Here is a 55,045-nt window from a genome sequence, read left to right as displayed (position 1 = left end):
CATCGTCTCCTGCTTGAGATCGCCCGCGTCGATGTGCTCACGCTCAGACCACGGATGCGAACGCGGCAGCGCCACGACGAACGGTTCGTCGTAAAGCGGGCGCACCATCAGGCCGCTCTCCGGGAACGGCAGCGCCATGACCGCCGCATCGATTTCGCCCTGCTTGAGCAGCTCGATAAGCTTGAGCGTGTAGTTCTCCTGCAGCATGAGCGGCATCTGCGGCGTCGTCTCGATCATCTGTTTGACGAGGGACGGCAGCAGATACGGCCCGATCGTGTAGATCACGCCCAGACGCAGCGGCCCGGCAAGCGGATCGCGCCCCTGCTTGGCGATTTCCTTGATGGCGATCGTCTGCTCGAGCACTCGCTGCGCCTGGGCAACGATCTGCTCGCCGAGCGGCGTCACGCTCACTTCGGCGGCGCCACGCTCGAAAATCTGTACGTTCAGCTCGTCTTCGAGCTTCTTGATGGCCACCGAGAGCGTCGGCTGGCTGACGAAACAGGCTTCCGCTGCGCGACCGAAATGGCGTTCGCGCGCCACCGCCACGATGTACTTGAGTTCCGTGAGGGTCATGTCGTCCTAACCTGTGTAAATTAATCGAATTACCGCAATCGATAGATTTTGTTTTTTATAGCACAATCGAGCGGCGATTGCCCGTTTTCGGTCGACGTCCGCGTTGATGCCAGCGCAGATGCGTCCGTTGACGCCTCGCCGCCCGACCGTCGCGCAGACACCGGCGTCATGCCTTCAGATAGTCTTCCCGCGCCCCGAGCCAGCGCTCCAGGTGCGCCGCCACGGCACCGGGGTGCGACGCGAGCAGCACATCGGCCGCCTCCTGGGCGCCCGGGATCAGCCACGCGTCCTCATTCAGATCGACGAAGCGCAACATCGCCGCGCCCGACTGCCGCGCGCCGAGAAATTCACCCGGGCCGCGAATCTCCAGATCGCGTCGCGCAATGACAAAACCGTCGGTAGTCTCGCGCATCGTTTGCAAACGGGCCTTCGCGCCCATCGACAACGGTGACGCATACATCAACAGGCACACCGATTCGGCCGAGCCGCGCCCCACGCGTCCGCGCAACTGGTGCAGTTGCGCAAGCCCGAAGCGCTCCGCATGTTCGATGACCATCAGCGAGGCGTTCGGCACGTCCACCCCCACTTCGATGACCGTGGTCGCCACCAGCAGATGCGTGTCGCCACGCGTGAAGTCGTCCATCACGGCCGCCTTCTCCGCCGGCGCGAGCCGCCCGTGCACGAGTCCCACACGCAACTCGGGCAGCGCCGCGACCAGTTGGGCATGCGTGTCGACGGCCGTCTGCAATTGCAGCGCCTCGCTCTCCTCGATCAGCGGACAAACCCAGTACACCTGGCGGCCGGCCAGCGCCGCCGCCCGCACGCGTTCGATCACTTCCGGGCGCCGCGTGTCACTGATCAGCTTGGTGACGACGGGACTGCGGCCCGGCGGCAACTCGTCGATCACGGAAACGTCCAGATCGGCGTAGTACGTCATCGCGAGCGTTCGCGGAATGGGCGTCGCGCTCATCATCAACTGATGCGGCATGGCGTTGCCGCCCATGCCGGCGGTTTGCATCTTGCTGCGCAGCGCCAGACGCTGTGCCACGCCAAACCGGTGTTGCTCGTCGACTACCGCCATGCCCAGTCGCGCAAACGTGACGGTGTCCTGAATGATGGCGTGCGTGCCGATGACCAGTTGCGCGTCGCCGCTCGCCACGCGCGCAAGGGCCTCGCGCTTTTCCTTCGCCTTCATGCTGCCCGCCAGCCACGCGACCTCGACGCCCAACGGCGCAAGCCAGCCCGAGAGTTTGCGCAGATGCTGCTCCGCAAGGATTTCGGTCGGCGCCATGATCGCCGCCTGATACCCCGCGTCGATGGCCTGTGCCGCGGCCAGCGCCGCAATGATCGTCTTGCCGCTGCCCACGTCGCCCTGAAGCAGGCGCTGCATCGGATGGGGTTCGGCAAGATCGGCGCGGATCTCAGCCCACACGCGTTGCTGGGCGTCGGTCAGGCGAAACGGCAGCGCCGCCTCGAAACGTTCGAGCAAGCCCCCCGGCACGCGGGCGCCGAGCGCAGGGGCCGCGAGCCGTCGACGCGCCGCCTGTGCCCGTTTGAGCGACAGTTGCTGCGCGAGCAACTCCTCGCACTTGATACGCAGCCATGCCGGATGCGAGCGCTCGACAAGCGCTGTCTCGGACACGTTGGGCGGAGGCGCGTGCAGCAGGTGGACGGCGTCGGACAACGCCGGGAGCGGATGCTCGGGCCCCATGACACGCTGGAGCAGTCCTGGCGGCAGCAACTCCGGCAACGGCGTGCGCTCCATCGCGTTGTGGATCGCTTTGCGCAGATATGCTTGCGACAGGCCCGCCGCGCTCGGGTACACCGGCGTGAGGGACTCCGGCAGCGGCGCGGCGGCGTCCTGCACCACGCGATACGCGGGGTGGACCATCTCCAATCCGAAGAAGCCGCCACGCACTTCGCCACGCACCCGCACGCGCGTGCCAACGGCGAGTTGCTTCTGCTGGCTGCCGTAGAAATTCAGAAAACGCAGCACGAGTTCGTGGCCGTCGTCCGCAATGCGTACGACCCATTGACGGCGCGGCCGGTAGGCCACTTCGCTTGACGTGACGACGCCCTCCACCTGCGCCAGTTCGCTCGGCAGCACTTCGCCGATCTTGCGCAGGGTGGTTTCGTCCTCGTAGCGCATCGGCAGATGTAGAATCAGATCGATGTCGCGCTTCAGGCCGAGCTTGGCGAGCTTGTCGGCCGTGCCCGAGCCGGTCGTCTTGCGCGCGGCGGCCTTCGCGTTTTTCGGTGACTGGGAGGACTGGGTGGACGTGGCGGGGGCCGCGTCGTCCTCCCCTGTCGGCGCGTGCGCCGGCGTAGCCGGGCGCCGGCCGCGCTTCGCTGCGGGACGTGGCGCGACATCGGCCTGTGCACCGGCGGCATCGGCAAGATCCACGAGGTCGGCGGGGGCGTCGTCAGGCGCGGTGGCGGGCATTCTGCGTTCGGTCATGCAGTCGCGAGTCGGGGACGTTCGGCCGTGAGGCGCACACCGTGCCGGCAGGCCTTCGGACGAACCAAGTAAAATGTCGGTTGCTACGCATTGTAAACGCTGATGTATACCCTTTCCGATTTCGATTTCGACCTGCCGCCCGAACTGATCGCGCAGACCGCGCTCACCGAGCGCACCGCCAGCCGCCTGCTGGAGGTCGACGGCAGCGTCACGCCGCCCCATCTGTACGACCGGCGCTTCGCCGATCTGCCCAGCCTGCTCGCCCCCGGCGACTTGCTGGTGTTCAACGACACCCGTGTCATCAAGGCGCGCCTGTTCGGCCAGAAGGCGAGCGGCGGCAAGATTGAGGTGCTCGTCGAGCGAGTGATCGACAACCGCACCGTGCTCGCGCAGATCCGGGCGAGCAAGAGCCCGACGCCCGGCACCGTGCTGCATCTGGCCGATGCGTTCGACGTGACCGTTGGCGAGCGCGTCGAACCGTTCTACACGCTGCACTTCCCGGACGACTGCTATACGCTGCTGGAGACCTACGGCCGCCTGCCCTTGCCGCCGTATATCGCACACGACGCCGACGCCGCCGACGAAACGCGCTACCAGACCGTGTATGCCCGCAACCCGGGCGCGGTGGCCGCGCCGACCGCCGGGCTGCATTTCGACGACAGCCTCTTCGCCCGCCTCGACGCACTGGGCGTGCACCGCGCCACACTGACGCTGCACGTGGGCGCCGGCACGTTCCAGCCGGTGCGCGTGGAGAACATCGGCGAACACAAGATGCACTCGGAGTGGTACGAAATCACGCCGTCGCTGGTCGACGCCATCGCCGCCACCCGCGCGCGCGGCGGCCGCGTCGTCGCGGTCGGCACGACGTCGATGCGTGCCCTGGAGTCGGCCGCGCAAGCCACGCTGGCTGCGGGCGGGGCGCCGGGCACCTTGCGCGCCGGCAGTGCCGAGACGGACATTTTCATCACGCCGGGCTACCATTTCCAACTGGTCGACCGGCTCATTACCAACTTCCACTTGCCCAAATCGACCTTGCTCATGCTGGTGTCGGCGTTCTCGGGGATGGAGACGATCCGCGCGGCCTACCGGCATGCGATCGAGCAGCGCTACCGCTTCTTCAGCTACGGCGACGCGATGATCCTCTCGCGCGTGGCGCCTCACGACGCGCCGAAAGCCGCCGCCTGACGCGGCACGGCCGTTGGATCGACGGCCGTGCGACCCGGTACAATAGCGGCTTGGCCGCGCATGGGGCGCCGGCCGCTTATTTGACGTCCTGTGCGGGCGCCGGCTTGTGTTGCCGGTGGTGCCGGGGCGCACGACACATGCTCAAGTTCGAACTCATCACCACCGACGGACAAGCCCGCCGGGGGCGCGTCACGCTCAACCACGGCGTGGTCGAGACACCCATCTTCATGCCGGTCGGCACCTACGGCTCGGTCAAGGCGATGTCGCCGGCCGAATTGGTCGAGAACAACGCCCAGATCATCCTCGGCAATACCTTCCACCTTTGGCTGCGCCCCGGGCTGGAGACGATCGCCGCCCACGGCGGGCTGCATCGCTTCATGGGCTGGGATCGTCCGATTCTCACGGATTCCGGCGGTTTTCAGGTATTCAGCCTCGGTGAGCTGCGCAAGATCAGCGAGGAAGGCGTGAAGTTCGCGTCGCCTGTGAATGGCGACCGTCTCTTCCTCTCGCCCGAAATCTCGATGCAGATCCAGCACGTGCTCAACTCGGACATCGTCATGCAGTTCGACGAATGCACGCCGTACGAGATCGACGGCCGCCCGGCCACGGAAGTCGAGGCCGGCCAGTCGATGCGCATGTCGATGCGCTGGGCCAAGCGCTCCATCGACGAATTCAACCGTCTAGAGAACCCGAATGCGCTGTTCGGGATCGTGCAGGGCGGTATGTACGAACATTTGCGCGACGAGTCGCTCGCCGGGTTGTCGGAACTGGACTTTCACGGCTATGCGATCGGCGGGTTGTCGGTCGGCGAGCCGAAGGAAGACATGATGCGCGTGCTCCAGCACGTGGCGCCGCGGCTGCCGGCGAACAAACCCCACTACCTGATGGGGGTCGGCACACCGGAGGACCTCGTGGCTGGCGTGGCGGCGGGCGTCGACATGTTCGACTGCGTGATGCCCACGCGTAACGCGCGCAATGGCTGGCTCTTCACGCGATTCGGCGATCTGAAGATCCGCAATGCGTCGCACAAGACCGATACGCGCCCTCTGGACGAAACTTGCGGCTGTTACGCCTGTCGAAACTTCTCGCGCGCCTACCTGCACCATTTGCAGCGAGCCGGGGAAATTCTGGGCGCGCGGCTCAACACCATCCACAACCTGCATTACTATCTCACGCTGATGCAGGAAATCCGGGATGCCATCGAAGCGCACCGTTTCGACGCTTTCGTCGCCCAGTTCCGGGCCGATCGCGCGCGCGGCGTGCATTGACGGCCGTCGCGCGCCAGCGGGCGCCGAAACCCCGGAGACCGGGGTTGGGCAGTGGTAAAATGTCGGGCTTGGATCCTGCATCCACGCACCGAAACACACGCCGCGCGTGTCCGGAGCTCCGGCCACACGCGGCTTTTACACGTCTTACATAAGGAGAACCGAACGTGCTGATTTCCAATGCCTTCGCTCAGACGGCAGGCGCCGCGAGCCCGACCAGCAACCTGATGAGCTTCCTGCCGCTGGTGCTGATGTTCGTGGTGCTGTACTTCATCATGATCCGTCCGCAAATGAAGCGCCAGAAAGAAACGCGCAACATGCTGTCGGCCCTCGCCAAGGGCGACGAAGTCGTGACCTCGGGCGGCCTGGCCGGTCGTATCTCGAAGGTCGGCGAGACCTTCGTGACCGTGGAGATCGCTGAAAACGTCGAAATCAACGTGCAGAAGGGTGCGATCACCACCCTGCTGCCGAAGGGCACCATCAAGGCGCTCTGAGCCTTCGCGCCACTGCACGCGGCCGCCTCCAACGGCGGCCGCCGTGCATGGCGACGCCGGCCTTGGCGACCCTCGTTGCCATGCCAGCCGGTCTGAAGCACGGTTTGCCACATGGCATCACCCTAGCCCGCTGCTATGAATCGCTATCCTCTCTGGAAGTACATCCTCATTCTGGTGGCGCTTGCCATCGGGGTGTTCTATACGCTGCCCAACCTGTTCGGTGAAACACCGGCAGTACAGATTTCCAGCGTCAAGGCGACCGTCAAGGTCGATGCCTCGACGCTCGCGCGCGCCGAAGACGCGCTCAAGGCGCAGAACATCGCCTATCAAGGCGCCGTGTTCGACAGCACGGGCAACAACCCGAGCGTGCGCATTCGCTTCGCCGACACCGACACGCAATTGCGGGCCAAGGACATGCTCCAGACGGCGCTGAACAGCGACCCGACGGACCCGACCTACGTCGTCGCGCTCAACCTGCTCTCGGCCTCGCCGGAATGGCTCACCCGAATCCACGCGCTGCCGATGTATCTCGGTCTCGACCTGCGTGGCGGGGTGCACTTCCTGCTGCAAGTCGACATGGCCGGCGCCATCACCAAGCGCCTGGACGCGAGCGCCGCCGATGCCCGCACGCTGCTGCGCGACAAGAACATCCGCCACAACGGCGTGACGCGTACGGACACTGGCATCGAAGCCGTCTTCAGCGACCAGAACGACGCCGAGCGCGCCCGCGGTGCCCTGACCGACGGCCTGCCCGATCTGTCCTACACCACGCAAGCCGGCCCGAACGGAACGTTCAAGGTCGTGGGCGCCTTCACGGAAGCCGCCCGTCGTGCGGTACAGGACAACGCCGTCAAGCAGAACATCGTCACGCTGCATAACCGGGTGAACGAACTCGGTGTGGCCGAGCCGGTGATTCAGCAGGAAGGCCCGGACCGCATCGTCGTGCAGTTGCCCGGCGTGCAGGACACCGCCAAGGCGAAGGACATCATCGGCCGTACGGCAACGCTCGAAGCGCGTCTGGTCGATCCGGACGCCCCGCGCCTCATCACGGCCGACACACCGGTGCCGCCGCAGGACGAATTGTTCCTGCACGGCAACGGCGCGCCGGTGATGCTCAAGCGTCAGGTGATCTTCAGCGGCGATCGCATCACCAGCGCGTCCGCGGGCTTTGACGATCACCAGCAACCGTCGGTGAACATCAAGCTCGACGCCGCCGGCGGCCGTGTGCTGCGCGACGTCTCGCGCGACAACATCGGCAAGCCGATGGCCATCGTGCTGTTCGAGAAGGGCAAGGGCGAAGTGCTGACGGTGGCGAACATCCGCAGCGAACTGGGCCAGAGCTTCCAGATCACCGGCATGGGCTCGGCGCAGGGCGCCAACGACCTGGCACTGCTGCTGCGCGCCGGTTCGCTGGCCGCCCCGATGGAGATCATCGAAGAACGCACGATCGGTCCGAGCCTGGGTGCCGATAACGTGCACAAGGGTGTCGACTCGGTGCTGTACGGCCTGATCGCCATCGCCGTGTTCATGATGGCGTACTACATGCTGTTCGGCGTGTTCTCGGTGATCGCCCTGCTGTTCAACCTGTTGCTGCTGGTGGCCGTGCTCTCGATGATGCAAGCCACGCTCACGCTGCCGGGGATTGCCGCTATCGCGCTCACGCTCGGTATGGCCATCGATGCGAACGTGCTGATCAACGAACGCATTCGCGAAGAATTGCGCGCGGGTGCGTCGGCACAGAAGGCGATTTCGCTGGGCTTCGAGCATGCCTGGGCGACGATTCTGGACTCGAACGTGACCACGCTCATCGCCGGTCTGGCGCTGCTGGCGTTCGGTTCGGGCCCGGTGCGCGCGTTCGCCGTGGTGCACTGCCTGGGTATTCTGACCTCGATGTTCTCGGCCGTGTTCTTCTCGCGCGGTCTGGTGAACCTGTGGTACGGCGGCCGTCGCAAGCTCAAGACGCTGGCGATCGGTCAGGTCTGGCGCCCGGACGGTGCGAAAAACGCACCCGACGCAGGCGAGCAATAACCGCAGGCGCGAGAGGAAACAGTCATGGAATTTTTCCGCATCAAGAAAGACGTGCCGTTCATGCGGCACGCCCTGATCTTCAACATCATCTCGGCGCTCACGTTCGTGGCGGCGGTGTTCTTCCTGCTCACGCGGGGCCTGCACATGTCGATCGAGTTCACCGGCGGTACGGTCATGGAAGTGGCCTACACGCAGGCGGCCGATCTCGAGAAGATCCGTGGCGAAGTCGGCAAGCTGGGCTATCGCGACGTGCAGGTGCAGAGCTTCGGCACCTCGCGCGACGTGATGATCCGCCTGCCGATCCAGAACGGTTCTGACGGCAAGCAGGTCACCAGTGCGCAGCAAAGCGACGCCGTGATGTCCGCCCTGAAGGCCGACGCCCCCGATGTGCAGTTGCGTCGCGTGGAATTCGTCGGTCCGCAGATCGGCCACGAGTTGTTTACGGATGGCCTGCTGGCGCTGACCTTCGTGGTCATCGGCATCATCATCTACCTGTCGTTCCGCTTCGAATGGAAATTCGCGGTGGCCGGCGTGATCGCCAACCTGCACGACGTGGTGATCATTCTGGGCTTCTTCGCCTACTTCCAGTGGGAGTTCTCGCTGGCGGTGCTGGCGGGGGTGTTGGCCGTGCTCGGCTACTCGGTGAACGAATCGGTCGTGATCTTCGACCGGATTCGCGAGACGTTCCGCAAGATGCGCAAGGCGACGGTGCGCGAGGTGATCGACCACGCCATCACGACAACCATGTCGCGTACGATCATCACGCACGCGAGCACGGAAATGATGGTGCTGTCGATGTTCTTCTTCGGTGGACAGACGCTGCACTACTTCGCGCTCGCCCTGACCGTGGGTATTCTGTTCGGTATCTACTCGTCGGTGTTCGTGGCCGCGGCCATTGCGATGTGGCTCGGCGTGAAGCGTGAAGACCTCATCAAGCACAGCAACAAGGATGGTGAAGAAGGCGTCGATCGCAACGACCCGAACTTCGGCGCCCGAGTCTGACCGGCTCACTGCGCTCCGTCAGGAAGACCGCCGGCATGTCCGGCGGTTTTTTTTCGCCGGTGCATTGTGCGCTCCGCGTTGCGACAGCGGCTTCCCACGTTGCCCTGCGCAGGCTGCCGTCACCATGCAAAACGGGCCGCAAAAGCGGCCCGTTTCGTTGAAGCAGAAAGCGTGTTGGACGCGCTCAGACCCGCTTGGCGAGCGATTCGGCGATACCGATGTAGTTCGCCGGCGTCATTTGCAGCAGACGCGCCTTTGCGTCTTCCGGAATAGCCAGTTGCTTGATGAAGTCCTGCAACGCTTCGCGCGTGATGCCCTTGCCGCGCGTCAGCTCCTTGAGCTGCTCGTACGGGTTGGGAATGCCGAAGCGGCGCATCACGGTCTGTACCGGCTCGGCCAGCACTTCCCACGTATTGTCGAGATCGTCGTTCAGACGCTGCGGATTGACTTCGAGCTTGTCCAGGCCCCGCTTGCACGAGTCGTACGCCAGCAGGCTATAGCCAAACGCCACGCCGATGTTACGCAGCACGGTCGAGTCGGTCAGGTCTCGCTGCCAGCGCGAAACCGGCAGCTTGTCGGCCAGATGGCGCAGCACGGCGTTCGCCAGACCGAGGTTGCCTTCCGAATTCTCGAAATCGATCGGGTTGACCTTGTGCGGCATGGTCGACGAACCGATCTCGCCGGCCTTCGTCTTCTGCTTGAAGTAGCCGACCGAGATATAACCCCAGATATCGCGGTTCAGGTCGAGCAGGATGGTGTTCGCACGCGCAACGGCGTCGAACAGCTCGGCCATGTAATCGTGCGGCTCGATCTGGATCGTGTACGGGTTGAACGTCAGGCCCAGGCGCTGCTCGATCACGGCCTTCGAGAAGGCTTCCCAATCGTATTCCGGGTAGGCCGAGAGGTGGGCGTTGTAATTACCGACCGCACCGTTCATTTTGGCGAGCAGCTCGACGCGGCGAACGCGCTCGAGCGCGCGTGCAAGTCGTACGGCCACGTTCGCGAGTTCCTTGCCGAGCGTGGTCGGCGACGCCGGCTGACCGTGCGTGCGCGAGAGCATCGGCTGGGCGGCGTGCTCGCGGGCCAGTTCGCCGAGCTTGGCGACCAGCGATTCGAGCGCGGGCACGACGACCTTGTCGCGCGCGCCCTTGATCATCAGGCCGTGCGAGGTGTTGTTGATATCTTCCGACGTGCAGGCGAAGTGGATGAATTCGCTCGCCTTTTCGAGTTCCGCCTGGCCCTGCACCTTCTCCTTGAGCCAATACTCGACAGCCTTCACGTCGTGGTTCGTGACCTTCTCGATGTCCTTGATGCGCTGCGCATCGGCGTTCGAGAACTGGGTGGCCAGGCTCAGCAGGAACGTCTCCGCTTCGGCCGAGAACGGGGCGATTTCGGCGAAACCGGCCTTGGACAGGGCGATCAGCCAATGGATCTCGACGGTCACGCGGTGGCGCATGAACGCCGCTTCGGACAGCCACGGACGCAGGGCGTCGGTCTTGCTGGCATAACGGCCGTCGAGCGGAGAAAGCGCGGTCAATGGGGAGAATTCGTCGGACATGGCACTGGGCACCGAAAAAGAAAATCGGGGGAGCCGGCGAGCCGCCAACTCGGAAAGGCCAGCATTTTACCATTCTCGGCCTCGCCCATCCTGGGACGAATCGATTTCACCGGAATTCGGGCAGGACTCGCCCCGCGCTGCGGCATACGCAACACGCATGCGCGAGCGCCCGGAGCCCACGTTATACTCTCCCCCGCCCTACCGCGATTTATCAAGGATTCACATGAAGTTGATCGGTGCCCTCGCCAGTCCCTACGTTCGCAAAGTCCGCATTGTGCTGGCTGAGAAGAAGCTCGACTACAAGCTCGAGCTGGAGAACGTGTGGGCCGACGACACGCGCATCCAGCAGTCCAACCCGCTGGGCAGAGTGCCGTGTCTGGTCATGGAGGACGGCGAAGCCGTGTTCGACTCGCGCGTGATCTGCGAGTACCTCGATACGCTCTCCCCGGTGGGCAAGCTCATCCCCCCTTCGGGTCGTGAACGCGCCGAAGTACGCTGCTGGGAGGCCCTCGCCGATGGCGTGACGGACGCCGCCGTGCAGATTCGCGTCGAGGCGATGTTCCACGACGAAGCCTCGCGCTCGCAGGCGCTCATCGACCGTCAGCGCGGCAAGATCGACGAAGCGCTGCGAGCGATGGCGCTTGGACTCGACGAACGCCAGTGGTGCGCGAGCAACCGCCTCACGCTGGCCGACGTGGCCGTCGTCTGTGCACTCGGCTACCTCGATTTCCGGTATCCGGAGATCGCCTGGCGCGACGCACACCCCAACCTAGCCGATCACTTCGAACGCATGTCCGCGCGCCCCTCGGTCGTCGACACTGCCCCCACGCGCTAGTCCTATCCGCCGACCGCAGGGCCAGCGCCTCGCGCTTGCCCGCGCGCGGGCAAGATGACCGCTGGCCGGTCGCGTCCGCGGCTGTCGGTGGCTTCCGCCGACGGGCTGCGTGTCAGCAGTGCCCCGACCCCTCGCAGCAAACGCCAGGCGCGTTCCCTCGCGGCCTCGTCCGAGGACATATCGCCGCGCTCCCGAGCCGGCGTTGTCGTGGCGGGCGCCTTGGTATCGGGCGTCGTATCGACAAGGACGGCGGCAGGCTGCATGGGCTGCATGGGCTGCATGGGCTGCATGGGTGGCAAAGGTCGCGAGGGCGCCGCTGGCACCGGGCTCGCGTCGCGTAGCCGAGCGTATCCGGCCATCACCTTGCGCACGTAATTCTGCGTCTCCGGGAACGGCGGGATCTGACGCCCATAACGCAGCACCGCCCCCTCCCCCGCGTTGTAGGCCGCCAATGCCAGCGTCAGGTCGCCGTCGAAGCGCGCCAGCAGCCAGCGGACGTAGGACGCCCCAGCGCGCACATTCTCCGCGGGGTCTTCGAGACGTCGCACGCCGAAGCGCTCGCCAGTGCGCGGCAGCACCTGCATCAACCCGATCGCCCCCCGCACGGACACCGCCTGCGGGTCGTATCCCGACTCCGTGTCGATAATGGCGTGCAGCAGCGCCGCATCAACCGACGCCACTTGCGCCGCGCGTTGCACCACCGCGTCGAAGGGCAGCGCGGGGTCGGCAGACGTCGGTGCGTCTGTGTCGCGAGAGGTAGCGACGACAGATATCGGTGCCGCCGTGTCGCGGGGGCTGGTGACGACAGACATCGGTGCCGCCGTGTCGCGGGGGCTGGCGACGACAGACGTCGGTGCCGCCGTGTCGCGGGAGGTGGCGATGATCGACGTCGGTGCGTTCGCGTCGCCGGGGCTGGCGTCGACAGGCGCAGGCGCGGGCCGCACCAACGCGTCTGGCGTGGCCCGCGGCACGGGCACCACGAGCTGCGCGTCAGCCACTCGCGGGTGACGCGGCAGCAATCCCGCGTCCATCGCCCATACGGACATCGACGGCCCCATCATGCTCAACACGGTGAGCACGCCTCCGGCGAGCCGTGCGCGCCACACGCACACGCCCCGATTCCAGCGCCCACTCATACGCCGTCTCCCGAAGCCGAGCGCGTGGGTGCGTCCTTCATGCCGCGTCCGACGCAGCCGTCCTGCGGCGCGTTCGCCGCTTGCACCTCATAAGGCAGGTCGAGCGCGAGCCGCAGAATCGCGGCCACCGCGTCGAACAGATCGGGGGGAATCGGTGCGTCGATCTCGACGTCGTCCATCAGGCGGCGCGCCACGGGCACGTGCTCGACGATCGGCACGCCTTCGCGCTCGGCGAGCCGGACGATGGTCCGCGCGCGTTCGTTGCGGCCCTTCTCGATCACCATCGGCACGGCCGTCTCGCCGGGCACGTAGCGCAGGCAAATCGCGATGCGGGTCGGGTTGCGCACCACGGCCGTCGACCGCTTCACGTTGTCCGACAGACTGCCGCTTTCGATCGTTTCCCGATGAATGTCGCGCCGCTTGTTCTTGATCTCCCGGTTGCCCTCGACCTCCTTGGATTCCCGCTTGATCTCGTCGTGGGACATCATCAATTGCTTGCGAAGCTGATACTTCTGATACGCGAAGTCGAGCCCGCCGAACACCACGTACGCGATAACCAACACCGCCATCAACCAGAACATCAACCGCACCGTGAGGGCAAGACCGCACGACGGCCCGCACTGCGGCAGCGCGGCGAGCGACGGCGTGTACTGTCGGATCAGATAGAAAAAGACCACGGCCAGCACCGCCACCTTGACGAGCGACTTGCCGAATTCGAAGAGCGACTGCATCGAGAACAGTTGTTTGGCCTTGGCGATGGGATCGATCCGTTCATACTTGGGACGAACGCTCTCGGGCGCCACGAGCATGCCGACCTGCAACACCATCGCCAGCCAAGTCGTCACGATCAACAGCACGGCAAGACCGCCCACAAAACGCACGAAGAGCAGCAGCGACGGTCCGAGCATGCCGCGCACGGCGTCGTCCACCGGATCGTTGAGCAGCCCTAACATGCGCGCGACGAGCGCTTGCAGCGCGTCGTAAAGCGCCGGGCCTTCGAACGTCAGCCACGCCAGCACCACGCCGAGTTGCATGCACACGGCAAGATCAGCGCTCTTCGCGACGCGCCCCTTCTTGCGCTCGTCTTCGATCTTCTTGGGGGTGGGCGGCTGGCTCTTTTCGCTCATGCCGGCCTCAGGATGCAGGCAGCGCCAGCGCGGCCCAGGCGCGAAACACGTCGGGCAGCCGATACCAGCCCTGCAGCGGCACGGCGACGGCAAACGGCAGACTGGCCACCGTCACCAGCAGCGCCATCGCGCTTTTCACCGGCATGGCGAGAAAAAAAACGTTGAGCTGTTGCGCGGCCCGGTTGATGAAGCCCATCGACATATCGACCAGCACCATCACGACCATCGCCGGCAGCGCCACCGCCACGCACATCACCTGCATCGCCTGCCAGAGCGCGAGCAGCCAGGCCACGCTGTCGTCATGCCATTGCCACGGCTGCCCCACCGGCAGCGCGGCGTAGGAGTCATATAACGCGGTGAGTAAGGCCTGCGCCGCCGGGGTGACAAAGAACAGCACGCAAAGCATCTGAGTGAGCGCGATGCCGAAGACCGACGACTGCGCCCCCATCAACGGATTGAGCACGCTCGCCATGGACGCGCCGCGCATCGTGTCGATCACGTACCCCGTCATGTCGACGGCCCAGAACGGCAGCGCGGCGGCAAAGCCGAGCAGGCCGCCGATGCACAACTCGCGCAGCACCAGCATGCCCCATGCGCCCCAGTGCGACGGCATTTCCGGACTTGCATGCACGAGCGACACCACCGGCAAAGCGAGCGCCAGCACCAGCGCATTGCGCAACATGCCGGCGCCGAGCATGCCGACGGAGAACACTGGCAGCAGCATCGCAATGCCCAGCGGGCGCAGCATCGCCACGCCCCACGCCACCAACCAGCCATACAGGTCGGCCCACAGCGGCGAGAGCAAGGTGTCGACGCCGGGCGCCATGCCCGGCACGAAGGAGGACGTCATGCCGCTCACCGCATCCGGCTGATCTGCTCGAACGCGTTACCCGCGTAATGCAGCAGCACATGGCCCATCCACGCATAGGTGGCGGCCAGCGTGACCGATACCGCGATGAGCTTGATGAGGAACTGCACGGTCTGATCCTGCACCTGCGTAAGCGCCTGCACCAGCGAGACCAGCACGCCGACCGCCGCCGCCACCACCACGGTGGGCAGCGACAGGAGGAGCGTAAGCCAAAGCATCTCGCTCGTGAGATTGACGACGATGGCTTCACTCATGGGTGCGCTCCGGGCCGCGTCATGCGTAGGAGAGCATCAACTGGCGCACCAACTGCTCCCAACCGTTCATCATGACGAAGATCAGTAACTTGAACGGGAGAGCAATGGTCATGGGCGAGACCATCATCATGCCCATCGCGAGCAGGATGTTCGAGATCACCAGGTCGATCACAACAAACGGCAGGTACAGCAGCAGCCCGATCTTGAACGCTTCGGCGAGTTGGCTCAGCGCGAACGCCGGCATCAGGACGAGCAGCGAGTCGCTGCCCAGGCGGTCGCGATGCGCCTCAGGCCAGGTATCGCGGCCGACGCTGGCGAAGAAGTCGCGTTGTCTCGCGTCGGTGTGACGGGTGAGAAATGCACGGTAGGGCGACAGGACGCTCGCATCGACATCGGCCACGAAATCCTTGGACGACAGCGATACCGGACGCGTCTCGAGATTGGCCTCGATGTCGAAGGCCACCGGGGCCATGATGAAACAGGTGAGCACGAGCGATAAGCCGTAAATCGCGATGTTGGGCGGAATCTGCTGCGTGCCGAGCGCATTGCGCAACAGGGCGAACACGACCGCCAGCTTCAGAAACGCGGTTCCCAGCACCACCAGCAACGGCATGATCGAGAGCAGCGACAGTACGACGACGAGCTGCACCGGGTGGTCGAGCAGGGACATGCAAACTCCAATGAGCGGCGTTGACGACCGTGTGGGGTATCCGAGAGGTTAGGTCGTCTAGGGATGCACGCCCATCCGGTCACGACCCGAAATGGCGCGGGAAGAATCGCGCTCACCGGGCGCGTCACCCTCGGTGAGGGCGACCTTAAGCGAAGCATTCGCGGCGGATGCGCCGATCATGCTGTCGATGCACACCGCGAGTCGTCCGTCGTCGAAACGCAGCAAACGCCCGGCGGCCCACGGTGTGTCGTCACGCAGGAGCGTGATTCGATCGGCCGACAACGCGCAGGCGATTGCCTCGCTTTGGGAAACGGCATCGTTGCCTGAACGCCAGGCGGTCAGGAACGGAATGGGAAATGGCCTTTCTGCGACGAGGGCGGACAAACGCACGGTGGCTGCTTCCTGGCGCGCTTCGGCAGCCGTCGACTGGGTGTCGTCGGGGGGACTGGTGTTCGTGTCGTCGAGTTGCAGGACGCGCCGATCCAACGGCCGGCCGTCATGCATGGCCATGGCGCGGTCGCCGTCCACAAGCCAATACTCACCGCCTGCGATGTGAGCCGCCACGTCGAGGAGTACGGCGTCTCCCACCTGCAGATGCTCGCATTGCGCGCCGGGCAAGGTCGCCCACCCCGCCACCAGCGCACATCGACGCATCGGCAATCCCGACGGATCGAGCGCGGTGTCGCCTGGCGTCGCCCGCCGGCAGCGCTCACACAGCCACGACGTCGCGCCGTCGAGATACATCAACGCCAACCGACGTCCCTCTCGCTGCAACACCATGCCCACACGCCACGCTGTCTCCACTTCCGCGGCCGCGAGGTCAGTCGCGCGCGGCCACGAACTGGTATCGCGGGCCGCGTCGGCCGCACTGACCGCGGCGTCGAGCGACATATCCGCGCTCACGTCGCCCGTCGCCAGCGTGAGCGACGCCGCGCTGGCCCGCCACGCGGGCGGCAGCGCGTCCCACGACGGAACCGGCAGGTTCGGCGCGAGCCAGTCGCGCCACTGCTGCGCGTCGCACCAGAAGCGCGTCTGGCCGACAAGACCGTCGTCGACGCGTGCCGTCACGACAAGACCGTCCCCTCCCGCACGTAGCCAGCCCACGCGGACTTCGGTATCGCCTTCGACAAACGCCACGCAGGCCACGCCCGTGAGCGCCTCATCCAACGGCCCCGGCGTCGACGCCGCGATGAACCCGACGTCCGGCTCAAGGGGCATATCGCGCCTCGACTTCGATCGTGACGGACACCTTCAGGCGCGACGTCAGGGCGCGCTCGAGCCGCCCTCGATGCGCCAGCAAGCGCCGGTACATCGTGAGCCGCACGCAGAGCAGACTCACCGTCACGCCCTGCCGTCCGCGCCGGGCTTCGACGACCAACGCATCGAGCGCGCCACCATGCACCAGCACGCGCAACGAACTGCCGCCGTCCCAGTTGGCCTCCTGGCGCATGTGCCAGACACGCAACCAACGCAGCACATCCGCGGGTCCGGACACGCACGCGGCCGGTTCGCATGCCAGGGTGAAGGTCCGTTCGTGACGGTCGCCGCTTGGCCTTCCATCGGGCGTTGCCGTGCCGCGCCGCTGCGACGACGAACGGTCGGACAAGCTGACGAACGCATCGGCTGACGGGCCGCTTCGGTGAATGGTACGCATCGTGAAGTCCTCTTGATGGCAATGGTGGTGAGCGCGTTTCGTTCGGCATAGGTGCGCAATCCCTTCGGCGCCGGGTAATGGCGTGAGACGGTTCCGTCTTCAGCGGCCCATTGCCCATTCACCGGCGGTAAAACGTCATCAACTCCCGCAGTTTTTCCTGTTTGCGTGCATTCGCCTGCAGGCGCTCGCGTTGGTGAAGCACTTCGGCGTCGACAAGCTTCGCGTGCGCGAGTGCAGCGCTGTGCCGGTTCCGCGCCTCGCCAAGGGCGGCACGCTGCACTTCCACCGCACCCGGCGCGCCCGCGGCCTCGCGTGGCCCGTAGACACCGCCGCGCGACAATGCGTCCTGCCACGCGCGACGTTGCGCGTCGCACGCGCGCTCGCACGCAACGACCGCCTCGTTGGCATCGCGCGCCGCGACCGTCATGCGGGCCAGTGCGGCACGCAGGCTGGCTTCGCGGCGCTGGGCGAGGGCCGCCAATGCCGCGAGGCCCTCGTCGTCCGTCAGTTCGCGAGATGTTCGAGCCATGCGCGCGTGTCGTCGAATGGCGCCACGTCGTGCTGCGCCTGACAAAGAAAGGCACGGATGTCCGGGGCCCGCGCGAGCGCGTCGTCGGTCTCCGGATCGTTGCCCGGCTGATATTCGCCAACGCGTACCAGCAACTCAACCTGCGCCGCCAGCGCCATCGCGCGCCTGACACGCGCCGCCGCATCGACATGCGGCGCGTCGGTCACCGCCGCCATCACCCGCGAGAGGCTCCTCGCGACGTCGATGGCGGGATAGTGATTTTCCTGCGCGAGACGCCGCGACAGCACAATGTGACCGTCGACGATCGAACGCACCTCGTCGGCGAGCGGCTCATCCAGGTTGTCGCCTTCGACGAGCACCGTATAGAACGCGGTGATGCTGCCGCGCACGCCGGTCCCCGCGCGCTCCAGCAACCGGGGCAGACGCGCATAAAAGCTCGGTGGCAACCCGCTCGTCGCCCCAAGCGGCTCTCCCGCCGCCATCCCGATATCGCGCACGGCGCGCCCGAAGCGCGTCAGGGAATCCATGAGCAACAGCACGTCTTTGCCGTCGTCGCGAAACGCCTCCGCAATGGCCGTCGCGGTGTAGGCGGCCTTCATCCGTTCGAGCGCGGGACGATCGGATGTCGCGACGACGCAGACAGTCCGTGCACGCGCCTCAGGGGTGAGGGCCGTCTCGAGAAACTCGCGCACCTCGCGCCCGCGCTCGCCGATCAGCGCCACGACGATCACATCGGCCTGCGCACCCTGGCACATCATCGCCAGCAGCGTGCTCTTGCCCCCCCCCGCCGCCGCAAAGATGCCCAATCGCTGGCCACGACCGCAGGTGAGCATGCCGTCGATCGCGCGAATGCCGATGGGCAGGCACGTGGACACCAGCGCACGCGTCATCGCGGGCGGCGGCTCCGTGTCCAGTGAACGCCATGCCACGCCGGACGTCGGCGCCTCGTCGGCCGCCGTCGCGGGGACCAACGGCCGCCCGAGGCCATCGAGCACCTCGCCAATCAGGTGATCGCCGACGGCCACGCGCGACGACCTTCCCAGCGCCTGCACCAGCGCGCCATTGGCCACGCCGTTCGGCTCGGCATACGGCGCAAGCCAGACATGCCGCCCCTCGACCGCAATCACCTCGGCGTCGAGCGACGGCGAGACCACGCGGCATTGCTCACCGAGCGCCGCGCCCGGCAATCGGGCCCGCATCGCATTCGGGGTGATCTTGTCGATACGACCGTAGCGCGCTTCACCGCCGGACATCCGCCGCCACTCGTCACACGCTTTGCGCCGCGCGTCGAGCGTTCGACGAAGCCCATTGGCGATGCGTGTGGCGTCCGGGCGACGCATCTCAGTAGGTTCCCTGCACGTCGATCGTGCCCAGCACCCGCACATGCGGCTCGTCGGCCACTTCCTGGAACGACAACACCGCCAGGTCGGCGCGCTCGCGCTCGACGAGCTTGCGCAGAAAACGCCGAACGTCCATGGCGGTGAACAGCACGGCTGGCGTGCCGTCATGCGCGGTCAGTGCGCCATCGATGGCGTTCAGAATCGCGTCGGTCTGCGTGGGATTCAGATCGGCATAGGACCCCGACGCCGTCTGCCGCACGGCGGCCCGCACGGTGTCCTCGATGCCGCGTCCCACGTTCCACCCGGTGATGTGTTCGGTGCCCCGTCGAAAGCGCCGGGTGATGTGACGTCGCAGGCTGAGCCGCACGTACTCGGTCAACATGATCTGATCGCGCTCACGCGGGGCCCATTCGATCAGGGCCTCGAACACGCGCCGCAGGTCGCGAATCGACACGCCCTCGGCGACCAGTCGCTGCAGGACTTCCGCCGTCCGGCTGATCGGCAGTTGGCGTTGCAGCTCCTTGACGAGTTCGCCGTAGCGATCCTCCATCGCATCCATCAGGAAACGCGCTTCCTGCACACCGAGGAAATCGGCGGCATGCGCGTCGATGACCAGCGACACGCAGTGCGCCACGCGGTCCGCGCCCACGATCACGGTGCCGCCTCGCGTCTGCCACGCCTGGCGTTGCGCGTCGTCCAGCCAGAAAAGGATCTGCCCGCCGAACGGCAACGGCATCTCGCGCGGCGCACCGGCGTCAAGGCTGCGCAGCGCGGGCATCGGATGCGCCGCGTCGTGCTGCGCCAATGCGGCGTCAGGGGCCACATCGATCGTCATCACGCTCTCGTGATAGAGCTGAATATCCAGCGTCTCGCCCGGCAGGCCGGCGTCGACGACCACCTGTACCTCGGGCATTGGCACGCCGAACTGCTCGAACTTCTGATCGCGCAGGGCATTGATGCGCGCGGCGAGCACCGCGGTGCCGCCCGCTGCCTCGGCCAGCGCGGCCCCCACCCGTGCCTGCAGCGGCTGCGCGCCAGGGCGTCCCGGTTTCGCTTGCACTCCGCCGGCGTCTCCCTGCGCGCCGTCCTTGTCCCCTTGGCCCTCGCCCCCTCTGCGCCCTGCCCACCACGCGGCGGTCCCCGCCAGCGCCGCGAGCAGGAGGAAATAGTGCATCGGGAAGCCAGGGATCAGACCGAAGAGCACAAGCACCACGGCCGCCAACGTCAGCGAGCGCGGCTGTGCGGCAAGCTGATCGGTGAGCTCGCGCGCCAGGTTGCGACGTTGCTCGCCAGGCACCCGCGTGACGATAATGCCTGCCGTCACGGAAATGAGCAGCGCCGGGATCTGCGACACCAGCCCATCGCCGATGGAGAGAATCGCGTAGATCGCCGCCGCATCGCCCGCGCTCATGCCGCGCATGAAGACGCCGACCCCGATGCCGCCCAGCAAGTTCACCACGATGATGACGAGGCCGGCGATGGCATCGCCCTTGACGAATTTCATCGCCCCGTCCATCGCGCCGTAGAACTGGCTCTCCTTCTGCACGATGCGGCGCACGCGCTTGGCTTCGGCTGCGTCGATGGTGCCCGCGCGCAGATCGCCGTCGATGCTCATCTGCTTGCCGGGCATGCCGTCGAGCGAAAACCGGGCGCCGACCTCGGCCACGCGCTCGGAGCCCTTCGTGATGACGATGAAGTTGACGACAGTGATGATCAGAAACACGATCATGCCGACGACGATGTTCCCGCCTGCAGCAAAATCGCCGAACGTGTAGACGATGTCGCCCGCGTCGGCGCGCAGCAGAATCAGGCGGCTGGTGCTGATCGTGAGCCCCAGCCGAAACAGCGTGGTCATCAGCAGTACGGACGGGAACGCCGAGAAATCGAGCGGCTCGTTGATATAGAGCGCCACCATCATCAGCAGCAGCGACAGGCCCAGATTGAGCGCGATGAGCAGATCCATCACCGACGGCGGCATCGGGATGATGATCATCAACACCGTGACGAGCAGCAGCGCGGCCAGCACGATGTCCTGCCGGCCGGCAGCGACGCGAAGCCAGGGCAGCAGGCGCGTCACGGGTGAACCTCCTGCTGCTGCCGGGCATCGATTCGCTCCAACAGGCGCCGCATGCGGCCGAGGCAAGCGAACCAATCAACGGCCTGTGAGTTGCCGCTCGCCGGCGGCGTCGCGATCAGCATCGGGCGCCCCTGCGCCACACATGCCCGCACGGGAATGCCGAGACTCCACTCCGGCGCGCAGGTTTGCAGCAACATGGGCAACCACCGCTGCGCGCGGGCGGCGCGATCGATCAGCGTCAACACCAACGTCACGCCCTGCGCATCGACCTCGATCATCAGCACGCAGGGTGCGAGCACCACGCGCATGCGAGGGGCCACACGTTGCGGCGGTAGCGCCAGCAATTCGAAGAGCTGCTCGAGCTTGCGTTGAGTCTGGGTGTCCATCGGCGATCTTGCGTTGGGAACGTGCTGGCGGCGCACGCGCGGCTCGGAGGGCGCTCAGGTAGCGGCAGCGGGCATGGTCGCGCATCCACGGCCGCGGGGGCTATCCGGCGCATACCTGAATTTCGCGGCGGGCGTTCCGACGAGGGGCCACCATCGTCACAGCATCATGCGCAGGCGATGTGCCCAATTCACGATATCGGCCACGTTGTGTGCATCGAGCTTGCGCATCATGTTCAGCCGGTGGGTCTCGACCGTCTTCACACTGATCGACAACAGTTGCGCGATGTCGCGATTGCGTTGCCCTTCCGCGACCAGCTTGAGCACCTGCCGCTCACGCAGCGTCAGCAGCCGCTCGGGCATCTCGACCGCGCATGGGCGGGGCACGTGGCGCGCGCCCGCCGGATCGTGCATGCCACCGAACACGGCCGGATCGACGAAACGCTCGCCACGAATGACCTGGTACGACGCGTGGATCAAGGTCGTGCGAGGGCTGCTCTTGAGCACGTAAGCCGCCGCGCCGGCTTCCAGCGCCTGGCGTGCCCGCTCGCTGTCGTTGCTGGCCGAGTTGACAACGATGCGCAGGTCGGGCCAACGCTGGGCGCATTGGCGGATCACGTCCACGCCGTCCATGCCGGGCAGGCCCAGATCCAGCATCATCAGGGTCGGTCGATGCACCACGCAGGCCCGGTAGACATCGAGCCCGTTGACGACCCGGGCAAGCACACGCCAACCGAGATCGTGCTCGATCAGGCAGCAGAGTCCGTCGGCCAGTAACTCGTGGTCTTCGACAACGACGACACCGATACACCCCGTCATTCGCAGCTCCTCGACAGTTGGTCATAAGCACTCACGCAAGCACTCATACGGATTTTTGTTCACTTTCTATCGACTTCGGGCCACTTGCGCGAATCTTGTGCCTTCGCCTGACGTCGGACGTGGGAAAGCCCCCCAAACCACGGCGCCCGAGCGTCACTTCAGGTCTGCGCCGGATTGTGCCGGCACCTCAGCGCTTGATAATGAGGAATCTTGTGCGCCGCCGTGTCGATCGACGGCGACCCGTGATGGCGTATGCCGCCGATGTCGCATGCGCTTTGTTCCCCGTGCCCGTGCACTGCCTCCTTCAGATACCTATGCGTTTGCCATTTGCGCTTGCCGCGCTCGACTGGATTGCCCCGCGCGACGTACAGGGCGCGCGCATTGCGCTCGATCTCGACGGCCAACGCGGCTGGACGTGTCGAGTCGACGGCGGCTATTGCGTCGCAACGGCGCTGACGCTGCCGCCGCACGCCCATATGCAAGTCCATCGCCATGCTCATCCCCATGCGCAACCGCTCGCCGCCGCACTCGACGACGACCCGGCGCTCGCACGCTGGCTCTTGCGGCTCTGCCTCGTGCTGGCCGGTCAGCCGGCGTTGCGCGACGACAGCCTGTGCCTTGCGAACGACGTCCTCTGGTGGGTCCACCGCTTCGACGCCGGCGAACCGGCCGCACGCGTGGAAGCGCAGCTTCGTCGCCAACTGCTGGCCTGCATGATGGTGACGTCGCAGGGCACGCGCGCCGACGCGGTGCCACCTGCATCGTTCACGCCGCATGCGTCCGGTCGTCCCGCCGGGGCGGCAGACGCCAGCCGCCGTCTTCACGCGCTGCGCCGCTGCTGACCATGCAGCCTTCCTTCACTTCGCGCACCGTCGCCCTGCTTGCCGGGAGCCTGTGCGTCACGCTGGCCACCGCGTCGTTTGCCGCGCCCCTCACGGCGCATGCGCCCCGGGTCTCACCGGGCACGCCGGTTTGGCGCGGCGGCCCGTTCGTCTTCCAGAGCGCAGGCACGCCTCTCGCGGAGTTGTTGCGCGACTTCGGGGCGCACCACGGCATTCCGACCGTCGTGAGTCCGCACGTCGCCGATCGCTTCATCGGCACGCTACCTGCGGGTGCCGCTCAGGCGACCCTCGACGCCCTATCGGAACGTTATCGGCTTTCGTGGTACTTCAACGGCCAGACGCTGAACATCTATAAATCCAGCGAGGCAACGCGGCGCGTCATGTCCGTGCGTTACGCCTCGCCCAACGACTTGCTCGGGCACCTGCGCAATGCCGGTGTGCTGCACCCGCGGCACTGCGTGGCACGGGCGATTCCGGCCACTCACGCGCTTGAAATCGCCGGCGTTCCCGCCTGCATCGAGACGGTTGCCATGCTCGCAGACCACCTCGAACGCGACGCCCGCGATCAGCAGGAAAGCGAAGAGACCATCAAGATATTTCCCCTGAAATTCGCGACGGCCGACGACACGAGGTACTTTTATCGCGGGCAGGAAGTCGTCGTGCCGGGCGTTGTCAGCGTACTGAAGGATTTGATTCTCGGCGCCGGCCCGCTCGGTGCCACTGCGGCGGCGTCTGCCTCGCCGGGCGCGTCGGCCGGCGCCGGCCTTGACGCCCGCCTTCCCCTCGCCACCGGCTCGCGCTCCGGCACGCCGCGCTTTTCCGCCGATCCGCGTCGCAATGCGGTCATCGTGCGTGAGCGGCGACGCAATCTGCCGATCTATGGCGACCTGATCGCGCAGCTCGACATCCGGCCCCGCCTGGTCGACATCTCGGTGGCGATCATCGACGTCAACGCCAGCGATATCGCCGAACTTGGCGTCGACTTCTCCGGCAGCGCCCGGCTGGGTGGCTTCGGCGCCGTGTCGCTGAACTCGCAGACACAGAGTGGCGACTCCGGCACGTTCACGACATTGGTCGGTGACACCAACAAGTTCATGGTCAATTTGAGCGCGCTGGAGCGAAACTCCAAGGCGCGCGTTCTATCCCGCCCATCCATCGTCACGCTCGACAATATGCAGGCCGTACTCGATCGCAGCGTGACGTTCTATACCAAGGTCTCAGGCGAGAAGGTCGCCAAACTGGAGAGCGTGACGTCGGGATCGCTATTGCGTGTCACGCCGCGACTCGTTCCGCAGGAAGGCGATGGTCGCGAGCAGGTGATGCTCACCCTCAATATTGAAGACGGCGGCGAAGTGCGCAGCGAACGCAACAGCCGCAACGAGGTCCCGACGATCCGCAACTCCTCGATTTCCACGCATGCCACGCTCCAGGCGGGACAGAGCCTGCTGCTCGGCGGCTTCGTGCAGGACGCGCAGCACGAGCAGGAGCGCAAGATTCCCCTGCTGGGCGATCTGCCGCTCATCGGCCGTCTGTTCAGTTCGACGAGCAACCGGAGCGACAGTGTCATGCGTCTGTTTCTGATCAAGGCCGAGCCGGCGGCCGACCTGCCGAGCGCATGAGCATGCTCACGCTCACGCTGCTCGACGGCCCCCTCGCCGGACGACCCATGCCGCTACCACCGGGCACACTCACGATCGGCGACAGTGATTCCGATATCGCGATGACGCTCGATCATGGCGCCCAGATCGCGCTGGGCGTCGACGACGATGGCGTTCGCCTGCTCACGCCGGCGCCAGTCTGGGTCGACGGCGTGCCCGTCGCCGCATCGGATGATCGCGCGGCGGACACGCTCAGGCTCCCGCTGCATACGGCGATCGATCTTGCCGGCCTCGGCATCTGGCTCGGCGACGGCAGCGAAAGCGCTCCCGCGCCCATGCCAAAACGTCCAGAGCGGCGTCCCGAGCACACGGCATCGCCTCGCATGACCCTCGCGCCCGAATCCCCCCAAGCGGCCGAAGCCCCCCAAGCGGCCGAAGCCCCTGCGCGGCGCGCTCGCGCCCCGACCGCCTGGATAGCAGTCACGGGACTATCGTTACTGATCGCGGCGGCGGGCGTCGCGATCTGGCGCACGGGAACCGCCAACGTCATCGCCGCACCGCCACCGCCCGATGCGCTCAAAGCGCTCGCGGCACGCGTCGCGCCCGGCGTCGTGCTGGATCACGACGGCAATGCGGTACGCCTGTCCGGCGGCTGCATCGACGACGACGCGCTTGCACGACTGCGCGCCGAGGCGCGTTGGTTGGGCAAAGCGTTGAGCGACGAGACCTGGTGCCCCGCGAATTCCATACAGACAGTGCGCACGTTGCTACGCTTGCACGGCTTCGGCACCGCCCAGGTGAGCGTCACGCCGGACGGCGAAGTGCTCATCGGTGCGCCGACGGTCGCCGACGCCCGCTGGCGGTCTGCCGCCAATGCGCTCGATGCATTGGCGCTGCCGTATGGCTGGCGCGTGGCAGAAGGCACGGCCGACAGCTTCGAGCGGCTGTTGAAGACACTACGCGACGCCGGCCAGTTGCGCGGCATCGATATCGCCCGCGACCGCAACGGATGGCGGCTCACCGGGGCACTGACCGTGGGGCGCCAGGCGTCGTTGAAGGGGATCGTCGACTCATGGAACACCGGAGACAACGCGATGCCCGTGCGCATCGAGCCGTTGCCGCCCCAGATCCCGACGTTGGCCGAAACGGGCTTTTCCGCGCCGCTGGTGAGCATAGGCGGCTCGCCCAACGCGCCGCAGATCACCCTCGCCGACGGCACGCGCCTGACGCAAGGGGCGCGTCTGCCCGGCGGCACACGCGTCATCGCGATTCATACGGGCGGCGTGTCGATCGGCTCGCACGACCGGCTTTTCTACTTACCCCTGTCTCCGGAGATGCTGCATGACGATTCGCCTGACCCAGCTTGAAGACCGTCTCGCCGCCGCGCCCGAGGCTGTCGCGCGCGATATCGGTACACAGCTCGATGTCGCGCGCCAGACGCTGCAACAGGCGCTGCACACGCCGCTTGCGCCCGCGCAGCACGCGCTTGCGCAAACACAGATGCAAGCGGTGCGCGCCGCCGAGGTGATTCTCGAGGGCGTCGCGCGGCGGTACGCCACGTCTTACGGATCGTCGTCATGACGACGGGAGCGACGGTGGGCGTCGACCGATGCTCGCGTGTGCGCAGAAGCGACAAACCAGCTCGCGCGACCAAAGTCTGCACGCCCCAATCGTGGGAACCTTCGGCATCGCGCGCCCCGCGCGAGCGGCTTTCGTCTCCGCGTTGTCGCGGGACGCTGGCACGGGGCACGTCGTCGATTTCTTCCACTCTCCACGCAAATCATGCCAAGTTACGACCTAGCGAAAACTCTCGTCGAAGCGCTGAAGTTGATCGGCTGCGACCCGGGCAAGATTAATGCCGTCGACAATCACTCGCCCATCGAGCTGACGTTTACCGCCTCGCCCAGCATCATCGTGGAAACCTTGAAAAACCAGGCGTGCAGTATTCACGCCGTGGTGGCCACCGACGAAGCCGCACGTCTGCATCGAGCCAACAGTGAGCGGCTTCTGCAATTGCTCATTGAGCCGGCCGAATGGGCCGTCACCGGGCACGTGCAGTTGCGCGAGCGCGACCGTCGTCTGATTCTTCACGCGCAGGTGACGGACGAAGCCGCCGCCGAGCCCGAGCCGTTCGCGCAAGCGCTCACCGATTTCTATGACCGTATCAAGCTCTGCCGGGAGCACCTGCGCGCCTGAGCGCCGCCGCGGCACCCGTTGGCGCATCCGTTGTGCGCCAGCCCATCCCCCCGATCCTCGCGTCCCCACTTCCCCACTTCCCCACTACCCCCCGGTCACCTCTCCCTCGTGGGCGATCTCCGCGCGCCAGCCATCCAGTGCTTCGCCGAGCGTCTCGCGCTGTGTCTCGTCGCGAAAGCAACCGTCATGGGCCGACTGCACCAGCCGAGTCAGTTCGCGCGCAAACGCGTAGCGCGCGTCGACCGTCACCATGCCTAGATGGGCCGCGCGTTGCGCAAGCCATTCCACGCCCACCCACGGCTGATCCAGTAACGTGAGCATCTCCGAGATCATCGTGTCCGTCTCAAACGCGCGAGCGCCTGCCGCGCGCAATGTCTGCGCCGCTTGCTCGCATGCCGACTCCAGCGTGAGAAACAGCACCACGCGACGAAGATCGTCGATGACGGCCGCCAGACGTGGGAGCTCCGCACCGGCCTCGCGCGCGCCCAACTCCAACCCCAGCGCCTGCATCAGCGCGCGCAACCGCGCACGGCGCTGCGCAAAGCGCCGGCATTCGTCGAACCATTGCGTCAACGAGCGCTGCGATCCTTGTGACTGGCGGAACAGCGACTTGAGTTGTTGCAACAGCGCCATGCCTGGGTTTTGCCCGTTACCGCATTCCAGCGCAGCGAAGGCCTCGATCGCCCACGTCTCGGACGACGTCAGTTCGTCCAACGTCCGGCGCAAGCGGCTGCGCGTTCCGCTGTCCAGCCCGCCATCGGCCAACCAGGCCGCAACGACCAACGCCGCATGCCCGGCCGACAGGTGGGCCTGGCGAATCAGTTGATGTGGGTCGGGAACGAACGGAAGATCGCGCAACTGCCCGCGCAGTCGCTCGAATTGCGCCGCGTTCACGCGCGCAAACCGATGCATCTGCTGCTCGAACAGGGCGCGCGCACGCTGCTTGTCGTCGCGCACATCGCGATCGCTCGTCCTGCGGAATCGCACCCCGAGGGCGAAGCTGAGATTCTCTTGAGATTCGGCGACCGCCGCCTCTTCGTTCTGCGAGATGGTCGCTTCGATAAGCGCGATATGTCCCGGCACGTCGGCAGGCAACCCTCGCGCCGCGCTTGCCTCACCATCCAGCGGCAGCCATTCGTCCGCCACCCGGCGCTCAACGGCCTTGTTTTCCTGGATTGCCCGACCCGCCGATGAACCGGACGATGGCAAGCGCTCAACCATCAGCGATCTCCAGATCGGGACTCGCGTTCAGGCGCTCGAGGACGGCCGCGAGATCCGCGTCGAGATCCAGGCACACCGTCACCCATTCGCTTTCGATGCGGGCCTGCCGGCCAACCAGCGTGGCATCCGCCGTGCAGGCCAGCACAATATCGGCCGCTCGCAAGGCATCGGCCACGTCGTCGCGATGGGCGGGCGGCACTCGCAGCACGAGGGCTCCTTCGCGCACCAGCGCGGGTAAAGCGCGTGCGACGCGTTGTGCGAAGCGCTCACCGACATCGAGCGGGGCGATGAAATTCGACAGCGCGGCGCCCAGGGCGTCTGTCACGCGACGCTCCAACGAGCGAACGATGTCGCGCTCGAGCGACGCCTCGTCGACCAGCCATGCAACGGTCTGCGCCACGGCGTCACGGCGGGCTGTTTCCGCAAGCGCCGCCGCCTCCTCTCTGGCCTGCTCGCGCGCCGCGTCCCGCCACGCGTCGCGCAGCGCCTGCGCATCGATACGTGCCTGTTCGCGGTCAGCCAGCGCGGCGTCACGCTCGGTCTTTGCCTGCGCCATCCAGCGAGCCCGCAGACTTGCCTGTTCGCGAAGCTCCTCGAGTGCCTGGCGGGAAATCACCGGCCCCGCGGGCGCGGGGCCGTCCATCGCTTCGATGGCCGTCAAGGCGAAGTCGACGACATACATAGCATCTTCTCCAGCGCTGCAAACCGCAGCCAGATGTCCTCGTTCGTCAAACGCGCACCCGACGCAAACGGTTCAATGTCGGCCGGCGGGGGAAGCAACAGTCTGGCGGCCTTGCTCACCGTCGCCACCTCGACGCACGGCAGCTCAGGCGCGCCATCCAGGCACGCGCCGGTGGCCGCCAGCGCCGCAGGAACGACCTGCTCGGGCGACAGGGTGGGACTGGCAGGCCAATCCCGACGCGTGAGCAGCAAACGGTCGCATTGCCAGGCGTCGAGCCACGAAGCCAACGCACGGCGGTACGTGCCGAGCAGGAGATAGTCTGGACATCCCATCGCGCGCAAGCCGTGGGCCAACGACAGACGTCGCAGGTTCGGCAACCGCCTCAGCATCGCTTGCGCCGTGTTGCCTTGCGGGGGTGCGCAATCGCCCGCCGCCGCACCCGGCCAGCCGCGCCGGGCGATGACCAGACAGTCGATGGACGCACGGCACGCGGCGTGTCGCCGGTAGGCCTCTCGCCAAGGCAACATATCGAACGCGCGCCACCAGCCGACGTCCATTTGCATGCCGGGCTGCCAGATCAGGCGTGCAAGTTGGGTAGCGCCGCCGCAGTGCGCAGGCGTCACGATGCCTTCGATACGCGGGTGCGCAAACGCGGCACCCATGATGCGCGCCGACGCCACGCCACCGCCGCGGCAGCGGCCAGCCCGATACACGCCGCCACGACCATGCCCCACGTCATCGTCGGCAGCCCGCGTCCGCGATCCGTCAATGGGCCCGTGGGCGCACCTGTCGTCGCGTCGATGGACGCGCGGGGCAAACGATAATCGGCGGGCTGCAACACGATGCTGATGCGCTCGGGCGTCACCCCCGGCACGCTGTCGTGAACCAGACTGCGTATGTCCGTCATACGCTGCGTCATATTGATCTCGGGGCTGTACTTCACGAAGACAGCCACGCCGGGCGGCAAGGTCGTGCGCCCTGCGGAATCCGTCGGCACCTGCGCGATCGAGACTTCGGCCACCATCACGCCGTCGAGCGACGCGAGCATGCGCTCGAGTCGCTGCTCCTTGAGATAGATCAGCTTCGCCTGCTCCTGCACAGGCGAACTGACGAGTTGTCCTGGTGGAAAGACGTCCTCGACGGACGCGCGCTTCTGGCGCGGCAAGCCGTGTTGGCGCAGCACCTCGACACCCCGCACGAAATCGCTGCGCTCGATGCGAACCGTCATGCCCGCGGTGTCGGCGCGCTTGTCGGCCTGCAGCCCGGACACCAGCAATAGCGCCAACATCTGGTTGGCCTCGGTCTCGCTCAGCGAGCGATGCAGTTCGACCTTGCACCCGGCGAGCGAGATCACGAGCAGGCTGCCCAGCAGCCATCGACCGCGCCAACGGCTTTGTGCCACGGACGGGGTGCGTCTCGCCGATCTCGTCACGACGTCGGCGATGCGACGGCCGCACGTCATTGCATATGCACCAGCTTGTTCACGCCTTGCGTGGCGGCGCCTGCCACCTTCGCCACGAACTCCAGTGCCAGCACGCGCTCGGTCAGCGCTCGCTGCATCGCGAGCATGCGGGTCGGATCGTCCAGCGTGCGCTCGTCGATCGCCACCCGCTCGGCCAGGCGTTCGGTGTTACCCGCAAGCTTGCCCGCTGCGCTGAGCAGATGATGCTCCGGCAGCGACGGCGCGCTCGCGAGGGCCTGACCGAAATGAACGGCGTCGTGCTCGCTGGCGTTGGCCGGTACGAGCGCGGCGTTCGCCGGCGTTGCAATGGCAGACGCGTGCGCAAGTACCGCGGGGATCTGAGAAGTGGTCATGACGAGGTAACGGGAGGAGGAGAGGAGGAGGAGGACAACGCGGGCGACGTCGGCGACATCGCGTTGGCGGACTGGCTGGCGTCCATCGCGTCAAGCCAGCGAGCGAGCACGTCGCCTGTCGGGTTGGCGTCATGTCCGGCTGCCACGATCGTGGCGAGGTGGGCGCGCGCCGCGCGCGTATCGCCGAGCGCGATGAGAAGCGCCGAGTGCAGCCATTGACGCGTCTCGCGATCCGTCACGAGCGACGGCAAAGCATGCAGGATCACGCGGGCTTGCGAGTGCATGCCATGATGCGCACCCGCCAGCGCCAGTTCGACGACGATCTGCCGGATCGACGCGTCCAACCATGAATCGGCGGCATTGCTCGGTACGCGGTCTGCGCGCGTCATGCGATCTTGGCGATGATGCCCATCAGCGTGTCCTTGATGAGCTTGATCGCCGCGCTATGCAGCCCGACCATTGTCGAGAACTGCTGCAACTTGAATTGGACATCGAGCATATGCCGAGGGTCGTTGGTTTCCGGTGCGCGCACGGCCTGGGTGGCCTCGTCCGACATGCGTCGCACCCCTTCGGACATCCCGCGGTGAATCTCTTCGACGTTCATTGCACGCCCCCCTCGGTGACGGCGCCGTGTCCCGCCACCAGATCGGCGCGCATGGCGGCGTAGGCGTCGGCTTGCGGCATGGCCACACGACGGCTACCGCGCTGCGGCGGCGTGCCGAGTCGGATTTCCGTCGGCGCGCAGTCGAAGCGCTTGCGGAAGGTGTCGGTAAAGTGCGCGTGGTTGGTGAAGCCGCATTCGAGCGCGATGTCGAGCACCTTGTGGCGCGTGGACAGCAGCAGATCGCGCGCCAGCCGAAGGCGCCGCTCCAACAGCCACTGCTTCGCGGGCATGCCATACGTTTGCTGAAACAGGTAGCGAAATTTGCGCAGCGGCATGCCGAATTCTTCGGCCAGGCGGCCGACCGGCCACGGTCGGTGAAAATTTGCCTCGACGAAATCGAACAGCGAATGGCTGCCCGCAATCGTCTGACGCAACATGGCCGAGAAGTACCGCTGATCGCGACACAGGCAATAGACGTAGAAGAAACGCAACATCGCCATGCGGTCGACGTTTTGCAACGTCATGGCCACGTCGACCATGCTGGGCTCGAGAATCAACGTGCGTGCCGCCTGTCGATGAAAAACGCCGAGCGGACGGCGGTCGAGCAGATCGACGACATCGGGGTACAGCGCCTGCAGATCACAGGCGTGAAAATCGTGTGACATCACCGGCCCTGGGGCATCGATCGTCGCATCCGAATGGGTGGCGGTCATGCCGCCGGCCGGCAGCGTGTGTATGAGACCGTTCACATTCAGTTTGACGTCGTGGTGGCTGATCAGAAATCGCACCGTACTCATAGGCTCCTCCTCTGACGACGGGCGGTCGCCGGGATGACAAAGTCGAAGGCCACACCATAGGCGAGTCCGCCCGCGAGCATCATCCGGTGGAGACCTTAATGTGCGATGCCTGACCTCGGCGTTATCGTATTTGGGAAGAAAACTGTCGGGAAACGTAAAAAAACCCGGCGCGGCATCGCGTCGGGTTGTGGTGGAAGCCTCTTGCCTGGGCTTGCGCCGTTCTGTCAGGTGACCGCAGCCGGAGAGAAACTGTCGGCGCGCGCCATCGGCCAGTATTTTTCGTAGAGCTGGTAACGGAACTGGCCGCGCAGCAGATCGCCCGGCGCAAGGTACTTGAGCGATTCCGACATCAGGCGAATCTCGTTGGTCGACACACGCTCGACGATGTGATGCGCTCGCAGGTCCGACGGATGCGACAACCCCGCCGCCTGAATCAACTCCTGCAACGCATGCAACGTATGCGCGTGGAACTGGTGCACGCGCTGCGCCTTGTCCGGCACCACCAAGGCGCGCTGACGCAACGTATCCTGCGTTGCGACGCCCGTCGGGCAGCGATCGGTGTGACATTTCTGCGATTGAATACAGCCGATCGCGAACATGAAGCCGCGCGCGGAGTTGCACCAGTCGGCGCCGATGGCCAGCGTGCGGGCGATGTCGAATGCCGTAACGATCTTGCCCGATGCACCGATGCGGATCTTCTCGCGCAACCCGGCCCCCACGAGCGTGTTGTGCACGAGCAGAAGTCCTTCCTGCAGCGGCGCACCCACGTGATCGGTGAACTCCAGCGGCGCGGCGCCCGTGCCGCCTTCCGAGCCGTCCACGACGATGAAGTCGGGCAGGATGCCGCTCTCGAGCATCGCCTTAACAATGCTGAAAAATTCCCATGGATGGCCGATGCACAGCTTGAACCCGGTCGGCTTGCCCCCCGAGAGCGTGCGCAGACGCTCGACGAATTGCAGCAACCCGAGCGGCGTCGAGAACTCACTGTGACGCGACGGCGAAATACAGTCCTGCCCCATCGGCACGCCGCGCGTGGCGGAAATCTCCGGCGTGATCTTGGCCGCGGGCAGCACGCCGCCGTGTCCCGGCTTTGCGCCTTGCGAGAGCTTCACCTCGATCATCTTCACCTGAGGCGTCGTCGCCTGCGCCGCAAATTTCTCGGCGTTGAAGGTACCGTCGTCGTTGCGGCATCCGAAGTAGCCCGAGGCCACCTCCCAGATCAGGTCGCCGCCCTGCTCCCGGTGATGCGGCGAGATGGAACCCTCGCCGGTGTCATGAATGAAGTTGCCGAGCTTCGCACCGCGATTGAGTGCGCGGATGGCGTTGGCCGACAGGGCACCGAAACTCATGGCGGAGATATTGAAGATCGACGCCGAATACGGCTGTGCGCGATCCGCGCCAATGGTGATGCGAAAGTCGTGATCCTTCAGGACTGTCGGCGCGAGCGAGTGGGCAATCCATTCGTAGCCCGTCGCCTTGACATCGATCTCGGTGCCGAACGGCCGGCTGTCGACATCGCCCTTGGCGCGCTGATAGACAATGCTGCGCTGGGCACGCGAGAAGGGGGTTTCGGACGTATCGTCTTCCACGAAATACTGGCGAATTTCGGGGCGAATGAACTCGAACAGAAACCGGAAGTGTCCCCACAGCGGGTAGTTGCGCAGCACGGCGTGACGCTGCTGCACGATATCCCACACGCCAAGCGCCACCAGCGCAGCAAACGGCAACGGCCAGAGCGGATGCCAACCGTCGAACAGCACGCCCGCCAACGTTGCCAGGAGCAACGCCACGACGAGCCACAGAGCCAGGAATCGGCGCGAGAACATGAAATCTCCTTGCTTTAGGGGACACTCGCCGGCACGCGGCCGGGGGTCCCCCGGCGAGCGCCGGCGGATTCAATGCGTATTGAGGATGGCGTGTTTGGCGGCCACGGCGGCCTGGGGGTTAGCGCTGCCGGCGTCGGCCGGCGTCGTGGCCGCGATGATGCCGCCGCCCAGACAGACCTCGCCGTCATACAGCACGGCCGATTGCCCCGGCGTGACCGCCCACTGCGCCTCGGAGAACGACAACGTGAGCGCGTCGGCGTCGGCACGCACCACTTCGCATGCGGCGTCGGCCTGCCGGTAGCGGGTCTTGGCGCCGCAGCGCGTGCCCTCGGCCGGCGGCTCGCCCGCGACCCACGACAGGTCTTCGGCATCGAGCGTGTCCGAGAGCAGCCACGGATGATCGTGGCCCTGCACCACATACAGCGTGTTGCTCGCCATGTCCTTGCGCGCCACGAACCACGGCTCGCCGGAGCCTTCGCGGCTGCCCCCGAGTCCGATGCCCTTGCGCTGGCCCAGGGTGTAGAACGCCAGGCCCACGTGCTCGCCCACGACCGCTCCGTCAGGCGTTTTCATCGGGCCCGGTTGGGTCGGCAGGTAGCGATTGAGAAAGTCGCGGAATGGGCGCTCGCCAATGAAGCAAATGCCGGTCGAGTCCTTCTTCTTCGCGTTCGGCAATCCAATCTGGGCGGCAATCTCGCGAACCTTCGTCTTCGGCATGTCACCGAGCGGGAACATCGTGCGCGAGAGCTGCTGCTGGTTCAGCCGGTGCAGGAAGTAGCTCTGATCCTTGGTGTGATCGAACGCCTTGAGCAGCTCGAAGCGCCCATCGCGCTCGCGCACGCGGGCGTAGTGACCGGTGGCGATGGTCTCGCCGCCCAGCGCCACGGCGTGATCGAGAAACGCCTTGAACTTGATCTCGGCGTTGCACAGCACGTCCGGATTGGGTGTGCGGCCCGCCGAATACTCGCGCAGGAATTCCGCGAACACACGGTCCTTGTACTCGGCGGCAAAGTTCACGGCTTCGACGTCGATGCCGATCAGATCCGCGACCGAGACCACGTCGATCCAGTCCTGCCGGGTCGAACAGTATTCGCTGTCGTCATCGTCCTCCCAGTTCTTCATGAACAGGCCGACGACGTCATAGCCTTGTTGTTTGAGCAGCCATGCCGTGACCGACGAATCCACGCCGCCCGACATGCCGACCACTACGCGTTTTTGACTCATGTGTTGCCTTGCCCGCCGGCGCTCGCCGGATGGGTCAAAAGTAGGGCGAGGTCGTAACGGACCCCCCGCAGGAAATCGTCCATGCAGCGCTCGAGAATCGGCGAGCGATGGCGCGCGCGCTGGGCACGCACTTCGTCCGGTGTCAGCCAGACGGTGCCGACAATGCCGTCGTCGAGCGTACGCGACGCATCGAACTCGCCCAGTGTGCCGGTGAACGCGAAGCGCAGATACGCGATGTCGCCGGGGCCGGGGGCGAGATAGATGCCCAGCAGATGCTGGGGCGCGAACGCATAGGCCGTCTCTTCCAGCACTTCACGGCGCACCGCGTCGAGAATCGACTCGCCCGGCTCCAGATGACCGGCCGGTTGGTTGATCAACAGGCCCTCACGCTTTTGCTCTTCGACAAACAGAAAACGGCCGTCGCGCTCAACGACCGCGGCGACCGTCACGTTGGGCTTCCAGCGTGCATTCATGACGCATCCTTGCAGGACGGGGGACCTGACGGGCCCCATGGACCGTGGCCGGCGGTTGGCCCACGCGGTTGGTCCGAGACGTTACCCTGATAAAAGCAGCATTTTACCGTCTGACTGGGTTTGGCGCTGAGGACGGGTGAGCGTCGTGAGTGTGGCGGCCGAGACGACCGACCGGTCGGTCGGCCGCAACGACCATCGTCCCGGCACCGTCGGCATATCCATATGCGGTTTCGTGCAATAGGCGTGCCTGTCATCTTCGGGTAAGCTTCCAGCACCAGCAATGTGCAGCATGCAGTGGCAGTACCGCATCACCGGTTTGTGCAGTAGTTCGTTTGCAGTGGTTTGTGCAGGACTAATGTCATCAGCGGCGAAACAGGTAATGCGCCTGCCCCGGCAGCGCACGCGCTGCGGCTCCTTGGCCGCTGATGAGATCAGTTCACAAACCCAAGGAGAGACGTAATGAGAATCGGCATCCCCGCCGAAACGCTTACCGGCGAATCCCGTGTCGCGGCCACGCCCGAGACGGTGAAGAAGCTGGTCGCGTCAGGACATCAGATCGTGGTTGGACGCGGTGCAGGAGACGCCGCAAGCGTGCCCGACGCGGCCTTCGAAGCCGCCGGCGCCACATTAGGCAACGCCGCCGACGCCCTGGGGGCAGAACTCGTACTCAAGGTACGGGCCCCCTCCTCCGAAGAACTCGCACTCATCCCGCGCGGCAGTGTCGTCGTCGGCATGCTCAACCCGTTCGATGCGGAGAACAATGCGCGCATGGCGGCCGCCGGCATTACGGCGTTCGCCCTGGAAGCCGCGCCGCGGACCACGCGCGCGCAAAGCATGGACGTGTTGTCTTCGCAGGCCAACATCGCCGGCTACAAGGCCGTGATGCTTGCCGCCAATCTGTATCAGCGTTTCATGCCGATGCTCATGACGGCCGCCGGCACGGTCAAGGCCGCGCGTCTGGTCGTGCTGGGCGCCGGCGTCGCCGGGTTGCAGGCCATCGCCACGGCCAAGCGTCTCGGCGCGGTCATCGAAGCCTCGGATGTGCGTCCGGCCGTGCGCGAGCAGATCGAATCGCTCGGCGCCAAGTTCATCGACGTGCCGTTCGAGACCGACGAGGAACGCGAGATCGCCAAGGGCGTGGGCGGCTATGCGCGTCCGATGCCGGCGGCATGGCTCGCGCGTCAGTCGCAACTCGTGCACACACGTTTGACGCAGGCGGACATCGTCATCTCCACCGCGTTGATTCCGGGACGCGCCGCACCGACGCTCATCGCCGAAGACACCGTCAAGGCCATGAAGCCCGGCTCGGTAATCATCGATCTGGCGGCAGGGCGCGGCGCGAACGGCGGCGGCAACTGCCCGTTGTCGGTGGCCGACGAGGTCGTCAAGGTGCATGGCGTAACGATTGCGGGCTACACCAACCTCGCGGGCATGGTGGCGGCCGACGCCTCGGCGCTGTATGCCCGTAACGTGCTCGACTTCCTGAAGCTGGTGATCGACAAGGAAGGCAAGCTCGTCATCGATACCAACGACGATATCGTCAGTGCGTGCCTGATGTGCCGCGACGGTCAAGTGCTGCGTGCGGCATAAGGGGGAGACACGACCATGGAAATGATCAATCACACGGTGATCAATCTGATCATCTTCGTGCTGGCGGTGTACGTCGGCTATCACGTGGTGTGGAACGTCACGCCTGCGCTGCACACACCGCTCATGGCGGTGACGAACGCGATCTCGGCCATCGTGATCGTGGGCGCGATGCTCGCGGCCGGGCTCACGGAAGGCGCGCTCGGCAAGACGATGGGTGTCGTGGCCGTGGCGCTCGCGGCGGTCAACGTGTTCGGGGGCTTCCTCGTCACGCAGCGCATGCTCGAGATGTTCAAGAAAAAAGACAAGGCACCCGTCAAGGCGGCCGAGGGGGACAAGCAATGAGTATGAATCTCGTCACGCTGCTGTATCTGGTCGCGTCGATCTGTTTCATTCAGGCGCTCAAGGGCCTGTCGAATCCGAAGATGGCGCGACGCGGCAATGCGTTCGGCATGATCGGGATGGCCATTGCGGCCCTCACCACGATTGCGTTGATCTTTGAACTGCGACGCCTGATGGGCGGGAACTATTCGGGTCTCGGGTTGATTCTGGGTGGGCTCGTGGTCGGCGGCGGCATCGGCGCCTTCGTCGCGCGCAAGGTCGAGATGACCAAGATGCCGGAGCTGGTCGCGGCCATGCACTCGCTGATCGGTCTGGCGGCCGTGTGTATCGCGGTGGCGGCGGTCGCGGAACCGGCGGCGTTCGGCATTGTGCCGGCTGGGGAAACGGTGCTGCCTTCCGGTAACCGTATCGAGCTGTTCATCGGCACGTTCGTCGGCGCGATCACGTTCTCGGGGTCGGTCATCGCCTTCGGCAAGCTCTCGGGCAAGTACAAGTTCCGTTTGTTCCAGGGCGCACCGGTCCAGTTCACGGGCCAGCACACGGTCAACCTACTGCTCGCCATCGCGATGCTCGGCTTCGGCGTCATCTTCTTCCTGTCGCAAAGTTGGCTGCCGTTCGTTCTGATGACGGCCATCGCGTTCGTGCTCGGTGTGCTCATCATCATCCCGATTGGTGGCGCGGACATGCCCGTCGTCGTGTCGATGCTGAACTCGTACTCGGGCTGGGCGGCCGCCGGTATCGGCTTCTCGCTGAACAACCCGATGCTCATCATCGCGGGCTCGCTCGTGGGTTCGTCAGGCGCGATCCTGTCGTACATCATGTGCAAAGCCATGAATCGCTCGTTCTTCAACGTGCTTCTCGGCGGGTTCGGTGCAACGCCGGGCGCCAGCCCAGCGGGCGGTGCGCAACAACAACGGCCGGTGAAGTCGGGTTCGCCTGACGACGCCGCGTTCCTGATGAGCAACGCGGAATCGCTGGTAATCGTGCCGGGTTACGGCCTGGCCGTCGCCCGCGCGCAGCACGCCCTGAAGGAGTTGACCGACAAGCTCACCGAGAAGGGGGTGAATGTGCGCTACGCCATTCACCCGGTGGCAGGGCGCATGCCGGGTCATATGAACGTGCTGCTCGCCGAAGCCGAAGTGCCGTACGATCAGGTGCTGGAGATGGACGAGATCAACGGCGAATTCGGCCAGACGGACGTGGTGCTGGTGCTCGGCGCGAACGACGTGGTGAACCCGGCCGCGAAGAACGATCCGACATCGCCGATCGCCGGCATGCCGATTCTCGAGGCGTACAAGGCCAAGACGATCATCGTCAACAAGCGTTCGATGGCGGCGGGTTATGCCGGTCTCGATAACGAGCTGTTCTATCTCGACAAGACCATGATGGTGTTCGGCGACGCGAAGAAGGTCGTCGAGGAAATGGTCAAGGCCGTCGACTAAGGCGACACGTTCGCCATCGGCCGGACTGCGGGGCTGCACGGGAAGGTGACCGGCAGCCCCGCGCTACAATGCGCGCTCCTCATTGCTCCCAGGAACCGCGCCATGACGCTCGGCATTGTCGCCGCTCTCCACGAAGAAATTACCGATCTGCTCGCCGAGATGGCGCCCGGCGCGCACGTCGAGTCCATCGGTATGCGCGACTACCACGTGGGCAAGCTGCATGGCCATGACTGTGTCGTCGTGCTCGCACGTGTCGGCAAGGTTGCGGCGGCCGCCACGACCGCCGCGCTGATTCACCGGTTCGCGATCGACGAGCTCGTTTTCACAGGCGTGGCCGGCGGACTCGCGCATGGGTTGTCGGTCGGCGACATCGTCGTGGCCGACACGCTCGTGCAGCACGACATGGACGCCAGCCCCCTCTTCCCTCGTTTCGAAATCCCGCTGCTCGGACGCAACGCCTTCGCCAGCGCACCGCCGCTGCGCGACGCCCTGGCGAAAGCGGCGCGCGACTGGCTCGCCGAGGAGATGGCGACGCAAGTGCCTGTCGCGCTGCGCACCGAATGGCAGATGAGCGCCCCACGCGTGCACGTCGGGCAAATCGCGAGCGGCGATCAGTTCGTCTCCAGCGCGGGCGAGGTCAGTCGGCTGCGCGACGCGCTGCCGCAGACCCTCGCCGTGGAGATGGAAGGGGCCGCCGTGGCACAGGTGTGTCACGAGTACGGCGTTCCGTTCGCGGTGATGCGCACGCTCTCCGATAGCGCCGACGACACCGCCCACGTCGACTTCCCGCGCTTTCTGCGCGAGGTGGCCAGCCATTACTCGCACGGCATCCTGCGCCGCTTCCTGACCGAACGGCGCGCATGATCCGGGGACCCGCCGCGGACCATCCGAGCGCTTCACCATCGGACCCTTCGAGGCGTCCGTCCCCGTTTGGACAATGACGGCGCACGATCTCGATACCTCGCATCGAACGCCTTCCCGACAATGCCATCTCTTGCATTGTCCGAAGGAGAGTCCCGATGAACGTGGAAAATCATCATGTCGGCACAGGCGCAACGGCGCGTCTGAGTACGCCGGCATTGGCGCCGATCTATCGAACGATGGCCTGGAGCGACGTCGTCCAGATCCGCGCCCTCAACCCCAAGTGCAATCCGACGAAGGCGGCAATCACCCTTGCCGCCGAACATCCGGACAGCGTGTTCGGACGTGAAATCGATTGCTACGTCGGCAGGACGGCCGTCGGCGAACCGGCCCTCAACGCGCAGCAGCAATTGGCACTGCGCCGGCTGGCCGTGCTCGAAGACCACGAGGTCACGGTCGATTCGCTCAGGGATGCGGGCCTGCCCACTGCCCTTGCCGTCGATCTCGTGCAACGCCTGTGCGCACGCCCGACGGGTTGGTCCCTCTTCGAGCGGCTCGTGATCACGCCGACGCTGAACGACTGGGCGCGATCCGTACTGGAACGCCAGGACCCCGTTCACGTGGCCGACGACGTGCTGACGCTGCGCATCCTGCAGGCGTTCGGTCACGACGTCGCCGTGCCGTGGACGTTCGACGTCACCAACAAGTGGGTGTACTTCTACAGCGTATCGTCGGGCGACACGGGGTGCCTCACGCGACTGCTCAATACGGCGACACGCGATCGACCGGACGACAGCGTCCGGCGCGAAGCATGCCGCAAGGCCTATCAGGCGCTGGCGTATACGCATTTCGGCGCAGACGGCCAGCTCTGGCCGCATTGGGAAGCGAGAGACGACACCTGGGAGATTTACCCGGATCCGCGCGGCGAAACCTTCCGTGACGACATCGTGTCCGAGAACGCCATCACCTGCGAGACGGAGCGGTGGCTCCGGAACGTTACACCCGTCGGATTCATGAACGTTTCCGGCCACTCGCCGCGCACCGGCCTCGACTACGACAGCGATCTGTCGGACCCGGACAACGTGACGTGCGATCCAGAGCGCGCTCGGGTCTCGCCGAGCGAACTGCGCGTGCGCCTCGCAACGCTGGCGGCGCAGCGACGCGGGGAGACGCAAGCCGCATCGGCGGTATCGCTTGCACCACCTGCACCACCTGCATCACTTGCCCCCCCTTCAGCCAGGCGGGTCGCCTGGTCTCCCGCCACCGACCAGTAGCCACGACGCGCCCGTCGCGCACAAAGCAAAAGACCGGCGGCCGCCGGTCTTTGTCGTAACGTCGAACGAGACGATTCGCTTACGCTTGCGGCGCGCCCGCCTCGTCCTTGCCTTCGCTCTTGCCCTCACTTTCCGCGCGCTTGCGCACCGAGCCGGCAATCAGGTCGAAGCGGAACAGACGGCATTCGAGCGCGCCGTTGAACAGCGGCGTACGACGCGATTCGCGCAGACGCATCTGTCCGGGCAGACTCATGTCGGCCGTCAGCAGATAGGCACTCCAGCCCGTGAAGCGCTGCTTGAGCGCGTCGCCGAAGGCGCGGAAGAACGCCGCGTCGACGCCGTCCGGCTGATTGCGCTGGAACTGACCGCCGCGATTGCCCTGCATGTCCGGCGATTCGTCGCCGTCATCGGCGTCGCGCGATCCGCGACGTCCGCGCACTTCGATACGCTCGCCGTACGGCGGATTGGCGACGATGATGCCCGGTCGATCCACCGGGGGCGACATATCGCGCGCATCCACCTGCTTGAGGCCGATGTCGCCCACGCCCGCACGCTCCAGGTTGGCGCGGGCCTTGGCCAGCATGTCGCCCGAGATATCACTGCCGAAAATCGTCGGCGGCACACCGCGCACGCGGGCATCGCGTTGCGCTTCGGTGGCCTGCACCTTCAGCGCCTGCCATGCCGTGATGTCATAGCCCTTGAGCTTCTCGAAGCCAAAGCGGCGCTCGGCACCCGCGGGCACGCCCAGCGCAATCTGCGCCGCTTCCGCGAGGAAGGTGCCGCTGCCGCACATCGGGTCGTACAGCACCATGTCGGCCGCCGTGTCGGTGCGCCAGCCGGCCAGACGCAGAATGCCCGCAGCCAGATTCTCGCGCAGCGGGGCCGCCCCCTTGTCCAGGCGCCAGCCGCGCTTGAACAGCGCTTCGCCCGAAGTATCGAGATAGAGGGTAGCGTCGGTGGCGGTCAGGAAGGCGAACACCCGCACGTCGGGCTGCGACGTATCGATGTTCGGCCGCGCGCCGGTCTTCTCGCGCAGGCGGTCGCACACAGCGTCCTTGATCCGCAGCGTGACGAATTCGAGGCTGCGCACCGGCGCCTTGATGCCGGTGACGTCCACGCGCAGCGTCTGCTGAGACGAAAACCACTCTTCCCAGCGCTGACGCAAGGCGAAGTCGTAGATGTCCTGTTCGGTGCGGTACGCCTGCTGTGCGATGCGCAGCAGCACGCGGCTCGCGATGCGCGAATGCAGGTTGGCGGCCATGCCGGCGGCCCACGGACCGGCGAAATGCACGCCACCGGGCACCTGCTTGCCCACCGACACGGGCGCCAGACGTCCCAGCTCTGCCAATTCGGCGGCGAGCGCCTCTTCCAGTCCGCGAGGACAGGGCGCGAAGAATTCGAAGGAAGCCATTTCGATGCGTACGACCGGCACGCGAAGTGCCGGCGGAGGGAATAAACCGCTATTGTACGCGCGCCGACCCGGCCGGCGTCAGCGCCGCGCCACCTGGGCAGGCGGCGAGTTTGTGCAACAGCGTCTCGACGATGGCGTCGGGCGACTCGCGGATGTCGATCACCAACGCGTCGCGCGGTTCTTCGAGCGTGTCGAACTGGCTTTGCAACAGCGCCGGGTCGAAGAAATGCCCGCCACGCGACGCCAGGCGCTCGCCGATCACCTCGGGGGCCCCCTTCAGGTAGACGAACACGACGTCGCCGTCGTGCTCGCCCAGCACGTCGCGATAGCGCGAGCGCAACGCCGAACACGCGAACACGTGGTGACGCCCCGCCACGCGGCGCGCGACGATCGCCTCGCGAATCGCCGCCAGCCACGGGGCGCGGTCGTTGTCGTTAAGCGCCTCACCGCGCCGCATCTTTTCGATGTTCGCGGCGCTGTGAAACGAATCCGCGTCGGAAAACCCGCAGCCCAGACGCTCGGCAAGTCGTTGCCCGACCGTGCTCTTGCCGCTGCCCGATACGCCCATTACCACGACGATCATGGCTCGCCTCCTTGTAACCGGCTGACTCGCGTCAGCGTATTGACGCTGTTGCACGCCCTGCATCGCTACCTCACACCACCGTGGCGAGGCCGAGCGTCAGCAGCAACGCCACAACCGAAATGATCGTCTCGCACACCGTCCAGGTCTTGAAGGTCTGCGGCACGGTCATGTTGAAATATTCCTTGACCAGCCAGAAGCCGCCGTCGTTGACGTGCGACAGGATCAGCGAGCCCGCGCCCGTGGCCAGCACCATCAATTCCGGTTTCACGGTGGCACCGGCGGCCGCCGCGATCGGTGCGACGATGCCGCACGCCGTGGTCATGGCCACCGTGGCCGAGCCCGTCGCGATACGAATCAGCACCGCCACCAGCCAGCCCAACAGCAGCGGCGAGAGGTGGGCGTTCGTCGCGACATCGACGATCGCCTTCGACACGCCGCTGTCCATCAGGATACGCCCGAAACCGCCGCCCGCTCCCACCACCAGCGTAATCGTGGCGATCGGCGCCAGACACTCGTTGGTGAACTTCAGGATATGGTCGCGATTGAAACCGCGCTGCTTGCCGAACGTGAAGAAGCTCACGAGCGTGGCGATCAGCAACGCCATCACCGAGTTGCCGATCAGGCGCAGAAATTCGTTGGCGAACGTCTTCGGCGCGAAGAACAGGTCGGCCCAGCTACCGATGAGCATCAGGATCACCGGCAGCAGGATCGTGAACAGCGTGATGCCGAAGCCCGGCAGTTCGTTCAGCGCACGGTCCTTTTCGACGAACTGCGAGAGCAGCGGATTGTCCGGATTGGGCACCACGTGGCGCGCCATGAGCTTTGCGAACAGCGGGCCGGCAATGGCCGCCGTCGGAATGCCGACGATCAGCGCGTACATGATGGTGTGACCGATGTCCGCGTTGTAGGCGGTCACGGCGAGCAACGCGGCCGGGTGCGGCGGAATCAGGCCGTGCACGACCGACAGGCCCGCCACCATCGGAATGCCCACGAGCACCATCGACGTACCGGTCCGCTTGGCGACGTTGAACGCAATCGGAATCAGCAGCACGAAACCGACTTCGAAGAACACCGGCAGACCGACGATGAACGCGATCACGACCATCGCCCAGTGCACGTTCTTCTCACCGAAAGCGCCGATGAGCGTGCGCGCAATGCGCTCGGCCCCGCCCGACTCGGCCATCATCTTGCCGAGCATCGTGCCAAGCCCCACCACCAGCGCAATGTGCCCCAGCGTGTTGCCCACGCCTGTCTCGAACGCCTTGACGATTCCCCCCATCGGCATGCCCACCGCCAGCCCGAGCACGAGCGAGACGACGATCAGCGTAATGAACGGATTCAGTTTGAAACGCGCGATCAGCAGAATCAGCGCGATTACCGCGACTAGCGCGTACACCAGCAGCAAGTTGCCTTGCACCGCGACCATGGGGGGTCTCCTCGTTTGGCTAGATGGGCGAATGCCCGAAGGGCTTGCGCCCGATTATTGGAATTGTGGGATGTGATGCGTTGCTTCGATGAAACCGGTGTTGCCTAGCGGCGCGGCAAGGCAGTCGCCGCTCGCGCGAGACGCGTAATGCCGTCCCAGTCCTGCGCGTCCACGAGCGCCTTGGGGGTGAGCCACGATCCCCCCACGCACACCACATTGGGTTGCGCGAGATACGACGGCGCCGACTCGGCGCTGATACCGCCCGTCGGGCAGAAACGCACGTGCCGGAACGGGCCGTAAAGCGCCTTGAGCATCGGCACGCCCCCCGACGGTTCGGCCGGGAAGAACTTCACCGTGTCGTAGCCATCGGCGAGCGCCGCGAGAATGTCGGACGGCGTCACCACGCCCGGCAGCAACGGCAGACCTGCTGCCCTGGCCGCCGCGCCCAGCGCGCTCGTGTAGCCCGGTGAGACGCCGAAGCGCGCGCCGGCCGCTACGGCCTGCGCCATTTCTTCCGGGCGCGTGAGCGTGCCCACGCCGACAATCAGTTCGTCGGACAGCCCCGCCACATGGCGAATGACGTCCATCGCGGCCGGGGTGCGCAGCGTGATTTCGAGAACTCGCACGCCGCCCGCGAGCAGCGCGCGAGAGACCTGCTCGCCCTGCTCGACGCTGTCGAACTGGAGCACCGGAACCACGGGGCCGGCACGAACGATGTCATTGATGTCCATTACGTTTTCCTTGAATGCAGCGACGTGACCGGCACGTCACTCAGAACCGAAGAACACGGACGCGCCGGCTTCTGCCGCGCCCACCGCCGCGCGCATGTGACCGAAGAGCAGACGCCCGGTGTCGTCGCCCGAGACCGGCACTTCTGCCATCTCACGCGCCTCCCACGCCTGCGGGGCCACCTCGGCGTGCAGCATGCCGGCGTTCGCGTCGAGCACGATCAGATCGCCGTCGCGCACCCGTGCCAGCGGGCCGCCGCCCGATGCTTCAGGCGACACGTGAATCACGGCGGGCACCTTGCCCGAGGCGCCGGACATCCGGCCATCGGTCACGAGTGCCACCGCAAACCCTTCGTCCTGCAAAACACCGAGTAGCGGAGTGAGGCGATGCAGCTCGGGCATGCCATTGGCGCGCGGCCCCTGGCCACGCAGCACCACGACCACGTCGCGACGCAATTCACCGGCGTCGAACGCGGTCTGAACCGCTTCCTGCGACGCAAATACGCGTGCCGTTGCGGCCACGCGCCGATGTTCCGGCTTGACCGCCGACACCTTGATGACGCCGCGTCCCAGATTGCCGTGCATGAGCCGCAATCCGCCATCGGGGGCGAACGGTTCGGCATGGCCGCGCAGGACGTCACGATCACCACTGTAGGCGCTACCGGCGCGCCACGCCAGTCCATCGGGCGACAGCCACGGCTCGGCGCGGTAGCGCGCGAGGCCCGGACCGGCCACGGTCTTGACGTCGTCGTGCAGCAGGCCCGCGTCGAGCAATTCGCCGATCAGGAAGCCCATGCCACCCGCCGCGTGGAAATGATTCACGTCGGCCTTGCCGTTCGGATAGACGCGCGCCATGAGCGGCACCACGGCCGACAACGCATCGAAATCGTCCCAATCGATGATGACGCCCGCCGCGCGGGCCATCGCCACCAGATGGAGCGTGTGATTGGTGGAACCGCCCGTGGCCAGCAGGCCGACGATGCCGTTGACGACGGCACGCTCGTCGACCACATGGCCGATCGGGGTGTAGTCGGGCGCGTCGGCGCCGATGGCCAGCACGCGCGCGAGGGCGGCGTCGGTCAGTGCGTCGCGAAGCGGCATGTGCGGATGCACGAAGGCCGCGCCCGGCAGGTGCAGGCCCATGATTTCCATCAGGAGCTGATTGCTGTTGGCGGTGCCGTAGAACGTGCAGGTGCCTGCGCCGTGATAGGCCTGCGACTCGGCTTCGAGCAGCGCGTCGCGGCCGACCTTGCCCGTGGCATACGCCTGGCGGATCTTGGCCTTCTCGTCGTTCGACAAGCCGCTCGCCATCGGACCGGCCGGCACGAAAATCGTCGGCAGATGACCGAATTGCAGGGCACCGATCACGAGACCCGGCACGATCTTGTCGCAAACACCGAGCATCAGCGCGGCATCGAACATGTTGTGCGAGAGCGCGACCGCCGTACTCATGGCGATGATCTCGCGCGAGAACAACGATAGCTCCATGCCTGCGTTGCCTTGCGTGACGCCGTCGCACATCGCCGGCACCCCGCCTGCGACCTGCACCGTGGCGCCAAGCTTGCGCGCGGCTTCGCGCAAACGCGTCGGATACGACTCATACGGCTGATGTGCCGAGAGCATGTCGTTGTAAGCCGTGACGACGCCGACGTTCGGACGACGCTGTTCGCGCAGGACGAGCTTGTCATTGGCCGGCATGGCGGCGAATCCGTGCGCCAGATTGGCACAGGACAGCGCGCCGCGCTGCGGGAAGCGTCCGGCGCTGGCGTCGACGCGAGCCAGATACGCCGCACGCGTGTCGCGGCTGCGCGCGGCAATGCGCGCCGTGACGGCCATTACGGTCGGGTGCAGGGGCTTCTTTTGCTCAGACATCATGCCGGGGAACGGAAATTGCGACGCACCCAGGGTAGGTGCGATTCGGAGCGGAGTTTAGTAGAAATTCTACATCCCATCAATCGAAAGACATCGGCATCCGGGCTTGTCCCTAGTGTTATCCGATAGTTACGTCGAATTTTACCGTATCAAGAAACATCACACCATAATATGAAATGCTGATTTTCTGTAGTTTTTGTACATTCGCACCGCAACTTGCACACGTGCCGATCCGCGCCCGCGCTACGGCGCCGGGACCTGCGGGTGCTATAGTGGGCGCCTGCTTTTGTCGACGCCTGCCATGCTGAACCGAATCAAAGCCACGCTGACCCAATTGCGCCCGTCCGAGCGCAAGCTCGCGACCTATGTGCTGGATGCGCCGCGCGAAGTCGTCGATCTGTCGATGAACGAACTCGCCGAACGCGCCAGCGTCAGCCAACCCACGATCGCCCGGTTCTGTCAGGCGGTGGGTTGCAGCGGCTATCGGGAGTTCAAGATCCGGCTGGCGCAGGGCATCGCGCAAGGGGTGCCGTTCGTACACCGCGATGTCCGCCCCGACGAACCGGTGCCGGGCATCGCCAGCAAGGTGCTCGACCGCACCATCGGCAGTCTCATGCAGGTTCGCAACAATCTCTCGCCCGACAGTATCGGGCAAGCCATCGAGCTGCTTGCCGGGGCACGGCGCATCGAGTTCTATGGCGCGGGGGCGTCGGGGATTGCCGCACAGGACATGCAGCACAAGTTCTTCCGGCTCGGGGTGCCCGCCGTGGCATATAGCGACCCGCATGTCTATGGGATGTCGGCCGCGCTGCTGCGACAGGGGGATGTGGTGGTGGCGATCTCCAACACCGGGCGCACGCAGGATCTGCTTGAAGCCGTCCAGTTGGCGCGAACGGCGGGCGCGAGCGTGATTGCAATCACGCACAGCAACTCGCCACTGGCGCGGCAGGCGAGCGTCGCGCTCTTCGCCGATGTCGACGAAGACACCGACGTCTACTCGCCACTGACCTCGCGTATCGCGCATCTCGCCATTGGCGACGTGCTCGCCGTGGGCATGGCGCTGCGCCTGGGCGATCGCCTGCCCGCCCAACTCGCGCGCGCGAAGGAAGTCATCAATCGCCGCCGGACGACGAACGAAGGGCGATAGCCACGGCTATCGCCTCACCCTCGTCATTTCGCGTCGCTTAAGGTCAGCGCCTATACCCCGCTCAGCGCTGCTGTGCCTGCGGATTGACGGCGTTCTGTAATGGCTTGCCGGTCAGCGCAGCAACGAGGTTGTCCGCCGCGCACGCGGCCATGGCATGGCGCGTCTCGTGTGTTGCCGAACCGATATGCGGCAGCGCGACCACTTGCTTCATCTTCAGCAGCGGTGAATCGACCGACACCGGCTCGCGCTCGAACACGTCGAGGCCCGCCCCACGCAGATGGCCCGACGCCAGCGCATCGATCAGCGCCGCCTCGTCGATCACCTTGCCGCGCGCCGCGTTGATGAAAATGGCGCCCGGCTTCATCTGCGCGAATTCGTTCGCTCCGATCAACCGTTCCGTCGCCGGCGATAGCGGTACGAGCGTCACGACAAAGTCGGCTTCGGCCAGCAACGCCGGAAGTGCCCGGTGCCGAGCGCCGTAGGCCTGCTCCGCAGCCTCGTTGCGCGAACGGTTGCTGTACAACACCTTCATGCCGAAACCGAGCGCGGCACGACGCGCGACCGCGCCGCCGATGCGGCCCATGCCGACGATGCCAAGCGTCTTGCCTTGCACGTCGGTACCGAAATGTGCCTCGTCGAGACTCGCCGTCCAACCGCCCGACTTCACCAGTTCGGCCAGTTCGACGACGCGCCGGGCACTCGACAGAATCAGGGCGAAGACGGTATCCGCCGTGGTTTCCGTCAGCACGTCGGGGGTATTCATCAGCACGATGCCGCGACGCGTGAGATCGGCCACGTCAAATTGATCGTAGCCCACCGAAATGGTGGCCCAGGCCTTGAGCCTGGGTGCGGCGTCCAGCAATGCGGGCGTGACGTTCATGCCCCCGCCGATGGCGCCCTCGGCGCGGCCCAACGCCGCCATGAATGCCGCGCGATTGCCGTCGTTCACCCCGTCGAATTCCGTCAGCGTAAAGGTTTCGGCCAACCGCGCGCGCACATCTGGCGGCACGCTCTTGTACAGCACCACTTCCGGAAGACTCATCCTCTTCACTCCTTTGGGGGGGGCCGCTCCCCGCACCCGCGGGCAACGGACCCCATGTTCGGTATGCCGGATCAGCGCCGAGCGCCTTGCGCGTCGGCAAAAGCCCGTTCGAGAAAATCGAGGCGGTCCTGGCCCCAGTAGGGCTGGCCGTCGAACACGAACCACGGCGCGCCGAAGACGCCGGCGCGTTCGGCGTCGTCGGTGTTGGCGTCGTAGGCCGCCTGCACGCCGGCCGTCTTCGACGCCGCGAGCAGCGATGCGCCGTCGAGCGACAGGCTGTCGGCGATCGCCTGCAACGTTGCCTCGTCGGCGATGTTGCGCTCCTCGGCCCACAGCGCCGTCGAAATGGCCGCCGTCAGCGCGAGCGCCTTGTCCGTGCCATGCGCGAGCTGCGCGGCGACGATCAAACGCGCCGCCGGATCGCCCGCCACCGGAAAGTACTTCGGTTCCAGGTTGAGTGGCACGCCGAGATAGCGGGACCAGCGCGCCAGCTCGACCAGACGATACGCCTGGCGCTGCGGCGCACGCTTGGCCAGCGGCAGGCCGCCCGAGCCGGCGAAGATGCGCCCGATATCCATCGGCCTCAACTGGATCTGCACGTCGTAGCGACGTGCCAGTTCGACAAAGCGGGCCTGCCCCATGTAGACATAGGGCGACGGCGGCGCCACGAAATAATCGCAGGTCAGACTCACGGCAGACTCCTCTCGGGTATTGGTGGTGCGCGCGCGTGGGCGCGCGATGGTGCAGTGGCCAGTGCTGGCGATGCGCGACGACGTGGGTGAAAAATGACCCGGCGCGTCAGAAAGGCTTGACGACCACGAGGATCACCGCCGCGAGCAGCGCCAGCACCGGGAATTCGTTGAAATAGCGATACCAGCGATGCGAATGTGTGTTGCGACCGGTTTCGAATTTGCGCAGCAGACGGCCGCACGCATGGTGGTACCCCAGCAGCAACACCACGATGAGCAGCTTGGCGTGCAACCAGCCGCCGTAGCGTCCGATCCCGTAGTACAGCCAGAGGATCAGTCCGAAAGCGAGCGCGGGCACCGCCAGTATCGTCATGAAGCGATAGAGCTTGCGGGCCATGAGCAGCAGGCGCTGCGTGGCAGCGGGATCGCTCTCCATCGCGAGGTTGACGAAGATGCGCGGCAGGTAGAACAGGCCGGCGAACCACGAGGCGACGAAAACGATATGGAGCGCTTTGATCCAGAGCATCGGGGACAGGCGGCCCGCACGCAGGCCGTCGAATATTTTGAACAGCAAACAATGTACAACAATCCGTCGCGCCGCGAAGGGCAACGTCCCGCGCATTCAGGCTCGGGCACCGCGACAAATCGACGCGACGCGGCCCGCGGCGTTATCGCGCACCGGGTCGTCATCCGCTGGGGTGCGGCGTCATCGCGTCTCACCCGATGAAACACACCTTGAGCGACGCCCTCGCGCGGCTGTGCCAGAATACGGGCCATATTGGCGTCTTCGCCCCGCATCGGTCGGTTTTCCGATCATTGGCCCCCGCATGAGAATTCTTGGCATCGACCCCGGGCTGCGTGTCACTGGCTTCGGCGTGCTCGAAAAGCACGGCAACCGTCTGCAGTACGTGACGAGCGGCGTCATACGCACCGGCGAAGGCACACTGCCCGCGCGGCTGCGCATCATCTTCGAGAGCGTAGCGGAACTGGTCGACACCTATCGGCCCGATCAGGCCGCCATCGAGAAGGTGTTCGTCAACGTCAATCCGCAATCCACGCTTCTGCTTGGACAAGCGCGCGGCGCGGCGATCGCAGCGCTGTCGGTCGGCGGGCTCGAGGTCTTCGAATACACGCCGATGCAGCTCAAGCAAGCGGTGGTCGGCTACGGACGCGCCCGAAAGGAGCAGGTCCAGGAGATGGTCACCCGTCTGCTCACGCTCACCGGAACCCCCGGCAAGGATGCGGCCGACGCGCTGGGCGTCGCCATCTGCCATGCGCACAGCGGCGAGACGTACTCGGCACTGGCCGGCGTCGCCCCGACCCTTGCGGCCAAGGGCCTGCGCGTGCGGCGCGGTCGTCTGGTCGGCTGAGCGGCACCACCGCCGTTGCGGTTGCGGTTGCCCTTACGCGTGCGCTTGCCGTGGCGGTTGCCATCACGGTCATCGTCGTACGTCGCGGGATACCGTGCTGCCTCACGCCGGCAAGCGACGTCCGAAGCGCTACAATGCAGCCATGATCGAAACCGACAAACTCGCCGCCGAGCGCATTATTGCGCCGACCCCGGCCTCGCCTAACGAAGAAGCCTTCGAGCGCGCGCTGCGTCCCAAGCTGCTCGACGAATATGTCGGTCAGCGCAAGGTGCGCGGCCAGTTGGAGATCTTCATCGAGGCCGCGCGCAAGCGCTCGGAACCGCTCGACCACGTGCTGCTGTTCGGGCCGCCGGGCCTGGGCAAGACGACGCTCGCGCACATCATCGCCCGCGAAATGGGCGTGCATTTGCGCCAGACGTCGGGGCCCGTGCTCGAGCGCCCGGGCGACCTCGCCGCGCTGCTGACCAATCTCGAAGCCAACGACGTGCTGTTCATCGACGAAATCCACCGGCTTTCGCCCGTCGTCGAGGAAATCCTGTATCCGGCGCTCGAGGATTACCAGATCGACATCATGATCGGCGAAGGCCCTGCGGCGCGCAGCGTCAAGCTCGATCTGCAACCGTTCACGCTCGTGGGAGCGACCACGCGCGCCGGCATGCTGACGAATCCGCTGCGCGACCGCTTCGGGATCGTGGCGCGTCTGGAGTTCTACACGGCCGAAGAACTGACCGGCATCGTGCGCCGCTCGGCCGGCCTGCTGGGCGCGGCCATCGTCGACGACGGTGCTTTTGAGATCGCCCGCCGCGCGCGCGGCACGCCGCGTATCGCCAACCGGTTGCTGCGGCGTGTGCGCGACTACGCCGAAGTGAAGGCCGACGGGCGCATTACCGCCGCCGTGGCCGACGCCGCGCTCTCGATGCTCGACGTCGATTCGGTCGGCCTCGACGTGATGGACCGCAAGCTGCTCGAAGCCGTGCTCCACAAGTTCGACGGCGGCCCCGTGGGCGTGGACAACCTCGCCGCCGCCATCGGCGAAGAGCGCGACACCATCGAAGACGTGATCGAGCCGTACCTGATCCAGCAGGGCTTCCTGCAACGCACACCTCGCGGGCGCGTCGCGACACTTGCCGCGTATCGTCACTTCGGACTGGCCGCCCCTGGCAGTGCGCCGGACAGCAGCTCGCTCTGGTCGCCCGACGCCACCGGCAAGTGAAACCTGCCGCTTTGACATCGCCACACTGAACCTCGCATGTCCTCGCACGACGACCTCCCGACACCGCCTCCGGCAACGCCCTTGCGGCCTGCCGGGCCGGTCGTGGGCGTGTCGGGACGTGTGCGGCACGCCATTGCGATGCGGCTGGTGAGCCTGACCTCAGGCCCCGGCGCGCCACGACTGAACTACGACACCCCGGCTGGCGACCCCGGCCTGTTCGGCCCGGACGCCGCCTGCTGGCACGTGCATGGAGACTTCACGTCGATGATGATCGGCGGCATCAGCGCGCTGCTGATGCAGTCGTTGCACCCGCTCGCGATGGCCGGCGTCTGGGATCACTCGACCTTCCGACAGGACGTGATCGGCCGTCTGCGCCGCACGGCCACATTCATCGGCGGCACGACGTTCGGCAATACCGCCGACGCGCAGGCGCTGCTTGAGCGGGTGCGACGCATCCACCTGCAGGTCAAGGGCGTCGCCCCCGACGGGCGCCCCTACGCCGCGTACGATCCGGATCTGCTGACGTGGGTGCATGTGGCCGAGACGTCGAGCTTCCTGCGCAGCTATCTCGTCTACAAGGATCCGGCGTTCGCCCGAAGCGAGCAGGATCGTTATTACGCGGAAGTCGCGCGCATTGCGGTGGCGCTCGGCGCTCGCGACGTGCCGACGAGTGTCGCGCAGATCGACGACTATCTCGCGGCCATGCGCCCGGCCTTGTGCGCGAGCGAGCGCACCGACGAAGTCGTGCGTGTGTTGCGCAATCTGCCCGCGCCGTTCACAGGCGCGCGCCTGTTCAGCGGCGTGTTGTTTCGCGCAGGCATCGATTTGCTGCCCGACTGGTCGCAGGCGATGCTCGGCTTCGGGGAAGGGGCGACGGTACGTCGCCTGACGGTGCGGCCCGCAGTGCGTCACATGGCGCAGGTCGCCCGCTGGTCGATGCGCAACAGCGTGGCGCACCGCGCGCGACGTCGCGCATTGGCGACGCCCGATGTTGTCGTCGTGCAGTCATCGCTGGAACGCTAGGCACGTCTGCGTCACGGCCCTTAGCGGATTTGGCAGACTTAGCGGACTTAGGTGACTTAGGTGACTTAGCGGCCTTACACGCCCCGACGTGCTGACCCGACCGGCCAGCCTGTCACACCACGCGCGGATCGACGCGATCCATGGCGGCAGCGCCCTCCGGCCTGTCGTTGCTTTCGTCTCGCACGGCGGCGTCCAGATGCGCGACATCCCCCCAACACAGCACTTGCCAGCGCTGGCCATCGTAGGCCAGGCGGTTCACGCTCGCATTGAGCAGCGGATAGGCACGCGGCTCGGTCAATGCAAGCCGCGTTGCGAGCCGATAGCAGCAATCGAGCACGCCGCCATGCGCCACCAGCGCCAGATGCTTGCCCGCATAGTCGTGCAGCAGTTGCGCGACGGACTCGGTGATACGCGTGTAGAAACCTCGCGTGGACTCGCCGCCGGGAATCACGAAATCGGGATCGCGGCTCTGCCAGCGTGCATAGTCTTGCGGAAATTCCGCCTGGATCTCGTCCGGCACACGGGTTTCGAAGACCCCATAGTGACGCTCCCGCAAACTCGCGGTGCGCACCAGCGGCAAACCGCACGCGCGCGCGACGGGTTCCGCCGTCTGCACCGCTCGCTGCAAATCGCTCGTAAGCACGTGGTCGAAAACGCGCCCGCGCGCCGCCACCTCGCGTTCGATACGCTGTCCCAACAAGACCGCCTGATGCTCGCCCTCGGTCGAGAGCGGGATATCGGTGTGGCCTTGAATCCGTTTGGCGCGGTTCCAGTCAGTCTCACCGTGGCGAATCAAAGTCAGGGTCGTGGTCATGCCGGTCATCGATGCGATTGCTTGTTACGTGTGGCGTGAGTCAAAGCGAGCGGAGGCAAACGGCGCGCCGTCAGGCCAGCGCCGGATTGAGCGTGTAGGTGCCGGTCACGCGCGCCTGCCCAAGCACGTGCGGCTGAATCGCCGCGAGCACGTCGTCGCCCCCGAAACGGCCGTCGAGCGGCACACGGGCGATATCGAGCGCGTACACGGTGAAGTGGTAGTGGTGCACGATCGTGTCGTTCCACGGCGGGCACGGGCCGTCGTAGCCGTAGTAATCGCCGCGCATGCCCTCGTCGCCCGCAAACCAGGCGGTGTAGTCGTTGACGCCGTGACGCATGCCGTCGAGCGCGTCCGGGCCGAACTTGCCGCGCGGCGTAACGTGGTTGCTGTGGCTGGCCGCCGGGATCTCGGACACCGACGCCGGCACGTCCACGAGCACCCAATGATAGAAATCGACGCGCGGCAGCGTCGCCGGCACTTCGCGACCTTCCTGGTTGACGTCGTCGCCCTGGCTCGGTACGTCGCTATCGGTGCAGATCACGACAAACGAACGGGTACCGGCCGGCGCATCGGACCACGCCAAATGGGGATTCTTGTTCTGCGACAGCGCCACGTGCGCCTGTGCATCCGGTTTGCCGAAGGCGAACTGTTCATCTATCGCCGCATTGTCGGCAAACGAGTCACTCCA

56 protein-coding genes (2 of these 56 only partly in view) are annotated in these 55,045 nt (G+C 65.9%); 20 read left to right on the top strand and 36 right to left on the bottom strand.

What is annotated here, in order from left to right:
- Window positions 1-573 carry the 5' portion of a LysR substrate-binding domain-containing protein gene (locus PCE31106_RS04225; protein WP_017233103.1) on the bottom strand. The gene continues 372 nt to the left of window position 1, outside the view, so the window shows 573 of its 945 coding nt (coding positions 1-573); the start codon lies at window positions 571-573; its stop codon lies off the left edge, out of view.
- A 166-nt stretch (window positions 574-739) separates the two neighbouring features.
- Window positions 740-3,031, bottom strand: a complete 2,292-nt coding sequence (gene recG / locus PCE31106_RS04220; RefSeq protein ID WP_150562480.1) for an ATP-dependent DNA helicase RecG — start codon at window positions 3,029-3,031, stop codon at window positions 740-742.
- A gap of 102 nt (window positions 3,032-3,133) precedes the next feature.
- Between recG and queA the strand changes: the two genes are divergently transcribed.
- From queA to secF, 5 genes are all read left to right on the top strand, one after another.
- A complete protein-coding gene (gene queA, locus PCE31106_RS04215; protein ID WP_150562479.1) occupies window positions 3,134-4,216 on the top strand; it encodes a tRNA preQ1(34) S-adenosylmethionine ribosyltransferase-isomerase QueA in 1,083 nt (360 codons plus the stop codon).
- A gap of 137 nt (window positions 4,217-4,353) precedes the next feature.
- A complete protein-coding gene (gene tgt, locus PCE31106_RS04210; protein WP_017233100.1) occupies window positions 4,354-5,484 on the top strand; it encodes a tRNA guanosine(34) transglycosylase Tgt in 1,131 nt (376 codons plus the stop codon).
- Window positions 5,485-5,708: 224 nt separating this feature from the next.
- Window positions 5,709-5,975 (top strand): preprotein translocase subunit YajC, encoded by a 267-nt coding sequence (yajC, locus tag PCE31106_RS04205; RefSeq protein ID WP_232424572.1) that lies wholly within the window; start codon window positions 5,709-5,711, stop codon window positions 5,973-5,975.
- A gap of 135 nt (window positions 5,976-6,110) precedes the next feature.
- Window positions 6,111-8,003 (top strand): protein translocase subunit SecD, encoded by a 1,893-nt coding sequence (gene secD, locus PCE31106_RS04200; protein ID WP_017233098.1) that lies wholly within the window; start codon window positions 6,111-6,113, stop codon window positions 8,001-8,003.
- Window positions 8,004-8,027: 24 nt separating this feature from the next.
- Window positions 8,028-9,005, top strand: coding sequence for a protein translocase subunit SecF (gene secF, locus PCE31106_RS04195; protein WP_017233097.1), 978 nt, complete (start codon window positions 8,028-8,030; stop codon window positions 9,003-9,005).
- Between the two features lie 184 nt (window positions 9,006-9,189).
- Here the strand turns inward: secF and purB are convergent, their stop codons facing one another.
- Entirely contained in the window at window positions 9,190-10,563 is a 1,374-nt protein-coding gene (gene purB / locus PCE31106_RS04190; protein WP_017233096.1) for an adenylosuccinate lyase, read from the bottom strand.
- A 223-nt stretch (window positions 10,564-10,786) separates the two neighbouring features.
- Between purB and PCE31106_RS04185 the strand changes: the two genes are divergently transcribed.
- Complete coding sequence (locus tag PCE31106_RS04185; RefSeq protein ID WP_150562478.1) at window positions 10,787-11,398, top strand: glutathione S-transferase family protein; 612 nt, start codon at window positions 10,787-10,789, stop codon at window positions 11,396-11,398.
- A gap of 2 nt (window positions 11,399-11,400) precedes the next feature.
- Here the strand turns inward: PCE31106_RS04185 and PCE31106_RS04180 are convergent, their stop codons facing one another.
- The 12 genes from PCE31106_RS04180 to PCE31106_RS04125 all read right to left on the bottom strand — a co-directional run bounded on the left by PCE31106_RS04180 (window position 11,401) and on the right by PCE31106_RS04125 (window position 22,255).
- On the bottom strand, window positions 11,401-12,534 hold the full coding sequence (locus PCE31106_RS04180) for a lytic transglycosylase domain-containing protein (protein WP_254440893.1): 1,134 nt from the start codon (window positions 12,532-12,534) through the stop codon (window positions 11,401-11,403).
- Window positions 12,531-13,661: an EscU/YscU/HrcU family type III secretion system export apparatus switch protein gene (locus PCE31106_RS04175; RefSeq protein WP_150562477.1), complete on the bottom strand. Its 1,131-nt coding sequence runs from the start codon at window positions 13,659-13,661 to the stop codon at window positions 12,531-12,533. The genes PCE31106_RS04180 and PCE31106_RS04175 overlap by 4 nt, the downstream gene beginning before the upstream one ends.
- Before the next feature lie 7 nt (window positions 13,662-13,668).
- Complete coding sequence (gene sctT, locus PCE31106_RS04170; protein WP_017233092.1) at window positions 13,669-14,511, bottom strand: type III secretion system export apparatus subunit SctT; 843 nt, start codon at window positions 14,509-14,511, stop codon at window positions 13,669-13,671.
- Window positions 14,512-14,516: 5 nt separating this feature from the next.
- On the bottom strand, window positions 14,517-14,783 hold the full coding sequence (gene sctS, locus PCE31106_RS04165) for a type III secretion system export apparatus subunit SctS (RefSeq protein WP_017233091.1): 267 nt from the start codon (window positions 14,781-14,783) through the stop codon (window positions 14,517-14,519).
- 19 nt (window positions 14,784-14,802) lie between these two features.
- Window positions 14,803-15,453, bottom strand: a complete 651-nt coding sequence (gene sctR, locus PCE31106_RS04160) for a type III secretion system export apparatus subunit SctR (RefSeq protein ID WP_150562476.1) — start codon at window positions 15,451-15,453, stop codon at window positions 14,803-14,805.
- Between the two features lie 57 nt (window positions 15,454-15,510).
- The gene (locus PCE31106_RS04155; RefSeq protein WP_150562475.1) at window positions 15,511-16,671 is read right to left on the bottom strand and encodes a type III secretion system protein SepQ; all 1,161 of its coding nucleotides are present in this window, start codon (window positions 16,669-16,671) and stop codon (window positions 15,511-15,513) included.
- Window positions 16,661-17,107 carry a hypothetical protein gene (locus PCE31106_RS04150; protein WP_017233088.1) on the bottom strand — a complete coding sequence of 149 codons (447 nt, stop codon included), beginning with the start codon at window positions 17,105-17,107 and terminating at the stop codon, window positions 16,661-16,663. The genes PCE31106_RS04155 and PCE31106_RS04150 overlap by 11 nt, the downstream gene beginning before the upstream one ends.
- Window positions 17,108-17,225: 118 nt before the next feature.
- Window positions 17,226-17,636, bottom strand: coding sequence for a hypothetical protein (locus PCE31106_RS04145; protein WP_150562474.1), 411 nt, complete (start codon window positions 17,634-17,636; stop codon window positions 17,226-17,228).
- Complete coding sequence (locus PCE31106_RS04140) at window positions 17,612-18,889, bottom strand: FliI/YscN family ATPase (protein ID WP_174974937.1); 1,278 nt, start codon at window positions 18,887-18,889, stop codon at window positions 17,612-17,614. Before PCE31106_RS04140 ends, PCE31106_RS04145 begins: the two co-directional genes overlap by 25 nt.
- An 88-nt stretch (window positions 18,890-18,977) precedes the next feature.
- Window positions 18,978-21,053 carry a type III secretion system export apparatus subunit SctV gene (sctV, locus tag PCE31106_RS04135; protein WP_150562472.1) on the bottom strand — a complete coding sequence of 692 codons (2,076 nt, stop codon included), beginning with the start codon at window positions 21,051-21,053 and terminating at the stop codon, window positions 18,978-18,980.
- Window positions 21,050-21,439, bottom strand: a complete 390-nt coding sequence (locus PCE31106_RS04130; RefSeq protein WP_150562471.1) for a hypothetical protein — start codon at window positions 21,437-21,439, stop codon at window positions 21,050-21,052. The genes sctV and PCE31106_RS04130 overlap by 4 nt, the downstream gene beginning before the upstream one ends.
- A gap of 156 nt (window positions 21,440-21,595) precedes the next feature.
- On the bottom strand, window positions 21,596-22,255 hold the full coding sequence (locus tag PCE31106_RS04125; RefSeq protein ID WP_017233962.1) for a two component system response regulator: 660 nt from the start codon (window positions 22,253-22,255) through the stop codon (window positions 21,596-21,598).
- Window positions 22,256-22,569: 314 nt separating this feature from the next.
- On the opposite strand from PCE31106_RS04125, the gene PCE31106_RS04120 reads away from it, so the two are divergent.
- The 5 genes from PCE31106_RS04120 (at window position 22,570) to PCE31106_RS04100 (ending at window position 26,891) form a co-directional block, all read left to right on the top strand.
- Window positions 22,570-23,097 carry a hypothetical protein gene (locus PCE31106_RS04120; RefSeq protein ID WP_150562470.1) on the top strand — a complete coding sequence of 176 codons (528 nt, stop codon included), beginning with the start codon at window positions 22,570-22,572 and terminating at the stop codon, window positions 23,095-23,097.
- A gap of 2 nt (window positions 23,098-23,099) precedes the next feature.
- Entirely contained in the window at window positions 23,100-24,716 is a 1,617-nt protein-coding gene (locus tag PCE31106_RS04115) for an EscC/YscC/HrcC family type III secretion system outer membrane ring protein (protein WP_150562469.1), read from the top strand.
- Entirely contained in the window at window positions 24,713-26,062 is a 1,350-nt protein-coding gene (gene sctD, locus PCE31106_RS04110) for a type III secretion system inner membrane ring subunit SctD (protein ID WP_150562468.1), read from the top strand. Before PCE31106_RS04115 ends, sctD begins: the two co-directional genes overlap by 4 nt.
- Window positions 26,037-26,276: an EscE/YscE/SsaE family type III secretion system needle protein co-chaperone gene (locus tag PCE31106_RS04105; protein ID WP_150562467.1), complete on the top strand. Its 240-nt coding sequence runs from the start codon at window positions 26,037-26,039 to the stop codon at window positions 26,274-26,276. The genes sctD and PCE31106_RS04105 overlap by 26 nt, the downstream gene beginning before the upstream one ends.
- A gap of 201 nt (window positions 26,277-26,477) precedes the next feature.
- Window positions 26,478-26,891 (top strand): InvB/SpaK family type III secretion system chaperone, encoded by a 414-nt coding sequence (locus PCE31106_RS04100; RefSeq protein WP_150562466.1) that lies wholly within the window; start codon window positions 26,478-26,480, stop codon window positions 26,889-26,891.
- Window positions 26,892-26,975: 84 nt separating this feature from the next.
- Here the strand turns inward: PCE31106_RS04100 and PCE31106_RS04095 are convergent, their stop codons facing one another.
- The 11 genes from PCE31106_RS04095 to PCE31106_RS04045 form a co-directional block, all read right to left on the bottom strand.
- Complete coding sequence (locus PCE31106_RS04095) at window positions 26,976-28,112, bottom strand: TyeA family type III secretion system gatekeeper subunit (protein ID WP_150562465.1); 1,137 nt, start codon at window positions 28,110-28,112, stop codon at window positions 26,976-26,978.
- Window positions 28,105-28,794, bottom strand: coding sequence for a hypothetical protein (locus PCE31106_RS04090; RefSeq protein WP_150562464.1), 690 nt, complete (start codon window positions 28,792-28,794; stop codon window positions 28,105-28,107). The genes PCE31106_RS04095 and PCE31106_RS04090 overlap by 8 nt, the downstream gene beginning before the upstream one ends.
- Window positions 28,770-29,456, bottom strand: a complete 687-nt coding sequence (locus PCE31106_RS04085) for a type III secretion system domain-containing protein (protein ID WP_150562463.1) — start codon at window positions 29,454-29,456, stop codon at window positions 28,770-28,772. Before PCE31106_RS04085 ends, PCE31106_RS04090 begins: the two co-directional genes overlap by 25 nt.
- Window positions 29,414-30,196 carry a type III secretion system inner membrane ring lipoprotein SctJ gene (gene sctJ / locus PCE31106_RS04080; protein WP_254440892.1) on the bottom strand — a complete coding sequence of 261 codons (783 nt, stop codon included), beginning with the start codon at window positions 30,194-30,196 and terminating at the stop codon, window positions 29,414-29,416. Before sctJ ends, PCE31106_RS04085 begins: the two co-directional genes overlap by 43 nt.
- Window positions 30,197-30,252: 56 nt before the next feature.
- A complete protein-coding gene (gene sctI, locus PCE31106_RS04075; RefSeq protein WP_150562461.1) occupies window positions 30,253-30,609 on the bottom strand; it encodes a type III secretion system inner rod subunit SctI in 357 nt (118 codons plus the stop codon).
- The gene (locus PCE31106_RS04070) at window positions 30,606-30,998 is read right to left on the bottom strand and encodes a DUF1039 domain-containing protein (RefSeq protein WP_150562460.1); all 393 of its coding nucleotides are present in this window, start codon (window positions 30,996-30,998) and stop codon (window positions 30,606-30,608) included. Before PCE31106_RS04070 ends, sctI begins: the two co-directional genes overlap by 4 nt.
- Entirely contained in the window at window positions 30,995-31,213 is a 219-nt protein-coding gene (gene sctF / locus PCE31106_RS04065) for a type III secretion system needle filament subunit SctF (protein WP_017233974.1), read from the bottom strand. Before sctF ends, PCE31106_RS04070 begins: the two co-directional genes overlap by 4 nt.
- Complete coding sequence (locus PCE31106_RS04060; RefSeq protein ID WP_150562459.1) at window positions 31,210-32,010, bottom strand: helix-turn-helix transcriptional regulator; 801 nt, start codon at window positions 32,008-32,010, stop codon at window positions 31,210-31,212. Before PCE31106_RS04060 ends, sctF begins: the two co-directional genes overlap by 4 nt.
- Window positions 32,011-32,234: 224 nt before the next feature.
- Window positions 32,235-33,836: an FMN-binding glutamate synthase family protein gene (locus tag PCE31106_RS04055; protein WP_150562458.1), complete on the bottom strand. Its 1,602-nt coding sequence runs from the start codon at window positions 33,834-33,836 to the stop codon at window positions 32,235-32,237.
- A gap of 69 nt (window positions 33,837-33,905) precedes the next feature.
- On the bottom strand, window positions 33,906-35,060 hold the full coding sequence (gene mnmA / locus PCE31106_RS04050; RefSeq protein WP_150562457.1) for a tRNA 2-thiouridine(34) synthase MnmA: 1,155 nt from the start codon (window positions 35,058-35,060) through the stop codon (window positions 33,906-33,908).
- Window positions 35,057-35,533, bottom strand: coding sequence for an NUDIX hydrolase (locus tag PCE31106_RS04045; protein WP_150562456.1), 477 nt, complete (start codon window positions 35,531-35,533; stop codon window positions 35,057-35,059). Before PCE31106_RS04045 ends, mnmA begins: the two co-directional genes overlap by 4 nt.
- A gap of 459 nt (window positions 35,534-35,992) precedes the next feature.
- Between PCE31106_RS04045 and PCE31106_RS04040 the strand changes: the two genes are divergently transcribed.
- The 5 genes from PCE31106_RS04040 to PCE31106_RS04020 all read left to right on the top strand — a co-directional run bounded on the left by PCE31106_RS04040 (window position 35,993) and on the right by PCE31106_RS04020 (window position 41,039).
- Window positions 35,993-37,123, top strand: a complete 1,131-nt coding sequence (locus tag PCE31106_RS04040) for a Re/Si-specific NAD(P)(+) transhydrogenase subunit alpha (protein WP_150562455.1) — start codon at window positions 35,993-35,995, stop codon at window positions 37,121-37,123.
- A 15-nt stretch (window positions 37,124-37,138) separates the two neighbouring features.
- Window positions 37,139-37,465 carry an NAD(P) transhydrogenase subunit alpha part 2 gene (locus PCE31106_RS04035; RefSeq protein ID WP_130024974.1) on the top strand — a complete coding sequence of 109 codons (327 nt, stop codon included), beginning with the start codon at window positions 37,139-37,141 and terminating at the stop codon, window positions 37,463-37,465.
- Window positions 37,462-38,904 carry an NAD(P)(+) transhydrogenase (Re/Si-specific) subunit beta gene (locus tag PCE31106_RS04030; protein WP_150562454.1) on the top strand — a complete coding sequence of 481 codons (1,443 nt, stop codon included), beginning with the start codon at window positions 37,462-37,464 and terminating at the stop codon, window positions 38,902-38,904. The genes PCE31106_RS04035 and PCE31106_RS04030 overlap by 4 nt, the downstream gene beginning before the upstream one ends.
- 102 nt (window positions 38,905-39,006) lie before the next feature.
- Entirely contained in the window at window positions 39,007-39,768 is a 762-nt protein-coding gene (locus PCE31106_RS04025) for a 5'-methylthioadenosine/adenosylhomocysteine nucleosidase (RefSeq protein WP_150562453.1), read from the top strand.
- Window positions 39,769-39,923: 155 nt separating this feature from the next.
- Entirely contained in the window at window positions 39,924-41,039 is a 1,116-nt protein-coding gene (locus PCE31106_RS04020) for a hypothetical protein (protein ID WP_150562452.1), read from the top strand.
- Window positions 41,040-41,118: 79 nt separating this feature from the next.
- On the opposite strand, the gene PCE31106_RS04015 is transcribed toward PCE31106_RS04020, so the two are convergent.
- The 5 genes from PCE31106_RS04015 to edd all read right to left on the bottom strand — a co-directional run bounded on the left by PCE31106_RS04015 (window position 41,119) and on the right by edd (window position 47,059).
- Entirely contained in the window at window positions 41,119-42,450 is a 1,332-nt protein-coding gene (locus tag PCE31106_RS04015) for a THUMP domain-containing class I SAM-dependent RNA methyltransferase (RefSeq protein WP_017235667.1), read from the bottom strand.
- A gap of 49 nt (window positions 42,451-42,499) precedes the next feature.
- Window positions 42,500-43,033 carry a gluconokinase gene (locus tag PCE31106_RS04010; protein WP_017235666.1) on the bottom strand — a complete coding sequence of 178 codons (534 nt, stop codon included), beginning with the start codon at window positions 43,031-43,033 and terminating at the stop codon, window positions 42,500-42,502.
- A 70-nt stretch (window positions 43,034-43,103) separates the two neighbouring features.
- Window positions 43,104-44,459 carry a GntP family permease gene (locus PCE31106_RS04005; RefSeq protein WP_017235665.1) on the bottom strand — a complete coding sequence of 452 codons (1,356 nt, stop codon included), beginning with the start codon at window positions 44,457-44,459 and terminating at the stop codon, window positions 43,104-43,106.
- Between the two features lie 104 nt (window positions 44,460-44,563).
- Complete coding sequence (gene eda, locus PCE31106_RS04000) at window positions 44,564-45,190, bottom strand: bifunctional 4-hydroxy-2-oxoglutarate aldolase/2-dehydro-3-deoxy-phosphogluconate aldolase (protein WP_130024969.1); 627 nt, start codon at window positions 45,188-45,190, stop codon at window positions 44,564-44,566.
- Window positions 45,191-45,226: 36 nt separating this feature from the next.
- Window positions 45,227-47,059, bottom strand: coding sequence for a phosphogluconate dehydratase (edd, locus tag PCE31106_RS03995; RefSeq protein ID WP_174974955.1), 1,833 nt, complete (start codon window positions 47,057-47,059; stop codon window positions 45,227-45,229).
- 301 nt (window positions 47,060-47,360) lie between these two features.
- On the opposite strand from edd, the gene PCE31106_RS03990 reads away from it, so the two are divergent.
- Window positions 47,361-48,206 (top strand): MurR/RpiR family transcriptional regulator, encoded by an 846-nt coding sequence (locus tag PCE31106_RS03990; RefSeq protein ID WP_017235662.1) that lies wholly within the window; start codon window positions 47,361-47,363, stop codon window positions 48,204-48,206.
- A 61-nt stretch (window positions 48,207-48,267) separates the two neighbouring features.
- Here PCE31106_RS03990 and PCE31106_RS03985 read toward each other — a convergent pair whose 3' ends face one another.
- The 3 genes from PCE31106_RS03985 to PCE31106_RS03975 form a co-directional block, all read right to left on the bottom strand.
- Complete coding sequence (locus tag PCE31106_RS03985; RefSeq protein ID WP_150562451.1) at window positions 48,268-49,248, bottom strand: NAD(P)-dependent oxidoreductase; 981 nt, start codon at window positions 49,246-49,248, stop codon at window positions 48,268-48,270.
- Between the two features lie 71 nt (window positions 49,249-49,319).
- On the bottom strand, window positions 49,320-49,940 hold the full coding sequence (locus PCE31106_RS03980; RefSeq protein WP_150562450.1) for a 2-hydroxychromene-2-carboxylate isomerase: 621 nt from the start codon (window positions 49,938-49,940) through the stop codon (window positions 49,320-49,322).
- Window positions 49,941-50,046: 106 nt separating this feature from the next.
- A complete protein-coding gene (locus tag PCE31106_RS03975) occupies window positions 50,047-50,463 on the bottom strand; it encodes a CopD family protein (RefSeq protein ID WP_026132307.1) in 417 nt (138 codons plus the stop codon).
- Window positions 50,464-50,764: 301 nt separating this feature from the next.
- Between PCE31106_RS03975 and ruvC the strand changes: the two genes are divergently transcribed.
- The 3 genes from ruvC to PCE31106_RS03960 all read left to right on the top strand — a co-directional run bounded on the left by ruvC (window position 50,765) and on the right by PCE31106_RS03960 (window position 53,543).
- Window positions 50,765-51,307, top strand: coding sequence for a crossover junction endodeoxyribonuclease RuvC (gene ruvC / locus PCE31106_RS03970; protein WP_150562449.1), 543 nt, complete (start codon window positions 50,765-50,767; stop codon window positions 51,305-51,307).
- 142 nt (window positions 51,308-51,449) lie between these two features.
- Window positions 51,450-52,520 carry a Holliday junction branch migration DNA helicase RuvB gene (gene ruvB, locus PCE31106_RS03965; protein WP_026132306.1) on the top strand — a complete coding sequence of 357 codons (1,071 nt, stop codon included), beginning with the start codon at window positions 51,450-51,452 and terminating at the stop codon, window positions 52,518-52,520.
- 36 nt (window positions 52,521-52,556) lie between these two features.
- Window positions 52,557-53,543, top strand: coding sequence for an oxygenase MpaB family protein (locus tag PCE31106_RS03960; RefSeq protein WP_083902410.1), 987 nt, complete (start codon window positions 52,557-52,559; stop codon window positions 53,541-53,543).
- 112 nt (window positions 53,544-53,655) lie between these two features.
- Here the strand turns inward: PCE31106_RS03960 and PCE31106_RS03955 are convergent, their stop codons facing one another.
- Both PCE31106_RS03955 and PCE31106_RS03950 read right to left on the bottom strand, forming a co-directional pair.
- Entirely contained in the window at window positions 53,656-54,357 is a 702-nt protein-coding gene (locus PCE31106_RS03955; RefSeq protein WP_051060347.1) for a histidine phosphatase family protein, read from the bottom strand.
- 70 nt (window positions 54,358-54,427) lie between these two features.
- Window positions 54,428-55,045, bottom strand: partial view of a YbhB/YbcL family Raf kinase inhibitor-like protein gene (locus PCE31106_RS03950; protein WP_017235654.1) — the 3' portion only. Its footprint extends 9 nt past the window's final position; the window shows 618 of its 627 coding nt (coding positions 10-627); the start codon falls outside the window, past its right edge — the gene reads right to left on this strand; the stop codon is at window positions 54,428-54,430.

Source organism: Pandoraea cepalis (assembly GCF_902459665.1).
Lineage (GTDB): Bacteria > Pseudomonadota > Gammaproteobacteria > Burkholderiales > Burkholderiaceae > Pandoraea > Pandoraea cepalis.
The sequence above is the reverse complement of the archived record's forward strand: the minus strand, read 5'-3'. Positions and strand labels throughout refer to the sequence as shown.

Excerpts from the sequence above, each read along its gene's own strand:
- recG (WP_150562480.1), bottom strand. The coding sequence starts at position 3,031 with ATGACCGAACGCAGAATGCCCGCCACCGCGCCTGACGACGCCCCCGCC.
- queA (WP_150562479.1), top strand. The coding sequence starts at position 3,134 with ATGTATACCCTTTCCGATTTCGATTTCGACCTGCCGCCCGAACTGATC.
- tgt (WP_017233100.1), top strand. The coding sequence starts at position 4,354 with ATGCTCAAGTTCGAACTCATCACCACCGACGGACAAGCCCGCCGGGGG.
- yajC (WP_232424572.1), top strand. The coding sequence starts at position 5,709 with ATGAGCTTCCTGCCGCTGGTGCTGATGTTCGTGGTGCTGTACTTCATC.
- secD (WP_017233098.1), top strand. The coding sequence starts at position 6,111 with ATGAATCGCTATCCTCTCTGGAAGTACATCCTCATTCTGGTGGCGCTT.
- secF (WP_017233097.1), top strand. The coding sequence starts at position 8,028 with ATGGAATTTTTCCGCATCAAGAAAGACGTGCCGTTCATGCGGCACGCC.
- purB (WP_017233096.1), bottom strand. The coding sequence starts at position 10,563 with ATGTCCGACGAATTCTCCCCATTGACCGCGCTTTCTCCGCTCGACGGC.
- PCE31106_RS04185 (WP_150562478.1), top strand. The coding sequence starts at position 10,787 with ATGAAGTTGATCGGTGCCCTCGCCAGTCCCTACGTTCGCAAAGTCCGC.
- PCE31106_RS04180 (WP_254440893.1), bottom strand. The coding sequence starts at position 12,534 with ATGAGTGGGCGCTGGAATCGGGGCGTGTGCGTGTGGCGCGCACGGCTC.
- PCE31106_RS04175 (WP_150562477.1), bottom strand. The coding sequence starts at position 13,661 with ATGAGCGAAAAGAGCCAGCCGCCCACCCCCAAGAAGATCGAAGACGAG.
- sctT (WP_017233092.1), bottom strand. The coding sequence starts at position 14,511 with ATGACGTCCTCCTTCGTGCCGGGCATGGCGCCCGGCGTCGACACCTTG.
- sctS (WP_017233091.1), bottom strand. The coding sequence starts at position 14,783 with ATGAGTGAAGCCATCGTCGTCAATCTCACGAGCGAGATGCTTTGGCTT.
- sctR (WP_150562476.1), bottom strand. The coding sequence starts at position 15,453 with ATGTCCCTGCTCGACCACCCGGTGCAGCTCGTCGTCGTACTGTCGCTG.
- PCE31106_RS04155 (WP_150562475.1), bottom strand. The coding sequence starts at position 16,671 with ATGCCCCTTGAGCCGGACGTCGGGTTCATCGCGGCGTCGACGCCGGGG.
- PCE31106_RS04150 (WP_017233088.1), bottom strand. The coding sequence starts at position 17,107 with ATGCGTACCATTCACCGAAGCGGCCCGTCAGCCGATGCGTTCGTCAGC.
- PCE31106_RS04145 (WP_150562474.1), bottom strand. The coding sequence starts at position 17,636 with ATGGCTCGAACATCTCGCGAACTGACGGACGACGAGGGCCTCGCGGCA.
- PCE31106_RS04140 (WP_174974937.1), bottom strand. The coding sequence starts at position 18,889 with ATGTCCGGCGGTGAAGCGCGCTACGGTCGTATCGACAAGATCACCCCG.
- PCE31106_RS04130 (WP_150562471.1), bottom strand. The coding sequence starts at position 21,439 with ATGGACACCCAGACTCAACGCAAGCTCGAGCAGCTCTTCGAATTGCTG.
- PCE31106_RS04125 (WP_017233962.1), bottom strand. The coding sequence starts at position 22,255 with ATGACGGGGTGTATCGGTGTCGTCGTTGTCGAAGACCACGAGTTACTG.
- PCE31106_RS04120 (WP_150562470.1), top strand. The coding sequence starts at position 22,570 with ATGCGTTTGCCATTTGCGCTTGCCGCGCTCGACTGGATTGCCCCGCGC.
- PCE31106_RS04115 (WP_150562469.1), top strand. The coding sequence starts at position 23,100 with ATGCAGCCTTCCTTCACTTCGCGCACCGTCGCCCTGCTTGCCGGGAGC.
- sctD (WP_150562468.1), top strand. The coding sequence starts at position 24,713 with ATGAGCATGCTCACGCTCACGCTGCTCGACGGCCCCCTCGCCGGACGA.
- PCE31106_RS04105 (WP_150562467.1), top strand. The coding sequence starts at position 26,037 with ATGACGATTCGCCTGACCCAGCTTGAAGACCGTCTCGCCGCCGCGCCC.
- PCE31106_RS04100 (WP_150562466.1), top strand. The coding sequence starts at position 26,478 with ATGCCAAGTTACGACCTAGCGAAAACTCTCGTCGAAGCGCTGAAGTTG.
- PCE31106_RS04095 (WP_150562465.1), bottom strand. The coding sequence starts at position 28,112 with ATGGTTGAGCGCTTGCCATCGTCCGGTTCATCGGCGGGTCGGGCAATC.
- PCE31106_RS04090 (WP_150562464.1), bottom strand. The coding sequence starts at position 28,794 with ATGTATGTCGTCGACTTCGCCTTGACGGCCATCGAAGCGATGGACGGC.
- PCE31106_RS04085 (WP_150562463.1), bottom strand. The coding sequence starts at position 29,456 with ATGGGTGCCGCGTTTGCGCACCCGCGTATCGAAGGCATCGTGACGCCT.
- sctI (WP_150562461.1), bottom strand. The coding sequence starts at position 30,609 with ATGACCACTTCTCAGATCCCCGCGGTACTTGCGCACGCGTCTGCCATT.
- PCE31106_RS04070 (WP_150562460.1), bottom strand. The coding sequence starts at position 30,998 with ATGACGCGCGCAGACCGCGTACCGAGCAATGCCGCCGATTCATGGTTG.
- sctF (WP_017233974.1), bottom strand. The coding sequence starts at position 31,213 with ATGAACGTCGAAGAGATTCACCGCGGGATGTCCGAAGGGGTGCGACGC.
- PCE31106_RS04060 (WP_150562459.1), bottom strand. The coding sequence starts at position 32,010 with ATGAGTACGGTGCGATTTCTGATCAGCCACCACGACGTCAAACTGAAT.
- PCE31106_RS04055 (WP_150562458.1), bottom strand. The coding sequence starts at position 33,836 with ATGTTCTCGCGCCGATTCCTGGCTCTGTGGCTCGTCGTGGCGTTGCTC.
- mnmA (WP_150562457.1), bottom strand. The coding sequence starts at position 35,060 with ATGAGTCAAAAACGCGTAGTGGTCGGCATGTCGGGCGGCGTGGATTCG.
- PCE31106_RS04045 (WP_150562456.1), bottom strand. The coding sequence starts at position 35,533 with ATGAATGCACGCTGGAAGCCCAACGTGACGGTCGCCGCGGTCGTTGAG.
- PCE31106_RS04040 (WP_150562455.1), top strand. The coding sequence starts at position 35,993 with ATGAGAATCGGCATCCCCGCCGAAACGCTTACCGGCGAATCCCGTGTC.
- PCE31106_RS04035 (WP_130024974.1), top strand. The coding sequence starts at position 37,139 with ATGGAAATGATCAATCACACGGTGATCAATCTGATCATCTTCGTGCTG.
- PCE31106_RS04030 (WP_150562454.1), top strand. The coding sequence starts at position 37,462 with ATGAGTATGAATCTCGTCACGCTGCTGTATCTGGTCGCGTCGATCTGT.
- PCE31106_RS04025 (WP_150562453.1), top strand. The coding sequence starts at position 39,007 with ATGACGCTCGGCATTGTCGCCGCTCTCCACGAAGAAATTACCGATCTG.
- PCE31106_RS04020 (WP_150562452.1), top strand. The coding sequence starts at position 39,924 with ATGAACGTGGAAAATCATCATGTCGGCACAGGCGCAACGGCGCGTCTG.
- PCE31106_RS04015 (WP_017235667.1), bottom strand. The coding sequence starts at position 42,450 with ATGGCTTCCTTCGAATTCTTCGCGCCCTGTCCTCGCGGACTGGAAGAG.
- PCE31106_RS04010 (WP_017235666.1), bottom strand. The coding sequence starts at position 43,033 with ATGATCGTCGTGGTAATGGGCGTATCGGGCAGCGGCAAGAGCACGGTC.
- PCE31106_RS04005 (WP_017235665.1), bottom strand. The coding sequence starts at position 44,459 with ATGGTCGCGGTGCAAGGCAACTTGCTGCTGGTGTACGCGCTAGTCGCG.
- eda (WP_130024969.1), bottom strand. The coding sequence starts at position 45,190 with ATGGACATCAATGACATCGTTCGTGCCGGCCCCGTGGTTCCGGTGCTC.
- edd (WP_174974955.1), bottom strand. The coding sequence starts at position 47,059 with ATGTCTGAGCAAAAGAAGCCCCTGCACCCGACCGTAATGGCCGTCACG.
- PCE31106_RS03990 (WP_017235662.1), top strand. The coding sequence starts at position 47,361 with ATGCTGAACCGAATCAAAGCCACGCTGACCCAATTGCGCCCGTCCGAG.
- PCE31106_RS03985 (WP_150562451.1), bottom strand. The coding sequence starts at position 49,248 with ATGAGTCTTCCGGAAGTGGTGCTGTACAAGAGCGTGCCGCCAGATGTG.
- PCE31106_RS03975 (WP_026132307.1), bottom strand. The coding sequence starts at position 50,463 with ATGCTCTGGATCAAAGCGCTCCATATCGTTTTCGTCGCCTCGTGGTTC.
- ruvC (WP_150562449.1), top strand. The coding sequence starts at position 50,765 with ATGAGAATTCTTGGCATCGACCCCGGGCTGCGTGTCACTGGCTTCGGC.
- ruvB (WP_026132306.1), top strand. The coding sequence starts at position 51,450 with ATGATCGAAACCGACAAACTCGCCGCCGAGCGCATTATTGCGCCGACC.
- PCE31106_RS03960 (WP_083902410.1), top strand. The coding sequence starts at position 52,557 with ATGTCCTCGCACGACGACCTCCCGACACCGCCTCCGGCAACGCCCTTG.
- PCE31106_RS03955 (WP_051060347.1), bottom strand. The coding sequence starts at position 54,357 with ATGACCACGACCCTGACTTTGATTCGCCACGGTGAGACTGACTGGAAC.